Raw genomic sequence first — 56,431 nt, 5'->3', positions numbered from 1 at the left:
GCCTGGCTCATCAGTCGCGCCTGCAGACCGACGTGGCTGTCGCCCATCTCGCCCTCGATCTCGGCACGCGGCACCAGCGCGGCCACCGAGTCGACGACGATGATGTCGAGGGCGCCGGAACGGATCAGCATGTCCGCGATCTCGAGCGCCTGCTCACCGGTGTCGGGCTGCGAGACCAGGAGGGCGTCGGTGTCGACACCGAGCTTGCGGGCGTACTCCGGATCGAGCGCGTGCTCGGCGTCGATGAACGCCGCGATGCCGCCGGCGGCCTGCGCGTTCGCCACCGCGTGCAGCGCGACTGTCGTCTTACCCGAGGACTCCGGACCGTAGATCTCGACGACGCGTCCGCGGGGCAGACCGCCGATACCCAGCGCCACGTCCAGCGCGATCGATCCGGTGGGGATCACGGCGATGGGCTGATGAGCCTCCTCACCCAGACGCATCACCGAGCCCTTGCCGAAGCTCTTGTCGATCTGTGCCAGAGCCAGCTCGAGCGCCTTGTCGCGGTCGTGTGCCTGTGGTGCCATCGTGGTCCCCTTTTCGAAGTCTCGTCCAGCGATCTGGGATCAGGTTAGAGCCCGGTACCGACAACTTCGCCGGCTCGAACGGTCCGAACCGCCGCACTCAGCCGCAACGTGTGGACGACAACGGATGATCCCAGCATAAGCGAACATCTGTTCGAGTCAATCACCGGCGGGGGTGCCGCACCGCCGGCGCCGCGCTATCTACGCTGCGGCGGAACGTCGAACTCGTCGCACAGCGCGCGCCACACCGCGCGGGGGTCCTCGCCGTCCTCGATGGCGTCGACGGCGGTCTTCCCGCCCAGACTGAGGATGACGTGGTCGACCAGCAGGGAGTCGCCGCGTACCTGTCCGAACTCTTCCCGGACGAGATCATGGAATTCGGTCAGTCGCACATGTGCCACCGTAGCGGAATCGGCCGGACCGCCACGCCGCTCATGCCGCCGCCCGGCACACCGCGACCGGGTCGGCGACGTCCGCGATCCCGTCGGCCGCCCGCCGCGCGGCGGCAGCGTAGGCCGGGTCGTCGAGGACCTTCTGCACCGCGTCCCGCAGCGTCGCGACCTCCAGCGGGCGGATCATCACCCCCAGACCGCCACGGGCGACCCGGTTCGCGACCTCCCACTGGTCCCCGCCACCGGGGACCGTCACCGCCGGCACACCTGCCAGGAGTCCCTTCGCGAGCACACCGTGGCCGGCGCCGCAGATCAGCGCCGACGCATTCCGCAGCATCTCGTCCTGCCGCCCGTACCCGGCACGCACCCAGTCCGGCAGATCGATCTCGGGCTTGTCGAACAGGGTCACGAGCATCCGCACACCCAGCCCGTCGAGCGCCCGGATCGCCGTGTCGAGCATGCCGCCGGCCCCCGTCGACGCGGTGGACGGCGCCAGGACCACCAGCGGCCCGTCCCCCGGCGGCGGGTCGAGCACGTTGTCGGCAGGCTCCCACACGAGCGGCCCGACGACATGCGCGTTCGACGGCCAGTCCGGGCGCGGCACCTCGAGCGCTGGCAGGGTCGCGATCAGCCGCGCCGCCGGGCCCGGGTCCCGGGCGGACAGGCCGACGCTCACCCGCGCCTCGCTGCGCTGGACCCGCCCCTTCCGGATCGACGGCGCGGTCGCGGCCCGCAGCAGCGCGTCCCGGAGGCGGCCGCCGACACCGGTGCCGGGCGCCATACCCGACCCGATGGGCGGCAGGCCCTTCGACGGCAGGTACAGCGGGTGCGGCGACAACTCCACCCACGGCACCCCGAGCCGTTCGGCAGCCATGCCGCCGCCGACGGTGATGATGTCGGACACCACGAGATCGGGCGCGACGTCACGCATGTCGGGCAGCAGCGCCGTCGAGACGTGCGCCGCCCGACCGTGGATCTTCGATCCGGAGTCGGAGTCGTCGTCGAACTCGCGCGGCGCGAGACCACCGAGCTTGCGCGCCTCGATCCCGATGCCACGTGCGACGTCGAGCCACCGTCCCGCGGAGAAGAACACCGGATCGTCGCCCGCGGCAACGAATTTCCGACACAGCGCCAGGGCCGGGACGGCATGACCGGCCTCTGGTCCGGCGACAACAGCTACTCGCATCCGCTCAGGGTGCCACACCGGCGGCCCGCTGCAGCGCGGTCAGCGATTCCGCGCTGCGCGGGTTTCGGTCGCGCGCCTGCGGTCAGCCGCGAACGAGCGGTCCGAGGGTGCGACCGACCAGTTCGACGATGCCCGGCTGGTGTCCGTTGGCCACCAGATTGACGATCACGCCGTCGACGCCCACGTCGAGTACCCGGGTCTTGATCTGCTCGGCCACCTCGTCCGGGCTGCCGACGAACTGCCGATCCGTCGCGACGGCCCGCTCGGCCACCGACAGTGCCGACAGGTCCACGCCACGCGACAGCAGGAACTCGCGCTGCATCTCGCGGGCCCTGTCCCCGTCCTCGTCGAGCATCACGAACGCGAGAAAGCTCGTCTCGAGCGTCTTCGGGTCACGGTCGACCTCCTCGCAGCGCTGTGCGAGGGCCTCGAGTTTGCGCGGCAGCTCGGTCGCGTTCGCGATGATGTTGAGGTGGTCGGCGTAGCGGGCCGCGAGCCCGAACGTCTTCTTCTCGCCGCCGCCGCCGAGCATGATCGGCAGGTCGTCGCGGATGCGCGGCTCGTTGATCGCGTTCTCGACGTGGTACCACTTGCCCTCGAACGTCGGCCGGTCGCCGTGGAGCATCGGCGAGATGATCGCGAGCGCCTCCGTGAGCCGCTCGAACCGGTCGGTGAACGTGCCGAACTCGAATCCCAACTGCTGGTGTTCGAGCTCGAACCAGCCGGCGCCGATGCCCAGGACCGCCCGGCCGCCGCTGACGACGTCGAGCGTGGACACCGTCTTGGCGAGCATCGCCGGGTTCCGGTAGGTGTTGCCGGTGACCAGTGCGGACAACTGGATCGAGTCGGTGGCCGTCGCGATTCCGGCCAGTGCCGTGTAGGCCTCGAGCATCGGCTCGTCGGGCTCGCCGATCCCCGGCAGTTGGTAGAAGTGGTCCATCACGAACACGGCGTCGAATCCGGCGGCCTCCGCCTCCCGAGCCTGGGCGATGACAGTCGGAAACAGGTCGCGGACGGGAGTCGAGTAGCTGAAGTTCGGAATCTGGTACCCGAGTCGAATACTCATGACATTCGACGCTACGCCCGCAACGGTATTCGCGCGCCCCTTCCTACTCGCGGTTCACTCGGCCGTGACGCTGTCGCGATCACCGGCCCCTGACACTGCCGCGATTAGTCGCGGGTCAACGCGTCCTCCGCGGCCGACATCGCCCGCTCCCGATCGGCCGCGACCAATCCGATCCGGGTGCGGCGGTCGAGCAGATCGTCGACGTCGAGCGCGCCCTCGTGGCTCACCGCGAACGCCAGTTCGGCGTGCGTGACGTCGATACCCTCGGCGATCGGCGTGAGCGCCCCCGCCTCGGCCACCAGGCCCGCCTCGCTGCCGTACCGCGCGACCAGCGACGGCGGCAGGTTGCGAGGCGCGGTGCGCGTGGCCCCGACTGCGGGCAGGTCCGTCGTCACGCACGATCGCGCCGTCAGACCGCCTGCGGCGACTGCCGCATCGACCGCATCCTGCGCCATCTTCCGGTACGTCGTGAGCTTGCCGCCGACCACACTGACGACACCGTTCGACGAACGCAGCACCGCATGGTTGCGGGACAGATCCGCGGTCTTCCCCTCGCCGCTGTCGAGGAGCGGGCGCAGACCCGCGTACGTGCCGACGACGTCGGCGCGCGTGATCGGAGTGGCCAGCGCGGTGTTGACGGTGTCGAGCAGAAAATCGATCTCGCCGTCGGATGCGGCGGGGACGTCGGGCAGCGGACCGTCGACGGCCTCGTCGGTCAGGCCCAGGTACACGCGCCCCAGCTGCGCCGGCAGCGCGAACACGAATCGGTTGGTCTCGCCCGGGATGGGCACGGTGAGCGCCGCGGTGGGGTTCCCCAACAACTCCGCGGGCAGCACCAGGTGCGTGCCGCGACTGGGCTTGAGCCGGATGTCCGGGTCCACCTGCCCGGCCCAGACACCCGCGGCATTGACGACGGCTCGGGCACGGATCGTCATCTCCTCGCCGGTGATCTCGTCCCGCAGGCGGGCCGACTCGCCGGTCACGTCGTACGCGCCGACGCGGGTCAGGATCGTCGCACTGTGGGCGGCCGCGGTCCGGGCGAGGGCCACGACGAGACGGGCGTCGTCGACCAGCTGTCCGTCGAACGCCAGGAGACCGCCACGCAGGCCGTCGCGGCGGACGGCGGGCGCGAGCTGCGCGGCCCGCGCCGCCCCGACCCGACGGGACCGCGGCAGCACCGACGCGGGCGTCCGAGCGGTGATCCGCAACGCGTCACCTGCGAGGAATCCGGTCCGGACCAGGGACTTCTCGAAGAAGCTGACCGACGGCAGCAGCGGCACCAACTGCGGCAGTGCCCGCACGAGGTGCGGCGCCGTCCGCGTCATGAGGATTCCGCGCTCGACGGCACTCTCCCGCGCGATCCCGACATTGCCGGACGCCAGGTACCGCAGTCCGCCGTGCGCCAGCTTCGAACTCCACCGGCTGGTCCCGAAGGCGAGGTCGTGCTTGTCGACCAGCACCGTGCGCAGGCCGCGCGACGCGGCGTCCAGTGCCGTTCCGACGCCGGTGATGCCGCCACCGATCACCAGGACGTCGACGACACCGCCGTCCCCGAGATCGGACAGTTCCCGACTGCGACGCTGGGCGTTGAGCACGGACTGCGCATTGTCCTGCACTGTTCCTCCTGGAAGTGGGTCGGTGGTGGTCGGTGGTCAGAGCACCGAGCGTGGCGCTAGATAGGAGTCGACGGCGACACGCAGTTCCTCGACGAGCGCGGCCGCCGGCAGCAGCTCGGCCACCATCCGCGCCGACTGGACCGCCGACTGGACGGTGAGCAGCACCATCGTCGCCATGTGCACCGGGTCTGCGGTGCGGATCGAGCCGTCGTGCTGTCCGGCGGCGATGGCGGCCGCGACCACCTCGACGATGGCCCGCTGACTCGTTCCGAGTCGATCGACGACATACGTCATGAGCATGTCCGGGTCGGATCGCAGGATCTTCTCGAACAGGGGGTGATCGCGCATCTCCGTCGCGACGTCGACGACGGCCTGCACGAGCTGGAGCCGCGCGGGAGCGTCACCGATCATGTCCGGGATCGCCGTACGGATCTCGCGGGTCAGCAGGTCGGCGACGACCGCCCGGGTGTCCGGCCAACGCCGGTACACGGTGGGCCGACTCACGCCGGCGCGGCGGGCGACCTCGGCGAGCGTCGTGCGACGCAGCCCGAAGTCGAGCACGCACGAGCGTGCCGCGTCGAGGATCTGGTCGTCGACACTCGGAGACTCCCCGGCAGATCCGGAAACTTCGTTACAGATAGACATCGTGTGTAACACTGTAACGCATGTCCGATGCCTTCGTGCCCGAAGTCCCCGCCACCACGGCCCCCACCATGGAGTGGGACGCCTGGGGTGTCGCCGAGTCCCGCCGACACCTGTCGCCGCAGATCACGACCCTGCTCCAGCAGGCACTCGGGGTCTCCGTCGAACAGGCAGCGCCGCCCACCGAGTCCGACGTGACGCTGCGCGAGAGCACCCTCGGCCACGCCCTCATCGCCGCCCTCCGCGAACTCCTCGGCGCCGACCACGTCCGCACCGACGACGCGTCCCGCCTGCGGCACGCCGGCGGCAAGAGCACCCCGGACCTGCTGCGCCGCAAGGCCACCGACCCGCAGGACGCTCCTGACGCGGTCCTGCTGCCCGGCTCGCACGACGAGGTGCTGGCACTGCTGCGGTTCTGCGCGGCCGAGGGTGTCGCGGTGGTCCCGTTCGGCGGCGGCACCAGCGTGGTCGGCGGTGTCGACCCCGCCCGCGGCCGGTTCCACTCAGTAGTCGCCCTCGACCTGCAGCGACTGAACGCGCTCACCGATCTGGATCCGGTGTCCGGCGTCGCGACGCTGCAGGCCGGCCTGACCGGCCCGCAGGCGGAGCAGGTCCTCGGCGAGCACGGGTTCTCCCTCGGCCACTTCCCGCAGAGCTTCCAGTTCGCCACGATCGGCGGGTTCGCCGCGACCCGGTCGTCGGGACAGGCGTCCGCCGGGTACGGCCGCTTCGACGACATGGTCGAGTGGCTGCGCGTCGCCACCCCGTCCGGCACCCTCGACCTCGGACGCGGTCCCGCCTCGGCGGCCGGCCCCGACCTGCGCGAGTTGTTCGTCGGCTCCGAGGGCACTCTCGGCATCATCACCGAGGTGGGCCTGCGCGTGCACCCGGTCCCCGAACGCACCGGGTACCAGGCCTGGTCGTTCCCCGACTTCGAGACCGGCGCCGCCGCGCTGCGCGCCGTCGTCCAGTCCGGGTCCGCGCCCACCGTGATGCGTCTGTCCGACGAGGCCGAGACCGGCATCAACCTGGCGCTGGCCGGCGACATCGGCGGCGACAGCCCCACCGCGGGCTGCCTCGCCATCACCACCTTCGAGGGCACCGACGCCCACGTCGAGGCCCGCTACGCCGAGGCGACCGCACTGCTCGCCGCGACCGGTGGCACCGCGCTGGGTGAGGGGCCCGCACAGTCGTGGGAGCACGGCCGCTTCGACGCCCCCTACCTGCGTGACGCGCTGCTGAACGCCGGCGCGATCGCCGAGACCCTCGAAACCGCCACGCGCTGGTCCAACCTCGCGAACCTGCGCACCGCAGTCACCACTGCTCTCACCGAATCGCTTGCGGCACAGGGCACGCCGGCCCTCGTGATGTGCCACATCTCGCACACCTACCCCACCGGTGCGTCGCTGTACTTCACCGTGGTGTGCGCACAGGCCGACGATCCACTGTCGCAGTGGGCCACCGCCAAGCGCGCCGCGGGCGATGCGATCATGGCCGCGGGCGGCACCATCACCCACCACCACGCGGTGGGCCGCGACCATCGGCCGTGGATGGAGACCGAGGTCGGTCCGCTGGGTGCGCGCGTCCTGCGGGCGGTCAAGGACGCAATCGACCCCGCCGGAATCCTCAACCCTGGCAAGCTCATCCCATGACGAAATCGGTCACGGTCCTGACGAATCCGGCCGCGGGCAGCGGCCACGCCCCGTGGGCGTCCGCCGCCGCCGTGGCCCGTCTGCGGGAACGCGGCGTCACGGTCACCGAGATCGAGGGCCGGTCCGCGGACGAGGCATTGGAACTGGCACGCAAGGCCGTCGCCGAAGGCACCGACGCACTGGTCGCCGCCGGCGGCGACGGCCTGGTCAGCATCGCGTGGCAGGCGTTGGCGCAGACCGGGACTCCGCTGGGCATCGTCCCCGGCGGCACCGGCAACGACCACGCGCGCCTGTTCCACATCCCGGTCGACGACCCGGTGGCGGCCGCCGACATCATCGCCGCGGGCGACGTCGCGACCGTCGACCTGGCGCGGACCGGCGACCGCTGGTTCGGCACCGTGCTGTCGAGCGGATTCGACGCCCTCGTCACCGACCGCGCCAACCGGATGCGGTGGCCCAAGGGCCCGATGCGCTACAACCTCGCGATGGTGGTCGAACTGGCGCGGCTGAAGCCGATCCCCTACCGGATCGTGCTCGACGACCGCACCATCGAACTCGACGCGACGATGGTGTCGGTCGGCAACGGCACCTCCTACGGCGGCGGCATGCTCATCACACCGAATGCGAAACTCGACGACGGCCTCCTCGACGTCACCGTGGTCGCGTCGGGTGGCCGGTTCAAGCTGGTGCGCCTGTTCCCCACCGTCTACAAGGGCACGCACGTCGACCTCGACGAGGTGCAGACGTTCCGGACCCGAAAGCTGCGGCTGGAGACCGGCATCCCCGTCACGTCGTACGCCGACGGCGAGTTCGTCGGGCAGTTGCCGATCGACGTCGAGGCCGTCCCGGGTGCGGGACGCGTCATCGTCGGCGCCCCACTCGACTAGGCGGTCAGCCGCCGAAGACGTACAACTCGAAGCCGACGGCCCGTTCGGCGTCGAATCCAGGCTTGGGCCCGGTGGACATCTCGATCTGCCGGGCCGCCTGGTCCAACACCGGTTCGTCGCTGAGCGCCTCGAGGTACGCGCGGTGCTCGCACAGCGATTCGACGGCGCGCTCGACCGTGGCGGCGACGTCCACCGCGTGCGTGGTCCCGACCATCGTGTTCACGGCGGCCCACCGCACGCCCGCCCACGGCGGTTCGGTGAGCTCGGGGAAGATCCACTCGTTCGCGGCGTCGGCGACGGCGTCGAGGACACCGAGCCCGACGGCCCGGTGGTCGGCGCTGTTCAGGAACCCCGGCCCCCACGTCTCGCGGTGGTTCATCGTGACGACCATCTCGGGGCAGTGCGTCCGGATCACCCGGGCCAGGTCCCTGCGCAGATCCGGCCCGTATTCGATCCGGCCGTCGGGATAGCCGAGGAACTCCACCTTCGACACACCCACGATCGCAGCCGAACGTCGCTCCTCGTCCTCGCGCAGCGGCCCGGACTGCTGGGGGTGCAGGCCCGCGATCCCCGCCCCACCGCTCGTGACCAGGACGTACCGAATGTCCTTGCCCTGGTCCGTCCATCGGGCGACAGCCGCCGCGGCCCCGTATTCGATGTCGTCGGGATGGGCGACGATCACCAACCCGCGCTGCCAGTCCTCGGGAATGGGTTCCATGTCCTCAGGATGCCTCCGCGGCGGCGACCGCGCGCGCGGAAACGCGCAGATCGAGCCACCACACCGCGAGAACGGCGAGCGACAGGCCCGCGCCCGCCCAACACACCCCGGCCCACCCGTGCGTCGCCCACACCAGCGACCCCAGCGCGGATCCGGCAGCGCCGCCCACGAAGTACCCGGTCATGTAGACCGCCGTCACACGCGAGCGCGCCTGCGGCGCAAGCGCGTAGATGACACCCTGATTGCTCACGTGCACGCACTTGAGCGCGACGTCCGAGATCAGGACCGCCAGTACGAACGCGAGCAGGCTGGTGCCGCCGAGTCCGAACAGCACCCACGACGCGAGCAGCACCACCGCCCCCACACCGGCGGTCGCCTGCGCGAGCCCCCGATCAGCGAGGCGTCCGGCCACGTTCGCCATCACCGCACCCGCGACACCGGCCAGCCCCACGAGTCCGATCGCGACGTCGTCGAGGCCGAACGGTTCGGCCGCGAGCACGAACGCCATCGCCGCGAAGACCGTGCTCGCGGCCGCGAAGCTGAGCGCACTCATGGCCGTCGCCGTGCGCAGGCGGGGCTGATCGCGCAGGAGCGCACCCATGGACGCGAGGATCGCGCCGTAGCCCAGACCGTGCCGATCCCGCGAACTCGGCAGCGCCCGCCACAGCACTGCGGCGATCAGCAGCATCGCGACCGCACTCACGCGGTACACGGTCTGCCATCCCCCCAGGGGCGTGAGCAGTCCGGCGACGCTGCGGGCCAGCAGGATCCCGACCATGAGGCCGCTCATCACGGTGCCGACCGCGGTCGCGGAGCGCCCCGGTTCGGCGAGTTGGGCGGCAAACGGCACGAGCACCTGCGCCGCCACCGAGAACAGGCCCGCCATCGCGGTGCCCACCATGAGCCACCCGATCGACGGCGCGAACCCGCAGACGGCCTGGCCGACGGCGGCGAGCAGCATCAGCCCGACGCTCAGCACCCGTCGGTCCCACAGGTCCCCCAGCGGCACCAGGAACATCAGCCCGAGCCCGTAGAACACCTGCGACACGGTGACGGTCACCGCGGCAGTCGACTGATCCACGTCCAGGGCCGACGCGATCGAGTCCAGCAGCGGCTGGTTGAAGTAGTTGCCGCCCACGCACAGACCGGTGGCGACGGCCATGACGAGGAGCAGTCCCGGCGACAGCACCGGACGGGTCGGGGTTCGGGATTCGGTGACACTCACGCGAGCAATTCTTTACCCCGAGCAATCATCTGTCTAACATCTGAATCAGATCGGATTGATCGTCAAACCAGATCGAGGTAGTGCGATGGAACTGCGCCAGCTGCGATACGCGATCGCGGTCGCCGAGGAGAGGCACTTCACCCGTGCCGCCGGGCGCCTCCACGTCGCCCAGTCCGCCCTCAGCCACCAGGTGCAACAGCTCGAGCACGAACTCGGGACCCCGCTCTTCATCCGCACGAGCCGCCGCGTGGAACTGACCGAAGCCGGTGAATCCTTCGTGCTCCACGCCCGGGAGGTGCTCGCGGCGGCCGAACGGCTCCGGGGCGAAGTGTCCGCCACCGGACGCACCGTCAGCGGCACCCTTCGGATCGGCACCATCACGACCCTCACCCAGGTCGACCTCGCCGCACTCGTCCGAACGTTCCTGGATGCGAACCCCGGGGTGGACGTGCACGTCGTGTCGTCGATGAGTGAATCGATCGTCGAGCAGGTCGACGCCGGCGACCTCGACCTCGGATTCATCGGGCTGTGGCACACCCGGCCCCGCGCCGGGCTGACCGCCCGCGTGCTCGGCACCGAACAGCTCGTCGCCGTCGTCGGACCGGAACATCCGTGGACGTCCCGCACCGCGGTCACCCTGCTCGACCTCGCCGGGGTGCCGACCATCGACTTCCCGGAGGGAACGGGGGCGCGTCGTCAGAGCGACGACGCGTTCACCATGGCGGGCCTGCCGCGCACCGTCGTGGCGCAGGCCGGTTCGGCGACGTTGGTGGCCGCACTCACCGCGGCCGGCGTCGGAGTGGGCTTCCTACCGGAGTCCGACGCGATCACCCGCCCCGGACTGCATCTGCTGCGGATCGCCGACGCCCCGATCCGCACGGTGCACATGATCTCGAAACCGACGCTGGTGACGCCGACCGGCCGCGCATTCGCCGACCTCGTCGATCGTCACCTGGCCGGACGCTAGAACCGGGTCTTGTCGGTGCTGCGATCGCTGCCGGAGGTTCCCGACATCGCCTTGAACAGCATGTAGAGCCCGAACACGATCGCGCTCACCGCCAAGATCCAGAACAGCCCCTTCACCAGCGCACCGACCAACATGAACGCGATCCACACCAGCGCCACGATGCCGACAATCTTCCAGAACACGATGTGCCTCCTGCTTGGTTCTCTACCTACGATCCTACGAGCGCGGCACCTCGATGGTTGCACGTGCCGAATCGGAAATCAGCAGCTCAGCGGCAAGTTCAGGGAAAGATGGGTGATCACCCTGAGGCCGCCGACCGGACTGGGATACGTCGTGACCGGCGGGTTGACATAAGCTCGGCGGGTTGGACCCGATCCGTCCCGTTCGCGAACACCACGAGGAGCAGTCGATAGCCGTGTCGCCGTCATCCCCCACGGGCACTCCCCGCAACACCGCCCGCGATCTGGCGCAGATCGCCGTCTTCGCAGCCCTCATCGTGGCGCTGGGTCTGCCCGGCACGATCAACGTCGGCGGCTCGGCGGTACCGATCACACTGCAAACCCTCGGCGTCATGCTCGCCGGCGCCCTCCTCGGCCCCCGCAAGGGCACGTTGTCGGTGCTCACGGTGATCGTCCTCGGTCTGGCGCTGCCGGTCCTCGCCGGTGGGCGGACCACGCTCGTCTCCCTGGCCAGCCCCACGGCGGGCTTCCTGATCGGCTGGCTGCCCGCGGCGGCCGTCATCGGATGGCTCAGCTACAAGATGCTGCCCAAGTACAACGTCTTCGGCGGCATCGCCGTCAACGTGATCGGCGGCATCGTGGTGCTGTACGCATTCGGCATCCCCGGCATGCTCCTGAAGACGGATCTCACGGTCTCCGGCGCGTTCGCCGCGAACCTCACCTACCTGCCGGGCGACGTGATCAAGGCGGTCGTCGCCGCGGTCGTCGCCGCGCAGGTCCACCGGGCGTACCCCGCGCTCGCCGCGCGCCCCTTCCCCGCAGCTCCGGTGCGGGCCGACGCCGCATAGATCGACTGCTGCACGATGAGCGAGATCCGATTCGACGGCGTTCACCACTCTTACGGTGAGCGCACCGTGCTCGACGGAATCGATCTGGCGCTCACCGAGTCACGGATCGGGATCATCGGCGCCAACGGCAGCGGCAAGTCCACGCTGGCGCGGATGATCAACGGTCTGGTGTCGCCGACATCCGGGACGGTGTCCGTCGACGGGCTCGATACCGCCCGCAAGGGGCGTCAGGTCCGCCGCAAGGTGGGGTTCGTCTTCACCGACCCCGACCATCAGATCATCATGCCGACGGTGTCGGAGGACATCGCCTTCTCGCTGCGCCGCAGTTCGCTGAGCAAGTCCGAGCGGGCCGACCGGGTGGCACAAGTCCTCGCCGACTTCGGGCTGTCCGGGCACGCGGACCATCCGACGCACCTGTTGTCGGGCGGGCAGAAACAGCTGCTCGCGCTCGCGGCGGTGATGGTGACCGACCCCGACGTACTGGTCGCCGATGAACCCACGACGCTGCTGGACCTGCGCAACGCGCGACTGATGCGGTCGACGCTGGCGGGTCTCCGCCAGCAGTTGATCGTCGTGACCCACCATCTGGACCTGCTCGACGACTTCGACCGGGTGATCGTCATCGACCGCGGCGGCGTCGCAGCCGACGGCACACCCGGAGAGGCCATCGCGCACTACCGCGAGCTGATCGGATGACGACGCTCGGCCTCTACTCCCCCGGCACCTCGCTGCTGCACCGCCTCTCGCCCGGTCCGAAACTCATCGCGATGGTGGTCCTGATCGTCGCCGTGACGGTCCTGGTGCGCCAGCCGTGGCACCTGCTCCCCGCGGTCGCCGTCGTCGCGGCCCTGTACGCGGCGGCGCGTGTTCCGCTGCGGGTCGCGCTCGCGCAGCTGCGTCCGCTGCTGTGGGCGCTGCTGTTCATCGGCGCATTCCAGGTGATCTTCACCGGCTGGGAGCGCGCGGTCGTCGTGTGCGGAACGATCGTGCTGGCCGTGGCGCTGGCGGCACTGGTCACGCTGACCACGCGGGTGTCCGACATGCTGGAGACGGTCAGCCGCGCCCTGCGGCCGCTGCGCCGGGTCGGGGTGAATCCCGACCGTGCCGGGCTGGTGCTCGCGATGACGCTGCGGTGCATCCCGCTGCTCACCGGCATCGTGCAGCAGGTCTCGGACGCCCGGAAGGCCCGCGGGCTCGGCTTCTCGCTGCGCGCCCTGGCGGTGCCGGCCGTCGTGTCGGCGCTGATGACCGCCGAGGCCATGGGCGATGCCCTCGCCGCGCGCGGAGTGGACGACTGATGTGATTGTCGTGGACGACTGATGTGATTGTCGTGGACGACTGATGTGATTGTCGTGGACGACTGATGTGACAGTCGGCTGTTCAGCGACGGAAACGGCGGTCGATCTCGTCGACCTCGCCGAGGGCCTCGGCCCAGCCCTCGAGCCGATCCGACGCCGACAGCAGCTCTTCCCGTTGCCGATCGAGCAAGGTGTACGACGGCGACTGCGCGGGCGCGGTCATCTTCGCGGCAGCGGTGACGAGCCCCTCGTACTGCGCGACACCGATGTCGAGTTGCTCTCCGGCGGCCCGGACAGACTGCTCGAGGTGTGCGGCGGCCGCGGCCGTGCCGCGCCCGGCGCTCTCCATCGCGACGACATCCGCGGCGACGGCCCGCAGCGCTGACGACGCCGACCGCGCGGTCTCTCCCGTGTGATCGATTTCCTCGGCGTCGACGATCGCAGATCGGCTCAGCACGCCGAGCAGTTGGTGCAGGCCGCTCTCAGCGCTCGCGAGTCGTTCCATCGGGGCACGGGCGGCCGATCCGACGGGTGGCAGCGGTTGCCGCGTGACGGTGGCGGGTGGCAGCGGCACCGACGTGAGATGCCGATACGTGCTGACAGCGACCACTGCGGGAATGGCGAACAGCGCTGCGGCGCCGCCGGTCGCGACGATCGTCCAGTCGGGGGCCGACGCGGCGGCGAGCGATGCCGAACCCACGACGCCCGCACCCGAGGCGATGCCGAACCTGGTTGCCCGCTTGCGGGCACGTCGACGCTTGCGCAGCATGCGTTCCCGGGGGTCCGACCAACGCCGCATCGTGTCGGCGACGGTTCCGCCGACCTCGCGCAGCACGCTCCCCGCACTGGTGACGGCGGAGGCGGCACTGGCCGCGAGACCCGCGCTCTCTCCGAATGCAGAGGTGGCCGGCCGGGACTTGCGCCCGGACCGGCCACCTCGTGTGTTGCTCATCGAACCGATGTCGTTGTCGTCGCGCAGGCTTCTACTGCGCGGGGGTCTCGCCGTTGGCGGATGCCGTGGGCGGCTCGGGGGCGATGGCAGGCTTGGCCGGCGCGGCGGCGGTGCCGCCGGACGGCAGGGCGTCGCCCTTCATCGATGCGCGGATCTGCTCGAGGCGGCTGTGACCGGCCATCTGCACGCTGGCCTGCTGCACCTCCATCATGCGACCCTGCACCGAGTTCTGGGCCAGCTCGGCCGAGCCGAGGGCGTCCGCGTAGCGGCGCTCGATCTTGTCCCGGACAGCGTCGAGGCTGGGGGTGTTGCCGGGGGCGGACAGCGTGCTGTCCATCGAACGCAGCGACTCGCTGACCCGCTCCTGCATCTTCGCCTGTTCGAGCTGGCTGAGCAGCTTGGTCCGCTCGGCGACCTTCGCCTGCAGCGTCATCGCGTTCTGCTCGACGGCCTTCTTGGCCTGGGTGGCCGCCTGCAGCGACTGGTCGTGCAGGGCCTTGAGGTCCTCGACGCCCTGTTCCGCTGTGACCAACTGGGCGGCGAAGGCCTCGGCAGCGTTGGTGTACTGCGTGGCCTTCTCCATGTCGCCGGCGGCGGCGGCCTGATCGGCGAGGGTGACGGCCTGACGCGCGTTGGCGTTGAGCTTCTCCACCTCGTCGAGCTGGCGGCTGAGCTTCATCTCGAGCTGGCGCTGGTTGCCGATCACCGATGCAGCCTGCTGGGACAGTGCCTGGTGCTGACGCTGGGCGTCCTCGATCGCCTGCTGAATCTGAACCTTGGGGTCGGCCTTCTCATCAATTTTGGAATTGAAGAGCGCCATCAGGTACTTCCATCCCTTGACGAAAGGATTAGCCATGGGTGTGATCCTGCCTCCATCTGCTGCGCCGCGCGATGCGCGACCCGATGCGCGACCGTCACGCATCGAACTCGGGCTCTGCCCCTACCTGCTCGTCCGATCGGAGGCCACCGACCGGAGTCGCTCGGTGATTCCTCGATCTTCTGTTTGTGAATCTAGCCGTTTCCGTGGTTCGACGGCACCGCTTACGCCGCCGCCAGCGCACGCGCGCTGGGCGCCGGGATCACGACGCGCGTGTCCTGTGCGATGCGACCGCTGACCTTCCGCGGGTCGGTCGCCACGGCACCGCGGTCCACGTTCTCACGCGGCGCGACGGCAAGCGTCTCGCTCACGTCGACCAATACCTCGGAGAGTGGAACCTCGAGGGCGTCGCAGATGGCCGCGAGCAACTCGCTCGACGCCTCCTTCCGGCCCCGCTCGATCTCGGACAGGTAGCCGAGACTGACCCGAGCGCTGTTCGACACCTCGCGCAGGGTCCGGCTCTGCGAAACGCGTGTGCGCCGAAGACTGTCACCGATTGCCTCACGCAATAGCAGCGCCATCTCGCTCCTCCTTCATCCGACACCCCACTCGTGAATACAAACGCACGAGCGCAAGCGATTGGTTCCCAAAACCCTATCGCGACAAACGTTCGAGCAAACTCGACACCGCCGAGCGGACGCTGCCGAGACGAATTTCCCACCGATCACCGTCCAGGTCCAGGGCTGTGACCTCGGTTCCGTCGGGTCCGGCCACAGCGAGGAAGACGGTTCCCGGGCCGTGCCCGTCCTGCGGGTCCGGGCCGGCCACCCCGGTCAGTCCGACGCCCCAGTCTGCGCCGCATCGCGCGCGTGCGCCGTCCGCGAGCTGCGCCGCGGTGGTCGGTGCCACCGGACCGTCACGATTGAGGACGTCGGCGTCGACACCGGCGAGCGCGCCCTTGAGCTCGGTCGCGTACACGATCAGCCCGCCCCGGAGCACATCGCTCGCCCCCGGCACACCGGCCAGGGTCGCCGCGAGCAGGCCGGCGGTCAGCGACTCCGCCGTGGCGACGGTCTGCCCGCGGCGGGTCAGCGCCTCCACCAGTTCGCGGGCGGGCACCGCACCCGTCAGCGGGTCGGTCATGCGCGCCCGGCGCCGGCGCGAAGTCGCACCGCCTGGACCACGTAGTCGAGGCCGGTCGCGACCGTGAGCACCACCGCAAGGCCCATCAGCGCCGCGCTGAACGGCGCGAAACCGTCCGGCAGCGGAACGAGATAGAAGCCGATCGCCGCCGCTTGGACCAGCGTCTTCAGTTTCCCGCCGCGCCCGGCGGGAATCACGCCGTGGCGCAGGACCGCGAAGCGCATCAGCGTGATCCCGAGTTCGCGTGCCGCGATGATGCCGGTCACCCACCACGAGAGGTCCCCGAGCATCGACAGTCCGACGAGCGCGGCGCCGATCAGAGCCTTGTCGGCGATCGGGTCGGCCATCTTGCCGAAATCGGTGACCAGACCGTGCTTGCGGGCCAACTGCCCGTCGATCCGATCCGTGATGGCGGCCACCGCGAAGATCGATGCCGCCGCGATACGCCAACCCGTGGAATGGCCACCGTCGGCGAACAGCGCGGCAAGGAACACCGGCACCAGGACGATACGCAGCACCGTCAGGATATTGGCGATGTTGACCAGGGGAACCGGGGCGTGCGGGGCGACGCCGTCGGCGGGCAACGCGTCCGGGGCGGCGGCAACGTCTCGACGCGGCGAGCTCTTCGGCGCACTCACGGCCGCGCCGATCCGACGGTCAGCCCAGGCACACCCGAGACGAACGGGACGTGGTGTGGGGCGATGGATCGGGGCGGCACACTGCTCACAATATCTGTTGCGGCTACCACTACTGTGCACCACATGACATCTGGGACTCCGACGGCTGGAACGAACGAGGCTGAAGAGATGCTGGTGCGCCGCGCGCGCACCTCGGACGTACCGGAGATCAAGAGGCTGATCGACATCTACGCAGGAAAGATCCTGCTCGAGAAGAATCTCGTGACGCTGTTCGAGGCGGTTCAGGAGTTCTGGGTCGTCGAGCAGGCCGGCGCGGTCGTCGGGTGCGGTGCGATGCATGTGCTGTGGTCCGACCTGGGCGAGGTCCGGACCGTCGCGGTCGACCCCCAGGTGAAGGGCCGGGGCGCGGGTCACCTGGTGGTCGCGAAGTTGATCGAGGTGGCGCGCGAACTCGAATTGGAGCGGCTGTTCGTGCTGACGTTCGAGGTGAACTTCTTCGCCAAGCACGGGTTCGCCGAGATCGAGGGCACCCCGGTCACCGCGGAGGTGTACGCGGAGATGTGCCGGTCGTACGACACCGGCGTCGCGGAGTTCCTGGACCTGAGCTACGTCAAGCCGAATACGCTGGGTAATACCCGTATGCTGCTGACGCTCTGAGCACTCCGGACCCCGCACTTCCAGATCCCGGGAACGAGGAATCATGCCACTGTTCGCCGTCGAGTACACCTACGCGCACGAGAAGTCCGCGCAGCGCGACGATCATCGCACCGATCACCGGGCGTGGCTGGCCGATCTGGTCCGCCGCGGCATCGTGCACTCGTCGGGCCCGTTCGCGGACGGCAGCGGCGCCCTGATGATGGTCGAGGCGTCGTCCACCGACGAGGTGGAGTCCCTCTTCGACCAGGATCCGTTCGCGAAGGCCGACCTGGTGGAACGACGGGTCGCACGCGAATGGATCCCGGTCTTCGGCGTCTTCGTCAAGTAGTCCGTCGAGCAGTCCGAGACGGTGCCGGCCGGGTCACCCCGGCCGGCGTCCCGCCTAGTTGTGGACCGGCGTGTCGTCGGACTTGTTGCGGGTCTTGATCAGGCTCGCCACCGCGGTCACCACGAGCACACCGAGGATGACGCCCAGCGACATCACCGTGGAGATCTCCGGCACCGCCACGTGCTCACCACCGTTGATGAACGGCAGCGTGTTCTCGTGCAGCGCGTGCAGGACCAGCTTGACGCCGATGAACGCGAGGACGATCGAGAGGCCGTACGACAGGTAGACCAGGCGCTCGAGCAGGCCGCCGATGAGGAAGAACAGCTGACGTAGACCCATCAGCGCGAACGCGTTGGCAGTGAACACCAGATACGGCTCCTGCGTGAGGCCGTAGATCGCGGGGATCGAGTCGAGCGCGAACAGGACGTCGGTGAAGCCGATGACGACCAGCGCGAGCAGCAGCGGGGTTGCGACACGCTTACCGTCGATCTTGGTGACGAGCTTGTCGCCGTCGTACTCCTCGGTGGTCGGCAGGAACCGCTTCGCGAGGGAGACGACCTTGCTCTCCCGCTCCTGCTCGGACTCGGCCTCGTGACCGGAATCCTTGACGAGTTTGGCCGCGGTGTAGATCAGGAACGCGCCGAACAGGTAGAACACCCAGCTGTAGGTGTTGATCGCCGCTGCACCCACGGCGATGAAGATGCCGCGCATCACGAGCGCCATGACGATGCCGATGAGCAGGACCTTCTGCTGGTACTGCCGCGGCACCGCGAACGTCGACATGATGATCACGAACACGAAGAGGTTGTCCACGGACAACGCCTTCTCGGTGACGTAGCCGGCGAAGTACTCGCCACCGAACGTGGTGCCCCATATCGACATCACGACGAGTCCGAAGATGATCGCGATGCCGATGTAGACCGCGGACCAGAACGCGGACTCGCGGAAACTCGGGGCGTGCGGGGTGCGCACGTGCGCAAAGAAGTCGAAGACGAAGAGTCCGAGGATCACCACGCAGGTGATAACCCAGACGAGCGGGGAGACGTGCATCAGCGATAGCCCTCCGGTAGGTACGTTTCACCACCGGAGGTCTCTCCCGCGAATCCACCGGTCGGGAGACCGGATCGGATCCGCCGACAGAACCGGACCGGCAACGGTGCCGATCGTGTTGACGAGTCTGTCGCAGGATTGGGGATACTCCCCTCCAAAGTGCTTTCTATTGAACCACACAGGCCCGGCCACGGCCGAACTCGGACATAACGGTCAGTTCCCGTCGTCCGAGGATTCCGGATCGCCGCCGCGGATCGACCACAGCAGCCCCTCCAGTTCGTCGGGCTTGATCAGCACCTCACGCGCCTTCGACCCCTCGCTGGGGCCGACGACACCACGGGTCTCCATCAGGTCCATCAGGCGGCCGGCCTTCGCGAACCCGACGCGCAGCTTGCGCTGCAGCATCGACGTGGAACCGAACTGACTCGACACGACCAACTCCACGGCCTGCAACAGCACGTCCATGTCGTCGCCGATGTCGGGGTCGACGTCCTTCTTCTCCCCCGCCTTTGCCGCGGTGACACCCTCGGTGTACTCGGGTTCGGCCTGGTTCTTGGCGAAGTCGACGACCGCCGAGATCTCCTCGTCGGTGATGAACGCGCCCTGCATGCGGATCGGCTTGCCCGCTCCCATCGGGAGGAACAGCCCGTCGCCCATGCCGATGAGCTTCTCGGCACCCGGCTGGTCGAGGATGACCCGCGAGTCGGTGAGCGACGACGTCGCGAACGCCAGGCGGGACGGCACGTTCGTCTTGATCAGACCGGTCACGACGTCGACCGACGGCCGCTGCGTCGCGAGGACCAGGTGGATACCGGCGGCGCGCGCCTTCTGCGTGATGCGCACGATCGCCTCCTCCACGTCGCGGGGCGCCGTCATCATGAGGTCGGCGAGCTCGTCGACGATCGCGAGGATGTACGGGTACGGGCGGTAGACCCGCTCGCTGCCCAGCGGCGCCGTGATCTCACCGGACTTGACCTTGGAGTTGAAGTCGTCGATGTGCCGCACCCGGCTGGCCTGCATGTCCTGGTAGCGCTGCTCCATCTCCTCGACCAGCCACGCGAGCGCGGCCGCCGCCTTCTTCGGCTGGGTGATGATCGGGGTGATCAGGTGCGGGATGCCCTCGTACGGCGTCAGCTCCACCATCTTGGGGTCGATGAGGATCATCCGGACCTCGTCCGGGGTGGCTCGGGTGAGCAGCGACACCAGCATCGAGTTGACGAAGCTGGACTTACCGGAGCCGGTGGAGCCCGCCACCAGCAGGTGCGGCATCTTCGCGAGGTTCGCGCTCACGAAGTCGCCCTCGATGTCCTTGCCGAGGCCGATGACGAGCGGGTGATGATCCTTGCGGGTGGCCGGCGCGGTCAGGACGTCGGCCAGGCGCACCATCTCGCGGTCCGAGTTCGGCACCTCGATGCCGACGGCCGACTTGCCGGGGATGGGCGCGAGCAGTCGGACGTTGTCGGTAGCCACCGCGTACGCGATGTTGCGGGCGAGCGCGGTGATCTTCTCGACCTTGACGCCCGGACCGAGTTCCACCTCGTAGCGGGTGACCGTCGGCCCCCGCGTGTAGCCGGTGACCGCGGCATCGATCTTGAACTGCTGGAGGACCTCGGTGATGGCCTCGATCATCGCATCGTTGGCCTTGCTGCCGAGCTTGGGCGGATCGCCTTCGATCAGCAGGGACGTGGGCGGCAGCGCGTAGTCGCCCTCGACGACCCGATCCGGGACGAGGGCCTCCATCTCCTCCTTCGCCGGTTCCGGCTTGGGGGCGGGCGTCACCTTGGCGCGCGGCTTCGGGCGCGGCGCTGCCGCCGGCTCGGGCTCCGGTTCGGGCGCCGGCGGCTCGGGCGTCGGGTCGCCCGGATCCCACAGCCCGAGGACCTCGGTCTCCACGTCGGGGTGGACCTCGTCGGTCGGGTAGTTCTGTTCCGGCGTGGTCGGTCGACGACGCGGGGTCCTGCGCGCCGGGCGCGCAGCTTCCGCGGCGCGGGCAGCCTCGGCAGCCTCGGCAGCCTCGTCTACGGGGTACCCGTCAGCATCGAAACGAGACGCATCGTCGTCGTAACCAGCGTCGTAGTCGTCGTGGAAATCCGGGTCGTCGGCGTGGTCGTAGGCGTCGTCGTAGTCGTCGTGGTAGGACGTGCCGAAGTACGCCCGGAACCGTTCCGGAACCTCACGGACGGTGGTGCCGGTGAGCAACAGGACACCGAAGAACATCGCCAGCAGGAGCAGCGGCACGGAGAGCCACGCGGTCACACCACTGGTGAGCGGTCCGGCGACGACGTAGCCGACCACGCCGGCGCCTGCCGACCAACCGTCCGACGCGGTCGGGGAACCCGAAGCGATGTGCCACAGACCCACGGCCGGCAACCCGACGAGAAGCGATCCGAGGATCAGTCGCGGCCGGATGTCCGGTTTGGGTTCGGTCCGCATGAGCACGACCGCGATCGCGACACCGAGGATCGGCAGAATCGCCGCGACCGCGCCGACCACGGCTCGGACGCCGGATTCGATCCACTCCCCCACCGGACCGCCCGCGGAGAACCACATGCCACCGGCGATCACGACGCTGACCGCGATCAGCGCGAGCGCAATGCCGTCACGCCGGTGGCCGTGCTCGATCTCGGTCGCCTTGCTCATCGTGCGCGTCGTCGCTCCGACGCCCTTGGCCACCATCGACCAGCCGGCACCGATGCCGCGACCGACCGAGGACAGAGCGCTGCCACTGCCCGACGACTTCGCCGCGGGCCGACGGGTGCCCGCGCCACCGCGTGGGGCCGCGGTCTTCCGCGGCGCCGACTTGCGAGGCGCGGACGACTTGCGTGCCGACGACGACGCACCGGTTGCGCGCCCGGAGGCGCGGGTTCCCGTGGACGAGGTTCGAGAGGACGAGGCTCGGGTGGACGACGATGAGCGCGCGCCCGTCCGCGTCGTGGACGCTGTCGAACTCGATCCGCGGGCGCTCGTCTTCCCTGCCATACCGGCCAGGTTAGTCGCTACGGCCCCATCCGGACCATCCGCAACACCCGCCACACCGGTTCACCAGGCGGGAAGATGCGTCACACCACCCGCGGACGCCGGCCGCCGGTCGACTCAGAAACTACGATCCAGCGCCGCGAGAGCGGCGACGTCGCCGGGCGTCCCGTCGAACTCGATGCGGACCTCGTTGCGCCCGAACGCGTGCAGCAGCAGTTCGGCGGGCTCTGCACGCAGGGTGACTGTCGCCGCGCCTGCCGAGCGGACGGTCTCCCTGCCGCCGTCGGGGCGTTCGAGGACCACGCTCACCGGAGACCGGCGGTAACCGACTCGTCCGATCCGGGTCGCGAGCGCCCACAGCTTGTCCCGCAACCCGGACGGCAACGTGCGCGGCTGCCAGTCGGGCTGAGCACGCCGGACGTCTTCGTGGTGGACGAACATCTCCCCGAGATTGGCCTTCTCGTCGACGAGGCGGAACGGAGACCACACCGGCGGCCCGGACCGGACGTCGTCGAGCAGGGTGTTCCAGTCGCGGCCGGCGATGCCGTGCTGGACGCGCTCGGTGTAGCCGGACAGTGGGCCGATCATGATGCCCGGTGCGGCATCGAGTCGGCGTTCGCGCAGCACCAGGTGCGCGGCCAAGTCGCGGGCGGTCCAGTCGCCGCACAGTGTCGGCGCATCCGGTCCGACGGCGCGCATCGTGTCGACCAGGGCGTGGCGTTCGTCACGGGCGTAAGGCACACCACACGGTAACCGCAGATCTGCCGAACCGCCCGAACTCGTCGGCGGGCACCCCTAGCGTGGTGGGTGTCCGATCCCGGTGCGAGAGGAGCGACACATGTCGAAGACCACGATGTCCGAGAACGAACGCGAGCAGTTCCTCGCCGATCTGCATATCGGGGTGATTGCGGCCGAACGCGACGGCCGGGCACCGCTCGCGGTACCGATCTGGTACGACTACTCCCCCGGCGGAGACGTCATGGTGTGGACCGAACGCGGCACCGTCAAGGAGCGCCTGATCCGAGCCAGCGGACGATTCAGTCTGTGCGCGCAGGTCGAGCAGCCGCCGTACCGCTACGTCAGTGTGGAAGGCCCGGCCACCTTCCAGGACACCGTCACCCCCGACGACGTCCGGCCCCTCGTGCAGCGGTACCTGCCGGAGGCGGAGGCGGAGGCGTTCATCGGCGAATCGTTCAACGACAGCGCGGTCCTGATCCGGATGCGCCCGGACCGCTGGTTCAGCGTCGACTACGGCAAGCTCGAGTCGTGACGGGAGTCAGCGCGCAGCGCGCAGCCTTCTGAAGAAGCGACCGAACCGGCGACGCCGGGCGCGTTCGAAGCGCACCTCGGCGCGTCGGATCTCGCCGTAACCGGCCTCGGTGAGCGCGGCCGCCGCGAGGGCGCGCCGCGCCCGGCGTGTCTCCTCGTCGAGCCGCCCGTGGTCGGGCCCGTCGGCGGGGCCGGTTCTCGTCCCGCGTCCCGCCCGCCACCGCGCGAGCACCTCGTCCACGTCGACGCGCCGGATCGGCACCTGCGGGCCGGACGGGTTGCGGAGCCACTCCGCGATCCGTCGGTTGAGTCGGGCGACCTCGGCGCGCACCTCGTGTTCGGTGCGCGCGCCCCGCACCGTGTCGGGCAACCGCTCGATGTCCTTGCGTAGCCGCAGCGGCTCCGGCAGCAGGTCGTCCGCCGAAAGGCCTTGCCGTCGAAGGTATCCGCGAACCCAGTCGTCGGCGTCGCCCGGCGGAATGGGTTTCCCCGCCCCCGCGAGGTTCTCGAAGTCGCCACGTTCGTATGCGTTCCGAATCTGCGTCTCGACCCAGGATTCGAACGTGGTGCGCGGGGGCTTGCGCTCGGTCACGGTCGCGACAACCTCCTCGTTCGTCGCGTACAGCCGAGCCCGGCCGTCGGGCTACGGCACGCCGATGACGGTGGGCACGATCATCGGACGACGGCGGTACTTGTCCGCCACCCAGCGTCCCACCACCCGGCGCACGGCCTGGGCGATCCGGTGGGTGTCCGTGATGCCCTCGCCCGCGAGTCGCACGAGCTCCGACTCGACCAGCTTGGCGGCTTCCTTGAGGGCCGCGGGATCGTCGGAGAAACCGCGACCGGACACCTCGGGCGTGCTGACCGCGCGGCCCGTCGCCGAGTCCACCGCGAGCGAGATGGAGATGAATCCGCCCTCGCCGAGGATCAGTCGGTCCGACAGCGTCGAGTCACCGACGTCGCCGACCGAGTTGCCGTCGACGTACACGTGACCGACGGGAACTCGTCCGACGATCTCCGCGAGGCCGTCGACCATGTCGACCACGACGCCGTCCTCGGCGAGCACGATGCGCTCCTCCGGGACACCGGTCGCCTTGGCCAGCGCGGCGTTGGCGCGCAGGTGGCGCCACTCGCCGTGCACCGGCATGGCGTTGGTGGGGCGCACCGCGTTGTACAGGTACAGCAGCTCGCCGGCGGACGCGTGACCCGAGACGTGCACCTTGGCGCTCTGCTGCGTCACGACGGTCGCGCCGCGCTTGGCGAGGCCGTTGACGACCGCGAACACCGAGTTCTCGTTGCCGGGGATCAGCGACGACGCGAGCACGACGAGGTCGTTGGCGCGGATGTTGATCTGACGGTGCTCGCCGCGGGCCATCCGCGACAGCGCCGACAGCGGCTCGCCCTGCGAACCCGTGGACACGAGCACGAGCTTGTCGTCGGGCAGGTTCGCGGCGGTGTCGATGTCGACGACCAGGCCGTCCGGCACCGAGAGGTAGCCGAGGTCCTGCGCGATCTGCATGTTGCGGACCATCGAGCGGCCGACGAACGCGACGCGGCGGTTGTACCGCTTGGCGACGTCGACGACCTGCTGGATGCGGTGCACGTGACTCGCGAACGACGCGACGATCACGCGCTGCGTGGCCTTGCCGATGACGTTGTCGAGCACGCCGCCGATTTCGCGTTCGGGCGTGACGAAGCCGGGCACCTCGGCGTTGGTGGAGTCGACGAGGAACAGGTCGACGCCCTCGTCGCCGAGGCGGGAGAAACCGGCCAGGTCGGTGAGGCGGCCGTCGAGCGGCAACTGATCGAGCTTGATGTCACCGGTGTGCAGCACGACACCGGCCGACGTGCGGATCGCGACCGCGATCGCGTCCGGGATCGAGTGGTTGACCGCGAAGTACTCGCACTCGAACGGGCCGTGGGTGGTCCGCTCGCCCTCGGTGACCTCGATGAGGTTGGGGCGCTGCCGGTGCTCGCGGCACTTGGCCGCCACCAGCGCGAGGGTGAACTTGGAGCCGACGATCTTGATGTCGGGGCGCAGGCGCAGCAGGAACGGAATCGCGCCGATGTGGTCCTCGTGACCGTGCGTGAGGACGACGGCCTCGACGTCACCCATCCGGTCCTCGATGTACCGGAAGTCCGGGAGGATCAGGTCGACGCCGGGCTGCTGGTCCTCGGGGAACAGCACGCCGCAGTCCACGATCAGCAGCTTGCCCTGGTGCTCGAAGACGGTCATGTTGCGACCGATCTCGCCGATGCCACCGAGGGCGACGACCCGCAGGCCGTTCTTCGGCGCCTTCGGCGGGAGGCCGAGCCGATCGGTCGGGTCGGCCGCCACGGGCGCGGGGGCCTTCGACCGCTGAGCCTTCTTGGCCGGCGACTTCCGGGCGGCAGCCTTCTTCGGAGCTGGCTGCTCGGGGGCGGACCGCTTCGGGGCGGCCTCGCTCCCGGACTTCACCGACTGCGCGGGCTTCTCGGCCGCGGAAGCCGGGGCGGTCTGTTCGGCCGCCGGGGTCGGCGGGCCGGCCTGACGGGAGGCGCTACGACGACGTGTGGGACGGGTCATGCGAGCACCCCCGCAGCGTGCAGGTCGGCAGCCAGGATGTCGATCTGCTCGGTGGTGGGCGCGACCTGGGGCAGGCGCGGCTCGCCGACGTCGATACCCATCAGTCGCAGGCCCGCCTTCGACGCGCTCACGCCGCCGAGACGCGCGACGGAACGGTTCACCGGGACGAGGCTCAGATTGATCTCCTGGGCCTTGGCGATGTCGCCCTCCCCGAACGCGGTGTGCAGCGCGCGCAGGCGCTCGGGCACCAGGTGGCCGATGACGCTCACGAATCCGACGGCGCCGACGGACAGCCACGGCAGGTTGAGCGGGTCGTCACCCGAGAAGAAGTCGAGGTCGGTGGTGCCGATCAGTTCGGCGCCGGCGTTGAGATCACCCTTGGCGTCCTTCACCGCGAGGATGCGCGGATGGTCGGCGAGACGGCGAATCGTCTCCGTCTCGATCGGCACCACGGAGCGGGGTGGAATGTCGTAGAGCATCACCGGCAGATCCGTGGCATCGGCGACGGCCGTGAAGTGGGCGTACAGGCCGGCCTGCGGCGGGCGCGAGTAGTACGGCGTGACGACGAGCAGTCCGTGTGCGCCCGCGCGGGCGGCGTCACGAGCCAGTTCGACGCTGTGCGCGGTGTCGTTGCTGCCGGCACCGGCGACGATCTTGGCGCGGTCGCCGACGGCGTCGATGACGGCCCGCAGCAGCTCGAGCTTCTCGTCCTCGGTGGTGGTGGGCGATTCGCCGGTGGTTCCGGCCAGTACCAGTCCGTCGCAGCCGTTGTCGACAAGGTGGGTGGCCAGCCGTACGCCGGCGTCCACGTCCAGCTTGCCGTCCTTGGTGAACGGGGTCACCATCGCCGTGAGGACGGTGCCGAACGGACGCTCGACGGAAGCAGCTGAATCACCGTAGGTCATGGTCAGAAGGCTACCCGGTCTGCGTTACAGACTTGAACACCACGGCACCCTCGAGGGGTGAGTCCGTCAGCCGACCGTACCGAACTCGCTCGTCGCGACCTCCGAACCGTCGGGCAGCGTGACGATTTCGAAGTCTCCGAACACATTCGGCGCGGCGCTCCGGAGCTGACGCAGACACTCGACGGCGACTCGGCGGATCTCGACATCGGCGTGTTCGGTGGCCCGCATCTCGACGAAATGTCGCCACGCCCGGTAGTTCCCGGTGACCACGACGCGCGTCTCGGTGGCGTTGGGCAACACCGACCGCGCTGCCTGACGCGCCTGCTTGCCGCGTACCGGCGCATTGGGCACATCGGCGAGCTTCTCCTCGAGCGCCGCCAGCAGTTCCGTATACGCCTCACGGCTGGCCTCGGTCGCCTTCGCGAACAACGCCTCGAGCCGCTCGTCACCGGCGATGGCGGGCGGGACGACCACGTTGGCGTCGTTCTCCCGCACGAATCGCTGCGACAGTTGCGAGTAGGAGAAGTGCCGGTGCCGGATCAACTCGTGCGTGCAGGACCGGGAGATCCCGGTGATGTAGAAGCTGACGCTGCCGTGTTCGAGGACCGACAAGTGGCCCACCTCGAGCAGGTGCCGCAAATACCCGGCGTTGGTGGCGGTGCGGGGGTTGGGCTTGGACCAACTCTGGTAGCAGGCTCGCCCGGCGAACTCGGCGAGGGCCTCGCCGCCGTCGGCGTCGGTCTCCCAGGGGATGTCGTCGGGCGGGAGGAAGTCCGTCTTCGCAATGAGCTGCACCTTCAAGGACACCGCTTGCCGCACCGCACACCCTTCCTCGGTCCTGACCCCACCGGGAACCACAGAACCGCACCCTAGCCCCCGCCGCGTCGGCGGGTCGAGTGAGTCTGCTCAAACGCCACCCCGCAGGTGCCTGGACGGTGTATCAACTGGGTGTACACCGTGTCAGCCGCGGTCGCGGCTCGGCATCCGATCTCGAGAAGGAGCGTCCCGTGGTCCATGCCCCAACCCGCGTCCGCGTGATTCGCGCGGCAGCCGCTCTCACCGCCGGTGCTGCACTGTTCGTCGGCGGACCGGTCGGCGCCGCGCTGGCCGCACCGACGACGGTCGCCGCGGCCGACATCGACCACTCGCTCCACCTCGAAGGCGCGCCGAACGCGCGCGACGTGGGCGGGTACACCACCGTCGACGGCAGGACCGTCCGGACCGGCATGGTGTTCCGCACGGACGCGCTCGACAAACTGACCCCGGCGGACCTCGCCGCGCTCGAAGGCCAGGACGTCAAGGTGGTCGACGACCTGCGCACGGTGTACGAGCGGATTCTGCAGCCCGACCGGTTACCCGCCGGCGCGACGGCGAACTGGTACGACGTGCTCGGCCAGGCGCCGATCGAGACGATGGTCGACCTCCGGTCGGCGTACGTCGCATTCATCGACGCCCCCGGCGCCGACGAGGCGTTCGCGGCCGTGCTGCGCGACATCCGCGACACCGACGGCGCCGTGCTGTACCACTGCAGCGCCGGCAAGGACCGGACCGGCTGGACCACCGCGGTGCTGCTGACGATCCTCGGCGTGGACCGGGAAACGGTGAACGCGGACTACATGCTGACGAACCAGTACGTCGACGACAGCGGCTCGAGCATCACCGCCTCGCTCGGCGGCGGCGGAGTGAAGCAGGAGTGGCTCGACACCGCGTTCGCCACCGCCGAGCAGAGGTACGGCAGCTTCGACAACTACGTGCGCCAGGGTCTCGGCCTGACCGACAACGACATTGCGGCGTTGAAGGCCAAACTCCTCGTCTGACATCACCAACCGTCAGTGTGACGCCATTTCGACGATTGACTGACGTCAACAATGGCGTCACACTGACTTCATGGATCTCACCGAGTACACAGCCCGATTGCGTGACGACCTCGCCGCGGCGGCGGCCCTCGGAGACGAGGACACCCAGCGGATCGCCCAGGCCCTTGCAGGCGCGGTGGAGCGCTCGGCACAGCTGATGCTGGTGTCGGCGCTGTCCGATCTCGCCCGCGAGGCTTCCGACGAGCTCGGCGACCGCACCCTCCACGTTCGTTTCGACGGGACGGACGTCGCGGTCGCGGCGACCCGGCGCCGCCCCGAACCGGGCGACACACCGCCGAGCGACGCCTCCGACACCTACCGCACCATCGAGGACGTCACGGGCGACATCAGCCGCGTGACACTGCGATTGGTCGACCAGATCAAGTCGCGGGCCGAGGAAGCCGCCCTGCAGGACGGGATGTCGCTCAATTCGTGGGTCTCCCAGGCGGTTCAGGGCGCCCTCCGGGATCAGATGCGCCGCAGTCGCCCCGACGACGCCTGAGTCGTTTCCCCTCCACGCGCGCCGACCTGCGGTGATCCCGGCCCCGAGAATGGTCTAATTGCGTCTCATCGTTCACGGGGTAGAGGGAGTGCAGAGCATGGCTGTTTCCGGGGCCAAGGAGTTCGAGGTCAAGGCCGCACCGGCCGACGTCATGGCAGCGATCGCGGCCGTGGACCGGCTTCCCGAATGGTCGTCCGCTCACAAGAAGGTCATCGTCGAGAGCACCCATCCGGACGGCCGCGCGCACCGCGTGCGGATGACCGTGTCGATCATGGGCATCAACGACGAACAGGTCGTCGACTACTCGTGGGACGGCGACACCGGAATGTCCTGGACGCTGGTCGAGAGCACTCAGCAGAACAGCCAGGATGGCGCGTACACCCTCACCCCAAAGGGCGACGGCACGCTGGTGAAGTTCGAGCTCACCGTCGACCCGAAGATCCCGCTGCCGGGCTTCATGCTGAAGAAGGCACGGAACATGGCACTCGACACCGCCAGCAAGGGCCTCACCAAGTTCGTCGACGGCAAGTAGGCCGGGCACCGACGTGGGTCCCCTCGTCCGGGTCGCGGCAGCGGCGACGGCACTGATCGTGATCGCGGTGACCGCCGGCTGCGGCAGCACGGTCCGCGGCACCGCGGTCGCCGAGCCGTTCGCGCCGACCACCGACAACCCCGACCCCTCACTGGGGATCGAGGGGATCACGGTCATCGAGTACCCGGTGGGTCTCCACGTCCGGTCGCAGCAGCGTGTCGCGTACGACCGGACTCCCCCGTTCGGCGGACCGCACGACGCGGTGTGGGCGGACTGCAACGGAACCGTCTACGACGCACCGATCCGCAGCGAGAACGCGGTCCACTCACTCGAGCACGGCGCGGTGTGGATCACGTACGACCCGAAACTCGTCACCGGCACGGACCTCGCCCGGCTCGTCGGTCGCGTCGAGGGGCAGCCGTATCTCATGATGTCGCCGTACCCGGACCTGTCGGTCCCGATCTCGCTGCAGTCGTGGGGCCACCAACTGGTGGCCGACGGCCCGTCGGACTCGCGGATCGATCACTTCGTCGAGGCACTTCGCTTGAACCGCAACACGTTTCCGGAACCGGGCGCGACGTGCTCAACCCTGCCGGACGTGTTCGACGTCGACAACCCTCCGCCGTTCCAGGCCGGGCCGCCGGATCGGTCGTCGCCCGACACGGTTCCGATGAACTGAGGCGGTCAGAGGTCCCCGGCGACGGTGACCGCGACGGTCGCGCCCAGCTCGTAGCAGCGCTCGCGGACGTGCGCGTCGATCGGCCCCGTGATCTCCAGGATCTGCGCGGCCTGCGTCAGTTCCAGCCCGGTGACGATCTTCTGCACCGACTTCACCGCGCCGGCGGTGTCGTTGTTGCCGTGCACCCACAGCCCGTACGGACGCCCGGCCACGGCATCGAGGCACGGGTAGTAGACGGTGTCGAAGAAGTGCTTGAGTGCCCCGGACATGTAACCGAAGTTCGCGGACGTCCCGAACACGTAGCCGTCGGCGCCGAGGACGTCGACGGCGGTCGCGTGCAGCGCCGGCACCGAGCGCACCGTGACGCCGGTGATCTCGGGGTCGCGAGCACCGGCGAGCACCGCCTCGAGCAACTCGCGCGTCGCCGGGGAAGACGTGTGGTGCACCACCAGTAGGGTCTTCTCCGCCTGCCCCGGCGACGCGTCAGCCATCGCGGTCAGCCTTCGCGCTCGAGCTTCTCGAGCGACACGGCGCGTCGCATCGTGTCGCGCGCGCGGCCGCGGTCGCCGGCGTAGTCGTAGGCCCGCGCGAGGCGGTACGAGTTGCGCCAGTTGTCGGGATCGGCTTCCCACTCCTGCTTGACCTGTGCGAACAACGCGTCGGCGGCGTCACGTTCGATCCGGCCGGACGGGCGGCGCGGCAGATCGTCGACGTCGAGCTCGAGGCCCTCGTCGTGCATCCGACGGGCCAGGTGCTGGTGTGCGAGCCCGGACCGGATGGTCGCGACGACCATCCACACGCCGAGCAGTGGCAGGACGAGCACGGCGATGCCGAGGACGACCGGGACGGCACGACCGTCCTGGATCAGCGCGATGCCACGCTGCCCGAGCAGCACGAAGTAGAACGCGAGGGCGACGACGATCGCCGCGATCGCGGCGACCACACGGGTGGACTGGTTCTTCACAGGTCGAGCAGGGGGTCGATACCGACGGTGAGGCCCGGGCGCTGCCCGATCTCGCGGACGCCGAGCAGCACGCCGGGGGCGAACGAGTTCCGGTCGATCGAGTCGTGCCGGATCGTCAGGGTCTCGCCCTGCGTGCCGAGCAGCACCTCCTGGTGCGCGACCAGACCGGCCAGGCGTACCGAGTGGACGCGCACGCCGTTCACGTCGGCACCGCGGGCACCCTCGAGTTCGGTGGTGGTGGCGTCGGGGCTGGGTCCGCGACCGGCCTTCTCCCGCGCCTCGGCGATGAGTGCGGCGGTGCGGTACGCGGTGCCCGACGGCGCGTCGGCCTTGTTCGGGTGGTGCAGCTCGATGACCTCGACCGAGTCGAAGAAGCGTGCCGCGGCGGCCGCGAACCGCATCGACAGCACCGCGCCGATCGCGAAGTTCGGGGCGATCAGCACACCGACGCCCGGCTTCTCGGCCAGCCATGACCGCACCTGCGCGAGGCGGGCGTCGTCGAACCCGGTGGTGCCGACCACGGCGTGAATGCCGTTGGCGATCAGGAACTGCAGGTTGTCCATGACGACGTCGGGGTGGGTGAAGTCGATGACGACCTGTGCGCGCTCGTCGACGAGGTGCTCGATCCGCTCCCCCTGATCGACACCGGCCACCAGTTCGAGGTCGTCGGCCTGCTCGACGGCCTCGCACATCGCGCGGCCCACCTTGCCCTTCGCACCGAGAACACCGACCCTGATGGGTGCTGCTGAAGTCACTTCCACGCTCCGTCCGATCCCGTCGATTCCTTGGGGGAAAGCCTACGGTGCGCCGACCGGTGCCGGACACCGGGACGGGAACAGTCACCGGCGAACAGCGGTGATGAACTGGCTGGACCGCATGGGGTCCTGGTCGGGATTCTCCAGGGTCCGGCCCCACTGCTCCGCGACGTCGGCCGATCGGATCACCTCGACGTCCCACCCGTGCCCCGAAAGCCACTCGGCGGGGCCGAAGTCCGGCTCGTCCGGCCACAGCGCCTCCATGTCGATCCCGAAACGCTTGTTCATGTCGTGGAACTGCGGTTCCTGCAGCATGCCCCGGACGTCGTCGACGTGCTCGATACAGATCCGACTACCCGGCGTCGACAACTCGGTGACCGATCCGAGCAACTGCTCCTTCGCCAAATTCGGCAGGAACGGCATCAGGCCCTCCGCGAGCCACGCCGACGGTCGGGTGCGATCGAAACCCTTGTCCCGCAAGGGAACCACCCATGGCTCCCGAAGATCCACCGCGACGACCCGCCGATCGGACCGCGGGGTCGCGCCCTGCTCGGTCAGAACCTCACCCTTGAACGAGAGCACCTTCGGCGCGTCCAACTCGTAGACAACTGTCCCCGGCCGCCAGTCGAGGCGGTAGGCCCGCACGTCGAGACCGGCCGCCAGCAGCACCACCTGGTCGATTCCGGCCTCACCGGCGGCGGCGAAGTACTCGTCGAAGTACCGCGATCGCACACCCATGTAGTTCGCCATCGATTCCCACGGGATCCCGAGGTCCTCGGCCGCATCCAGTCGCGTCGGCATCGGCACCGGGGGCGCTGCCGCCTCCACGAACGCCTCCGCATACGGGTCCGAGACCAGACCGCCTTCGCGGTGCGTCTCCATCGCGCGTCCCGCCGCGACACCGAGCGCCGTGATCCCCACGCCGGTGACGATGTCCCATTCCGCCAGTTCGTTCATATTCCGTCAGCCCCGTCCATCGCCGTCGACCTCGGCATCGAGGGCGAGGGGGGCCTCCCGCCCGAATCGTCGCAAGCCTGCCGCATCGGGCCCCACGGCACCTCATCGCGGCCGCGAACAATCGGGAAGAACGGTTGCCGCGCAACACCTTCCGGCACCGCCCATGCCGCCGGCCGTCGACGGCAGGATGAATCCGACCGCCCGGACCGACTCGATCTCCACAGGCAGGTGCCCCGGGCCCACCACCACGAATGCGGTCGCCATCCCGGCGAGTACAACCATTCCCGACCACCGCCGACATCGTTCCCCCGTGCCGCCATGCTACGCGCCGGACCGGGCGCCGAACCCGACGATCTGCCTCACTCGAACATGATCACCTGACGCAACGCCGTGCCGTCGGCCAGCGCATCCATGCCCGCGTTGATGTCGTCGAGGGCGATCCGCGACGAGATGAGCCTCTCCACCGGGAGACGACCCCGACGCCACAGATCGGCGTAGACGGGGATATCGCGGGCCGGCACGGCCGAACCGAGGTAGCTGCCGACGATCGTGCGTGCCCCCGCCACGAGGGACAGCGGCGAGATCGACGCCCGCGCGTCCGGCGCCGGCAGACCCACGGTCACCGTCGTGCCGCCGGGCGCCGTCGCCGACACTGCGGCCTCGAAGGCCCGCGCGTTGCCGGCAGCCTCGACGACGACGTCCGCAACCACCCCCTGCTCCGCCAGCTCTCGCGGGGTGAGCACCCGGGTTGCACCGAGTTCGACTGCGGTAGAGAGCTTCTCCGCGACCGCATCGACCCCGATGACCTCGCCGACGCCGGAGGCGACGGCCGTGAGGATCGCGGCCATGCCGACGCCCCCGAGGCCGACCACCAGGACGGACTCTCCTTCGTGCGGACGTCCCGCGTTGAGCACCGCGCCGCCACCGGTGAGCACCGCGCAGCCCAGGACGGCGGCGATCTCGGGCGGGACGTCGTCGTCGACGGGCACCACCGAGTGGCGATTCACCACCGCATGGGTGGCGAACCCGGATACGCCGAGGTGATGGTGCACGATCGAGCCGCCGCGATGCAGGCGGCGTTCACCACCGAGCAGCGTGCCCGCGTTGTTCGCCGCACCGCCCACCGTGCACGGCATCCGGCCGTCGGTCGCACATCCGGCGCACTCGCCGCACCGCGGCAGGAAGGTCATGACGACCCGCTGTCCTTCGACCAGGTCGTCGACGCCCCGGCCCAGTGCCTCGACCCGACCGGCCGCCTCGTGACCGAGCAGCATCGGCACGGGCCGCACGCGACTGCCGTCGACGACGGACAGGTCGGAATGGCACAGTCCCGCGGCCTCGATGCGGACCAGGACCTCGCCCGGTCCGGGCGGATCCAGGTCGAGATCGGTGACCACGATGGGGGCCGATACGGCATACGGCCGCGGCCGCGCGATCTCCTCGAGCACCGCTCCACGAATCCGCATTCCGCTCCCCTTCCCCGGCGGTCACCGGGATGTCAGACCACTACTGGACGATCCCCCGAACCGATGCGGGCAGGTCCCGCTTGCGCCGGTACGGCCCCACCACCGCGGCCGCGAACGGCCGCTGGAGCAGGACCCGGGCGACGTCGCGCACCTCGTCGGTGGTGACCTCGTCGATGCGCGCGAGGGTCTCCGACACCGACTGGTGGTTGCCGTAGTTCAGTTCGCTGCGGCCGATCCGGGTCATCCGAGAACCCGAATCCTCCAGCCCCAGCACCAGCGAGCCCCGCAGCGAGCCCTTCGCGCGGGCGCACTCGGCGTCGGTGATGCCGTCGGACGCGACGTTCGCGAGCACCTCGCGGATCAGGGTCGCCACCTCGCCGAGGTTCTCCGGCTGGCAGCCGGCGTACACCGAGAAGGCGCCGGTGTCGGCGAAGGTGTCCACCCCCGAGTACACCGAGTAGGCGAGCCCGCGTTCCTCCCGGATCTCTTGGAACAGGCGAGAACTCAGACCTCCGCCCACCGCGGCGTTGAGCACCGACAAGGGCCAGCGATGACCCTCGTGGCGACCGAACGCCCGCACGCCCAGCGCCAGGTGTGCCTGCTCGCTGTCGCGTTTCGTCAGGCTCAGCGTCGGCGCGGTCCGCAGCCGGATCGCACCCTCGCGCCGTGGTGCGGGTGATGCGGACCGGTCCAGGTGCCCCACGAAGGCCCGGCGCACCAATTCCACGACGTGCTCGTGTTCGACGTTGCCCGCGACCGCGACCACCATGCGGTCGGGTGTGTAGCGGCGGACGTGGAACGAATGCAGCTGGGTGCGGGTCATCGACTCGATCGACTCGATGCTGCCGATCACCGGCCGGCCCACGGGGTGGTCACCGAACAGCGCGGTCAGGAACGCGTCCCCGAGAAGATCCTCCGGGTCGTCGTCGCGCATCGAGATCTCCTCGAGCACCACTTGACGCTCGACGTCGACGTCGACCGACCGGCACCGTCCGCGCAGCACGACGTCGCTCACGAGATCCACCGCGAGCGGCAGGTCGTCGTCGAGGACGTGCGCGTAGAAGCAGGTGTGCTCCTTGGACGTGAACGCATTGAGTTCGCCGCCGACCCCGTCCATCATCTGAGCGATGTCGAGCGCCGAGCGGGTGGGGGTGGACTTGAACAGCAGGTGTTCGAGGAAGTGCGCGGCGCCGGCCACGGTGGGCTGCTCGTCGCGTGATCCGACGCCGACCCAGACGCCGATGGACGCCGAACGCACACCCGGGACGTGTTCGGTGACCACCCGGAGGCCGCCGGGAAGCTCCGTGCGCTGCACGCCGGTGCGGGGATGCGGATCGAGAGCGGAGCCGGGTCGGGCCTTCAGGGGCTTCGCGCGAAGGGATTGAGCCATGTGGCGGTTCGTGTTTCCTTAAGTCCGGACGATGTCCCGAAAACCTCGGAAGGTGCGGTGAACGTCGATCCACGATACACCCGGGTAAAGGTCCGGCCCCGCACGGACGAACCGTGCGGGGCCGGACCCGGTACTGCTGTGGCCGACCTACTCGGCGGCGGCGTCACCCTCGGCGGAATCAGCAGGCGCGCCCGCTGCATCGTCTTCGACGGGGATCAGCGAGATCTTGCCGCGGTTGTCGATGTCGGCGATCTCGACGCGGAGCTTGGAGCCCACGTTGACGACGTCCTCGACCTTGGCGATCCGCTTGCCGTTGCCCAGCTTGGAGATGTGCACCAGTCCGTCGCGGCCCGGGAGCAGCGAGACGAACGCACCGAAGGCGGTGGTCTTGACGACCGTGCCGAGGAAACGCTCGCCCACCTTGGGCAGCTGCGGGTTGGCGATGGCGTTGATCTTGTCGATCGCAGCCTGCGCGGACGGGCCGTCCGCGGCACCGACGTACACCGTGCCGTCATCCTCGATCGAGATGTTGGCGCCGGTCTCCTCGGTGATCGAGTTGATCATCTTGCCCTTGGGGCCGATGACCTCACCGATCTTGTCCACGGGGACCTTGATGGTCGTGATGCGCGGCGCGAACGGGCTCATCTCGTCCGGGGTGTCGATGGCCTCGGCCATGACCTCGAGGATCGTGGTGCGGGCGTCGTGCGCCTGCGACAGCGCGCCGGCCAGCACCTTCGAGGGGATGCCGTCGAGCTTCGTGTCGAGCTGCAGGGCGGTGACGAAGTTCTTCGTGCCCGCGACCTTGAAGTCCATGTCGCCGAAGGCATCCTCGGCGCCGAGGATGTCGGTGAGCGCGACGTAGCGGGTCTCGCCGTCGACCTCGTCGGAGACCAGGCCCATCGCGATACCGGCGACCGGAGCCTTCAGCGGCACACCGGCGTTGAGCAGCGACAGCGTCGAGGCGCAGACCGAGCCCATCGAGGTGGAACCGTTGGAGCTCAGTGCCTCCGAGACCTGACGGATGGCGTACGGGAACTCTTCCTGGCTGGGCAGCACCGGCATGAGCGCGCGCTCGGCGAGGGCGCCGTGCCCGATCTCGCGACGCTTCGGCGAGCCCACGCGACCCGTCTCACCGGTGGAGTACGGCGGGAAGTTGTAGTGGTGCATGTAGCGCTTGCTGGTCTCGGGGCCCAGCGAGTCGATCTGCTGCGCCATCTTGACCATGTCCAGGGTGGTGACGCCCATGATCTGGGTCTCGCCACGCTCGAACAGCGCGGAACCGTGCGCACGCGGGATCACGGCGACCTCGGCGGACAGCGACCGGATGTCGGTGATGCCACGGCCGTCGATGCGGAACTGGTCGCGCAGGATGCGCTGGCGCACAAGCTTCTTGGTCAGCGAGCGGAACGCAGCGCCGATCTCCTTCTCGCGGCCCTCGAACTGCGGAGCGACCTGCTCGAGCACGTCGACCTTGACCTCGTCGGTCTTGTCGTCGCGCTCCTGCTTGCCGGCGATGGACAGCGCGGCCGTGAGCTTCTCGGTCGCGGCGGCCTCGACGGCGGCGAAGACGTCGTCCTGGTACGCCGGGAACAGCGGGAACTCACCGGTCGGCTTGGCAGCCTTCTCGGCCAGCTGCTGCTGGGCCTGGCACAGGCGAGCGATGAACGGCTTGGCGGCCTCGAGGCCCTCGGCCACGATCGCCTCGGTGGGCGCCTGCGCGCCGCCGTCGATGAGCTCGATGACGTTCTCGGTGGCCTCGGCCTCGACCATCATGATCGCGACGTCGGCGTCGTCACCGGAGCCGGAGACGACGCGGCCCGCGACGACCATGTCGAACACCGCGGTCTCGAGCTGCTCGACCGTCGGGAACGCGACCCACTGGCCCTTCTTGTTGTCCTCGGACGTGATGAGCGCGACACGCACGCCACCGACGGGACCGGAGAACGGCAGACCGGCGATCTGAGTGGACGCGGAAGCGGCGTTGATCGCGACGACGTCGTACAGATCCTTGGGATCGAGGCTCAGGACCGTCACGACGACCTGGATCTCGTTGCGCAGGCCGTCGACGAACGACGGGCGCAGCGGCCGGTCGATCAGACGGCAGGTCAGGATCGCGTCGGTGGAGGGACGGCCCTCACGACGGAAGAACGAGCCGGGGATGCGGCCCGCGGCGTACATGCGCTCCTCGACGTCCACCGTCAGGGGGAAGAAGTCGAAGTGCTCCTTGGGCTGCTTGCTGGCCGAGGTGGCCGACAGCAGCATGGTCTCGTCGTCGAGGTAGGCGACGACGGCGCCGGCGGCCTGCTGAGCAAGGCGACCGGTCTCGAAACGAATGGTGCGGGTGCCGTAGCTCCCGTTGTCGATGACGGCGGAGGACTCGAACACGCCCTCTTCGACCTCGATTGCGGAATTTGCGGAATTCGCGGAATTCTCTGTCATTTCTTTTCTTCTCTTCCCTCTCGTCTTTTGCCGTATCCGCATGGGCGCCGCGACCCTCCTGGTCGCGGCTGCGCACCCCTCACAGTGCGGAGGCGGCCATCGATCGAAGCCTGCCGGATTGCATCCGGAGGGCCACTACCGAAGACCGACGCCACGGCTGCAGGCGCGGGCGGCGGGGGTGGTGCAAACACCGATAGCCAACGAGGCTCAGTCTAAGCATCGACTATGCAAGCCTCGCTGGCTATCGGTGAGGTCGGCGAGCCAACTCGCCGTGTGACCGTCTTATCGGCGCAGGCCGAGACGCTCGATGAGCGAACGGTAGCGGGCGATGTCGACCTTCTGGACGTACTTGAGCAGACGACGACGGCGTCCGACCAGCAGCAGCAGGCCGCGGCGGGAGTGGTGGTCGTGCTTGTGCATCTTCAGGTGCTCGGTGAGATCGACGATGCGCTTGGTGAGCATGGCCACCTGCGCCTCCGGCGAACCGGTGTCGGTCTCGTGCAGTCCGTACTCGCCGAGGATCTGCTTCTTCTGCTCGGTGGTCAATGCCACTTGGTGCACTCCTGTAACTGACGTCCGCGTGAATGGAAATCGGAGATTCCGGCTCGCACCGGACCCCCGACGGGTGCGGCCGCCGCGAACCGCAGCACACACCAGCGGGAAATCCTACCAGGTACGGCGCCTCGGTCAGTACTCGGCAGCCTCGGTGAGGATCTTGCGGGCCTTCTCGGCGTCGCGGCCCATCTCCTCGATCAGCGCGTCCACCGAGTCGAACTTCTCCATGCCTCGAACGCGCTCGACGAAGTCGACCGCGACGTGCTGGCCGTACAGGTCGGCCTCCCGGTCGAGCACGAATGCCTCGACGGTGCGGGTACGGCCGGAGAAGGTCGGGTTGGTACCCACCGAGACAGCCGCCTGGTAGCGCTGTCCCGGCTCCACCGTGCCCTCGACCGGGCCGGCGCCCAGGACGGTGAACCACGCCGCGTACACGCCGTCCGCGGGAATCGCCGAGTACATCGGCGGTGCGATGTTCGCGGTCGGGAAGCCGAGCCCACGCCCACGACCGTCGCCGTGCACGACGACGCCTTCGACGCGGTGCGGGCGTCCGAGCGCCTCCGTGGCCGCCGCGACGTCTCCCGCGTCGACGCACGAGCGGATGTAGGTCGAGGAGAAGGTGACGGCGTGCTCGGCGAGCAGGTTCACACCGTCGACGGCGAATCCGAACCGCGCGCCCGTCTCACGGAGCAGGTCGACATTGCCGGCCGCCTTGCGACCGAACGTGAAGTTCTCGCCGACGACGACCTCTGCGACATGCAGACGCTCGACCAGGATCTCGTGGACGTACCGCTCGGGAGAGAGCTTCATGAACTCCGTCGTGAAGGGCATGACGCAGAAGACGTCGATTCCCAACTCCTCGGCCAACTCGGCCCGCCGCGGCAGCGTCGTCAGCTGCGCCGGGTGACTACCCGGGCGCACGACCTCCGCCGGATGCGGATCGAATGTCATGAGGACACTGGGAATTCCACGCTCACGAGCCGCGCCGACCGCGCGGGAAATCAGTTGCGCGTGCCCACGGTGCACGCCGTCGAAAACGCCGATCGTCAGGACACAACGCCCCCAGTCCGCCGGCACATCGTCCAGACCTCGCCATCTCTGCACAGGTGGCAGCCTACGGCCACTGCGGACGCCGGTCACGTTCGGACCGACTCTGCGGTGCGAATCCGCTGATCATGTTGCGCGATCAACGAACCGGTCGGCGACTCCGGTGTCCGCTGTGCGCACGGCAGCGGTGTGTCCGACGGGATGTTGATGTGTGTCCCGGGTGACTGTTGCCTAAGCTCGTAACCGTGGCCACGCAGAAGTCAGACGTAACCCCTCCGAGCGAGGTGACCCGCCCGGAGACCTTGTCGTCGGTGGCGCAGGACTACCTCAAGGTGATCTGGACGGTCCAGGAATGGTCGCGCGAGCGGGTGTCGACCAAGCTGCTGGCCGAGCGGATCGGCGTCTCGGCATCCACCGTCTCGGAGGCCATCCGCAAGCTGTCCGACCAGGGTCTGGTCGACCATGCCCGGTACGGTTCGATCGCGCTGACCGACGCCGGCCGGTCCGCGGCCGTGTCGATGGTGCGCCGGCACCGGCTCATCGAGACGTTCCTCGTCAACGAACTCGGGTACGGCTGGGACGAGGTGCACGACGAGGCGGAGGTTCTCGAGCACGCCGTCTCGGACCGCATGATCGACCGGATGGACGCCAAGCTCGGATTCCCCGAGCGCGATCCGCACGGCGATCCCATTCCGGCCGCCGACGGCTCGGTGCCCACGCCGCCGGCCCGCCAGCTCAGCGACTTCCAGGACGGCGATTCCGGGCGCGTCGCCCGCATCTCCGACGCCGATCCGGCGATGCTGCGCTACTTCGACTCGGTCGGGATCGCACTCGACACCGAGATCGCCGTCGTCGAACGTCGCGACTTCGCCGGCACCGTGTCGATCCGGCTCGACGCGCGGCCGGACACCGTCGACCTCGGCAACCCTGCCGCACAGGCCATCTGGCTGGTCTAGGCTCGGCTCACCGCACCACGTCGGGCGGCACACGACCGGAACGAGGTCCGTGATGAACTCAGTCGTCCGTCGGATCGCACGATCGGCCGCGACCGTGTCCGCCATCGGTGCCGTCGCCGTCGCCGGTGCCGGAATCGCCTCCGCGGACGAATGGCCGCCGGTCCCGCCCTACCCCAGCGCCACCGGTCCCGCCGAGTACTACGGCTTCCTGACGCCCACCGACCCGGACTACTGGAATCCGTTCGTCAGCCGCAACCGGCTGACGTCACCCTTCGGCACCAGCACCCGCATCGTGTGCACCGGCTTCCACGGCGTCCTGTCCGAGTGCTGGCAGGCCGACCGCGAGGGAAATCCGCACAAGCTGGTCCACCTGCCGATGGACTACCCCGGATCGATGGGGTCGAACGAGCCCGGTGGCGGGCCGGTGCATTTCGTCTACCCGGGGTTCATTCCGGGCAGCTGAACACCTGCGCTACTGGAGGGTCGCCGGCCGCACCACCATCACCGAACTGGCCCGCTTGCCGCGCTCCTGCAGCAGGGCGATGGTGTGCCCGTTCGGGTCGATCGCCGCGTACACGCCCTTCAACCCGATCGGCTCGAGCCACCGGCCCTGGCTGATCGATTCGGCCTCTTCGGCGGTGATCTGCCGGTGCGGGAACGCTGTCTGTGCGGCCTGGTCGATGTCGAGGCTGACGCCCGGATCGTCCGCGAGCTGGTCCAGGGTGCGGGCATGCTCGAGTGTGAACGGCCCGACGCTGGTGCGTCGCAGCGCCGTCAGATGGCCACCGACTCCGAGCGTCGCACCCAGATCCCGGGCGAGTGCGCGGATGTAAGTGCCGGACGAGCAGTCGACGTCCACGTCGAGGTCGACGAATCCCCCGTCCTCGGACGGCACGTCGCGCCGCGCCAGCACCTCGAAGCGCGAGACCGTCACGGGACGGGCCGCGAGCGTGACCTCCTCACCCGCACGGATCCGGGCGTGAGCGCGCTGACCGTCGACCTTGATGGCGCTCACACTCGCCGGCACCTGCTGGATGTCGCCGGTGAGCTTCGCGACCTCGGCCGCGATCTGCTCGTCGGTCACGGCCGACGCATCCGACGTCGAGAGGACCTCGCCCTCCGCGTCGTCGGTCGTAGTTGCCTGGCCCAGCCGGATCGTCGCGCTGTACGACTTGGTGGTCAATGCCAGCAGGCCGAGCAGCTTGGTCGCCCGCTCCACACCGAGGATCAGCACACCGGTCGCCATCGGGTCGAGGGTTCCGGCGTGGCCCACCTTGCGGGTGTTGAGCAGCTTCCGGCACCGGGCGACCACGTCGTGGCTGGTCATCCCCGCATCCTTGTCGACGATCAGCAGGCCGGCGCCGACGAGGCCGGAGGACGGTTTTTGAGACTTGGACACGTGGTCCGATTCTGCCAGCCGCCGGTCGGATCACCGACTCGGCTCCTACTCAGCTCACCGAGATGGCCGTGACGATCAGCCCGTCCGACACCAGCCAGCGGCCGTCGAAGCTGACCAGCGGCGCTGATCCGTCGGTCGTTCCGCCCGGCACCAGAAGCCTCGAATGGAAGGAGCCCATCGCCCCACCGCCGGCGCTTTCGGTCCCGCCGGTGAACGTGATGTGTGCGTCCTCGAAACCGAGCCAGCGCCGCGTCAGTGGGAACCACGCCTTGTAGGTGGCCTCCTTGGCGCAGAACAGCAGCCGATCCCAGTGCACGACGGCCGGGTCGACGCCGGTGAGCCACTCGCGTTCCTCGGGCAGGCTCACGGCGTCGAGAACGCCGTCGGGCAGTGGCCCGTTCGGCTCGGCGTCGATGCCGACGCTGCGGACCTGCATCGCGTAGCCGAGGACCGCGGCGCGGTAGCCGTCGCAGTGCGTCAGGCTCCCCACGACGCCCCGCGGCCACACGGGAGAACCGTTGTCGCCCCGCAGGATCGGGGCCGGTTCCATCCCCAGGTCCGCCATCGCGAGCCGGGCGCAGTGGCGCGCGCCGATGAACTCGCGGCGGCGCTTCTCGACCGCCTTCGCGATCAGCGACTCCTCCTGCGGATGCGGCTGCAGTCCGGGCGGGTCCTCGAACAGCTCCGCCGAGGCGACACCGGTGGGCAGAATGCGCTCGATCAACCCAGTTCCTCTCAACGCTGCGCTCTCATCCGCTCGTACTCCGCTTCCTGCTCCGCGGTGATCCGAAAGTGTCCGCCGAACTTGTTCAGGGTGCCGGGCGCGTAGTCCGGCACCGGCAGGATCTGGCGCAGCAGCTTGTCGGGCAGGCCGCGGCGCTGCCACTCGCGCGGGTAACCGACGGACACCTCCTCGAACCGCACCCCGTCGTAGTACGTCGTGCGGGGAATGTGGAGGTGGCCGTACACACAGCACACGGCGTTGTAGCGGGTATGCCAGTCCTTGGTCGCCTCGGTGCCGCACCACAGCGCGAACTCCGGGTAGTACAGGACCGCGGTGGGCTCGCGGACCAGCGGGAAGTGGTTGATCAGGACGGTCGGGACCGACGGGTCCAGGGCGTCGAGTCGCTGTCGAGTCTCCTCGATCCGGGCCCGGCACCAGGCGTCCCGGGTCGCGTAGGGCTCCGACGACAGCAAGAACTCGTCGGTGGCCACGACGTTCTTGTCCCGCGCGATGCGCAGGCCGTCGGCCTTGTCGATCGCCCCGGCCGGCAGGAACGAGTAGTCGTACAGCAGGAACATCGGCACGATCGTGGCGGGACCGCCCTCGCCCTCCCACACCGGGTACGGATCCTCCGGCGTCAGCACACCGATCTCGCGGCACATGTCGACGAGGTAGTCGTAGCGGGCTTTCCCGTGCATCTGCACCGGATCCTTGGCGGTGGTCCACAACTCGTGGTTGCCGGGCACCCAGATCACCTTCGCGAAACGACTCTTCAGCAACGTCAGCGCCCAGCGGATGTCGTCGGTCTTCTCCGAGACGTCGCCCGCGACGATCAGCCAGTCGTCGGGCGAGTCCGGGAAGATCTCCTCGGTGATCGGACGATTCCCCCGGTGTCCGACGTGTGTGTCGCTCACCGCCATCAACTTCCCTGCCACACCACTACCCTTTCGTCTCCCGGAACTGGAGATCGGAACCCCCGACGGCCCAGCGGCCCGACGCTGTGCGCCACAACACAGCGAACATCCGCAGCATGAGGAACACAGTAAGCCCCGTCCAGATTCCGGCCAGTCCCCAGTCCCAGGCCAGCGACGCCCAGATGAGCGGGAGGAATCCGACAAGTGCGCAGGCCAGCGTCGCGGTCCGCAGGAACGCGGCATCGCCCGCACCCAGCAACACGCCGTCGAGCGCGAACACCACGCCCGCGACCGGCGTGATGCCGACGAAGAACCACCACGCCACCGCCGCCTGGTCGAGCACGGCGGGATCCTCGGTGAACAGCGCCGGGATCACCGTGTGCCCGGCCGCGAACACCAGGGCCAGCACCATCGCGAACACCGCCGACCAACGCGTCAGACGCCACGCGAGCCGCTTCGCTCCGCGCACGTCGCTGCGGCCCAGTGCGGCCCCCACCAGGGTCTGCGCGGCGATCGCGAGCGAATCGAGCGTCAGCGACACCAGGTTCCACAGCTGCAGCACCACCTGGTGGGCGGCGACGGACGCGGCACCGAACCGCGACGCGACAGCCGCCGCCGACAGGAAGCACGCCTGGAAGGCCAGGCTGCGCAGGATCAGATCGCGGCCGAGGACCATCTGCGCCCGCATGATCCCGGCGCGCGGCCGCAGCGGCACACCAGAGCGCAGCAACGCCACCCCGAACAGCACCGCCGACGTCGCTTGACCCGCGACGTTCGCGATCGCCGACCCGACCAACTCGAGCCGGGGCGCCCCGGCCACGCCGTGCACCAGCAGCACACACAGCACCGCCGAGATCGCCTGCCCCACCAGTACGAACCGCAAGGGCCGCATGGTGTTCTGCACACCGCGCATCCAGCCGTTGCCGGCCATCGCGACCAGAATCAGGGGCGCCCCGAACACCGCGACACGCAGCCATTGCTCCGCCTCGGAGGCAATGTCGCCGGACCCCGCGATCAGCGACGTGATGGGCCCGGCCAGCAGTTGGACGACGGCGACGAGCGCCGCGCCGATGCCGAGGGCCAGCCACGTGGCCTGCACACCCTCCCCGACCGCGTCCCCTTCCCGGCCGGCGCCGTGCATGCGCGACGCCCGCGCGGTGGTCCCGTACGAGAGGAACGTGAGCTGGGTGCTGACCTGGGCGAGGACGAGCCCGCCGACGGCGAGGCCCGCGAGCGCGAGGGCACCGAGATGCCCGACGACGGCGATGTCGAGCAGGAGGTAGAGCGGCTCCGCGGCGAGAACGCCGAGCGCGGGCAGCGCGAGCCCGAGGATCCGGCGGGCCCCGACGTCGGCGCCCTCGGCGATCTCGGTGGTGCGGTCTGTCGTGCCGGTCAAGTCAGCCGAGGGTTTCCTGCAACGCGGCGACGACCGATTCGCTGGTGCCCGTCGCGGTGTAGCCGGCCGCGAACCGGTGCCCGCCGCCCCCGAGCCGTTCCGCGACCGCCGAGACGTCCACCGACTCCTTCGAGCGCAGCGACACCGACCACACGTCCGGCGCGGACTCCTTGAACACCGCCGCGACCTCCGCCTCAGAGGTGGTGCGCACGATGTCGATGACGCTCTCGACTTCCTCGGACCCGAGTCCGGCGGAGTCGGCGCAGCGGATCACCGCGTGCACCAGTCCGCGGCCGTCCGCGGCGTCCGGCACCAGGGCCGCCGACGACAGCACAGAGCCGAGCATCGGCAGCCAGCCGAACGGGTGGGTGTCGAGCAGTCGGCGCGCAATGGCGGCGCCGTCGATGCCGGTGCCGAGCAGTCGCTCGGCGAGGGTGTGTGTGCCCGGCTGCACCCAGCGGAAGCATCCGCTGTCGGTCACGAGTCCGGCGTACAGGCAGTGCGCGAGGTCGGCGTCGATCTCCACACCCCACAGGTCGAATATTTCCGCCAGCACGGCCGTGGTCGCCTCGGCGGACTCGTCGACCAGGTTGAACATCCCGAAACGGGTGTTGGACCGGTGATGGTCGATCACCAGCGACCGCCGCGCCCCGCCCAGACGGGACGCCAGCTTGCCGAGCCGTCCCGTGCTGCCGCAGTCGACGGTGACGAGTAGATCGACGTCCTCGTCGACGGCGTCCGCCGGAACCAGCAGGTGCGTGCCGGGCAGACCCGACATCGACACCGGCAGGTCAGCGGGCGCCGCGAACGACACCTGGACCGGAATTCCCTTGCGCTCGAAGACCATTCCGAGAGCAAGACCGCTACCGATCGTGTCGGCATCGGGTTGGAGGTGACAGAGGATCGTCACCGACGTCGCACCCGCCAGCACCTCGACCGCATCCTGCGCATGCAGGTTCTGCGGGCCGAGGGCCGGGGGCGAGGTTTCCGGGCAGTGGGTCATGGGCGCCGCGGGTCAGTTGTCCTCGGACGAGGACACGTCCCCGGCGGCAGACTCGTCGCCGTCGGCCGCGCGCGACTCCTTGTAGGGGTCGGCGTCGCCCGCCGGCTGCGCGTTCTCCCGGGCACGTGCCACGGCATCGTCCGCGGCGCGCGCACGAGCGAGCAGCTCTTCCATGTGCCGAGCGGTGTCCGGCACGGTGTCCGCGACGAACGTCAGGGTCGGCGTGAACCGCACCCCGGTCCCGGCGCCCACCTTGGAGCGGAGCACACCCTTGGCCTTCTCGAGACCGGCGGCGGCACCCGCGACGTCGGGTTCGGACTCGAGGTCCGCCCCCATCACCGTGTAGTACACGGTGGCGTCGTGCAGGTCGGCCGTGACCTTCGCGTCGGTGATGGTCACGAAGGCCAGACGCGGGTCCTTGATCTCGTGGTCGATCGCCGTCGCGACGATCGTGCTGATTCGCTTAGCGAGCCTGCGTGCGCGTGCAGGATCTGCCATGGCAATCAGTCTCCTCTCTGGGATATCTCCGCCGTCAGCCCGTTAATCCTCGGGGCCGAAAATTCTTCGTCGAACTGCCAGTAACTGCAGTTCCGGTCGTCCAGCGACGTGCCGCTCGCACTGATCCAGCACCTCGTGGACATGATCGACCCCCGAACTGGCCACCGCGACACCGAGCAGGGCCCGCCTGTAGCGGTCCTGCTCGCCGGTCTCGGCAGCTGACACCCCATATCGGCGCAATTCGGTCAGAACCGGTCGGACCAGCGACCGCTTCTCCTTCAATGACCGCACATCGCCGAACAGGATGTCCATCTCGAGCGCACCGAGATACACCAGTCCTCCCTCCGGTGTGAGATGTCGACTACCGGCACAGCCGGAGTGTCCCTCCCCGGTGGCACCAGGCCACCGGGGAGGGACACGTGCGGTGCGACTAGTCCCGCGGCTTCTCGCGAAGCTCGTAGGCCTCGATCACGTCGCCGACCTTGATGTCGGAGTACGTGACGGTCAGACCGCACTCGTAGCCCTCGCGGACCTCGGTCGCGTCGTCCTTCTCCCGCTTGAGCGACGAGATCGTCATGGTCTCGGCGATCACCGCGTTGTCACGGATCAGGCGTGCCTTCGCGTTGCGGCGCACGATGCCCGAGGTGACGAGGCAGCCCGCGATGTTGCCGATCTTCGAGGAGCGGAACATGGCACGGATCTCGGCCTTGCCCAGCGACACCTCCTCGTAGACCGGCTTGAGCATGCCCTTGAGGGCCTTCTCAACCTCGTCGATGGCCTGGTAGATCACCGAGTAGTACCGGATGTCGACGCCCTCGCGGTTCGCCAGCTCCGTCGCCTTGCCTTCGGCACGGACGTTGAAGCCGATGATGATCGCGTTGGACGCGGACGCCAGGTTGACGTTGGTCTCGGTGATGCCACCGACACCGCGGTCGATCACGCGCAGCTGCACCTCGTCGTCGATCTCGATCCCCATGAGGGCCTCTTCCAGCGCCTCGACGGTGCCGGAGTTGTCGCCCTTGAGGATGAGGTTGAGCTCGTTGTGCTCCTTGAGCGCGGCATCCAGATCTTCCAGGCTGATGCGCTTGCGGCTGCGGGCAGCGAGCGCGTTGCGCTTGCGTGCATTACGCCGGTCCGCGATCTGGCGGGCGATCCGGTCCTCGTCGACCACGAGCAGGTTGTCGCCTGCGCCGGGGACCGACGTGAAGCCGACGACCTGGACGGGACGCGAAGGCAGTGCCTCCTCGACGTCGTCTCCGTGCTCGTCGATCATGCGACGGACGCGGCCGTAGGCGTCGCCCGCGACGATCGAGTCGCCGACCCGCAGGGTGCCGCGCTGGATGAGCACGGTCGCCACGGGACCACGGCCACGGTCGAGGTGCGCCTCGATCGCGACACCCTGGGCATCCATGTCCGGGTTGGCGCGCAGATCCAGGGAGGCATCCGCGGTCAGCAGCACCGCTTCCAGGAGGGCATCGATGTTGGTGCCCTGCTTGGCCGAGATGTCGACGAACATGGTGTCGCCGCCGTACTCCTCGGTGACGAGGCCGTACTCGGTGAGCTGCTGGCGGATCTTGTCCGGGTTCGCCCCCTCCTTGTCGATCTTGTTCACCGCGACCACGATCGGCACGTCGGCCGCCTGGGCGTGGTTGATCGCCTCCACCGTCTGCGGCATGACGCCGTCGTCGGCCGCGACCACGAGAATCGCGAGGTCGGTGGCCTTGGCACCGCGGGCACGCATGGCGGTGAACGCCTCGTGACCCGGGGTATCGATGAACGTCACCAGACGCTCATTGCCGTCCAGCTCGGTCAGCACCTGGTAGGCGCCGATGTGCTGGGTGATGCCACCGGCCTCGCCCTCGCGGACGTTGGCCTTGCGGATCGTGTCGAGCAGGCGGGTCTTGCCGTGGTCGACGTGACCCATGACGGTGACCACCGGCGGACGTGACTCGAGGTCGTCCTCGTTACCGGCATCCTCGCCGTAGGTGAGGTCGAACGACTCGAGCAGCTCGCGGTCCTCGTCCTCCGGGCTGACGACCTGGACGACGTAGTTCATCTCGCCGCCGAGCAGCTCGAGGGTCTCGTCGTTCACCGACTGAGTGGCCGTGACCATCTCGCCGAGGTTGAACAGCGCCTGGACCAGTGCCGACGGGTTCGCGTCGATCTTCTCCGCGAAGTCGGAGAGGGATGCGCCGCGAGCGAGACGGATGGTCTCACCGTTGCCACGGGGCAACCGCACGCCGCCGACGGCGGGCGCCTGCATGGAATCGTATTCCTGACGCTTCTGCCGCTTCGACTTACGACCGCGACGCGGAGCGCCACCGGGGCGACCGAAGGCACCCGCGGCACCGCCGCGACCACCCGGACGTCCGCCGCCGCCACCGGGGCGACCGCGGAATCCACCGGGAGCACCGGCACCTGCACCGGCACCGGGAGCACCGGCACCGGGAGCGCCGCCACCGCGGTAGCCACCGCCGCCACCACCCGGACGACCGCCGGGAGCGCCGGGACGGCCGCCGCCGGGACGACCCGCACCGGGTGCGGGACGCGACGAGCGGGCCGGCATCGCACCGGGACTCGGACGGGGAGGCATGGATCCGGGGCTGGGACGGGGGCCGCCCTGGCCGGGAGCCGGACGCGGGCCACCGGGACCTGCGGCCGGGCGCGGAGCGCCGGGAGCACCCGGACGCGGGGCACCGCCCTGCGGACCCGGACGCGGAGCACCCGGACGCGGGGCACCGGGTGCCGGGCGCGGAGCCGGACGGTCGGCGGGAGCCGAGGAGTACGGGTTGTTACCGACGCGCGGCGGCTTGGGGCCGGGGCGCGGACCACCGGGCTTGGGGCCCGGAGCGGTCGGGGCTGCTGGAGCCGGAGCGGCCGAGGCCGCCGGAGCTGCCGGAGCAGCGGGCGCGGCCGGAGCAGCGGGTGCCTGCGGGGCAGGCTTCGGCGCCGGCGTGGGTGCCGGGCCGGGACGCGGACCGGGCACCTTGGCGGCCGGAGCGCTGGGAGCGGCCGGAGCCGCCGGGGTTTCTGCCGCCGGGGCCGCGGGAGCGGCCGGAGCGGGCTTGGGGCCGGGGCGCGGGGCACCGGGCTTGGGCGCGACCGCACCGGGCTTGGCGGACGGACGCGGAGCACTGTCCGAGCCTTCCGTCTTGCCTTCGGTCTGCGACTTCGCGGACGGGAACGACTCCCGCAGACGACGCGCGACGGGCGCCTCCACCGTGGAGGACGCCGACTTCACGAACTCGCCCTGCTCCTTGAGCCGTGCGAGTAGTTCCTTACTTGTGACACCGAGTTCTTTCGCCAACTCGTGCACGCGGGCCTTGCCTGCCACTGCTCTCCTCTACTGAGAGGTCGAGCGAGCGACTTGCCCGCACGACCTCGGTTATCTCCGATGGACGTTCATCGCTGGTGCTTCACGGTGTGCTCATGAGTGCTTGTGCCTGTTCTCTGAGGTACTGCTCGACATTCCCGAGTGTTGTGCAACCCGAGAGGTCCCGAGTGGTACTACGTCCTGCGTGATCACTGTGCCTGTTTTCACAGGTTCGAATGACCCGCCTTCGATGTCTCGAACATCCCGCCCGGCTCGGTCAGCCGGTCGAGTTCCGAGGAATCCAGACTTCCGGACACCCGTAGTGCTCTGCCGAATGCTCGGCGCCGACCCGCCTCAGCCAGGCACTTCGGGTCGAGGTGCAACCACGCACCGCGCCCTGGGAGCCTTCGCTTCGGATCGGGGGTGAGGACGAATCCACCGGACTCGGCCTCCCGCGCCACGACCCTGAGCAGGTCGGCGGCCAGCCCTTTCTGCCTGCATCCAACGCACGTCCGCACCGGTTCACCGGCTTGGACACGCGTAGACACCGACAGTTCACGCTGAACCATCGACCACTCTACCGCTGTATTGGCGTGAACTCCGCATTCTGTTTCTAAGCACCCGTCGTTTCGCGACCGACCTGTGACTCGGGGCCCGGGGCGGCGTCACTGCGGATGTCGATACGCCACCCGGTCAACCGTGCAGCGAGACGCGCATTTTGCCCCTCCTTGCCGATGGCCAGCGACAGCTGGAAATCGGGGACGACGACCCGCGCAGCCCGCGCATCGGGATCCACCACAGTGACGGACACCACTTTCGACGGCGACAGCGCGTTGCCGACGAACTTCGCCGGATCCTCGTCGTAGTCGATGATGTCGATCTTCTCACCGGCGAGTTCGCTCATGACGTTTCGCACGCGCTGACCCATCGGGCCGATGCACGCGCCCTTCGCGTTCAGCCCCTGCACGCGGGAGTGAACCGCGATCTTGGACCGGTGGCCAGCTTCGCGCGCGACCGCGATGATCTCGACCGAGCCGTCGGCGATCTCGGGAACCTCGAGGGCGAACAACTTGCGGACCAGATTCGGGTGGGTCCGCGACAGCGTGATCTGCGGCCCACGCTGACCCCGGGAGACCCCGACGACGTAGCACTTGATCCGGTCGCCGTGCTCGTAGGTCTCCCCCGGCACCTGCTCGGCCGGCGGGATCAGACCCTCGGCCCCGTTGGCCTCGCTACCGATCCGCACGACGACCATGCCGCGCGCGTTAGCGCGGGTGTCGCGCTGGATCACGCCGCCGACGATCTCACCTTCGTGGGTGGCGTACTCGCCGAAGCTGCGCTCGTGCTCGGCGTCACGCAGGCGCTGGAGGATGACCTGACGAGCCGTGGTCGCGGCGATACGCCCGAAGCCCTCCGGGGTGTCGTCCCACTCCTCGCCGACACGATTGCCGTCCGCATCGACCTCGTGCGCCATGACTCGCACGATGCCGGTCTTGGTATCGACGTCGATACGCGCGTGGGGCTGGTGTCCCTCGGTGTGTCGGTACGCGGTGATCAGAGCCGTCTCGATCGCCGCGATGATCGTGCCCGCGGAGATTCCCTTGTCCGTCTCGATTGCCCGCAGCGCGGCGATATCGATATTCACTTGTCCGACCCTTCTACTTCTTCGTTCGACGCATCCGCGTCCGCAGGTGCGACACGACCCTCCGGGATTCCACCCGCAAGCTCGATCTCCCTCGCATCGGGTCGCGAGAATTCCACCTGCACAACAGCTTTCCTGACATCTTCCAGTTCCACACGACGCACCGTCGGGCCACCCTTGGCCTTGACGACGACATCGACACCACCGTCGGCGAGCCGGCCGATCCGGCCGGTCACGGACTCGGATTCGAGTTCGATCAACGCCTTGCGCCCCTGGGCGCGCCGCCAGTGGCGCTCCTCGGTGAGCGGCCGGTCGATACCCGGCGACGTCACCTCGAGCGTGTACGGGGACTCACCGAAATCCGAGGCGGCGTCGAACACGTCGGAGATGACGTGGCTGAGCCGGGCGACCGCGTCGAGTTCGAGCCCGGCGTCACTGTCGACCATGACGCGGACCGAGCTGTGCCGGCCCGCGAGTGTGATCGTCACATCCTCGAGGTCGTAGCCCTCACGCTCGACAGGTTCGGCGAGAAGCTCGATAACCCTCTCCCTCGACGGCACCGGCATCTGGGACGCTCCTCGCTTCAGTTGTGGTCATCACTGACGTGTGGTGGTCTCACCCTGCGCCGATCGACTTCGTCGTCGCAGGACGGTACGCACCACGAGGTGGACTGTGGAGCATTCAGGGTATCGCGCTTCCGGGGCGTTCGTGACCATGCGGTCCGACGCGACCGGCCGACCATCCGGTCCGATGTGACGGCCCCGCACTTCGCCGCGACCTGCGCGGTGCCGACTATCCGACCGATTCCTGGCACCATGATCGAGTGCGAACGCCCTTTCTCACTCACCCGCTCTCCCGACGCGCCGCGCTGCGCGTCGTGGGCAGCGCCGCGCTCGGGACGACAGCGCTCACGTTGACGACGGGTTGCTCGGATTCGGGGCAGGCCGACACCCCGGCCGAAATCGATGCCCTCACCGCCCAGGCCGAACTCGCGCGCCGGGATGCCGCGAACGCGACGACGGCGATTGCGACGTACCCCGATCGGGCCGGGGCGCTCGGCGTGGTGGCTGCCGAGCGGACCGCGCATGCCGACGCGCTGGACGCGGAGATCGCGCGCGCCGCCGGTTCCGCGTCGTCCGACACGACGACGCCCTCCCCGCAGGTACCGGCACCACCGACACTCGAGCAGCTGCGCGCCGAAATCGCGGACGCGCAACGCGAGGCTGCCCGGCTGGCACGCACCCAGTCCGGCTACCGCGCCGGGCTACTGGGTTCGATCAGCGCGGCCTGCGCCGCGCAGCAGGCGGTGTTGCTGCCGTGAGCAAGCAGAGCCCCGGACCCGAACAGCAGGCGCTCATCGATGCGCTGCAGGCCGAGTACGCCGCCGTCTTCGCCTACGGGCTGGTCGCGGCCTTCTCCAATCCCACCCGCTCCGACCTGGTCTCGGCGAACACCGCGGCGCACCGGGCGCGCCGCGACGCGACGATCGACGCGCTGACGGCAGCCGACGTCGAGGCCCCCCAACCGCAGCCCGCGTACTCGGTGCCGTTCCCGGTGAGCGATCCGACCTCCGCCGCCCAGCTGGCCGCGCAGGTCGAAGCCGATACCGCGGTGGCATGGCGGTCGGTGATCGAACGCAGCCAGTCCGAGCACACCCGCGAGGTGGGCGTCACCGCCCTCACCGAAGCCGCTGTGCGAGCAGCGAACTGGCGCGCGATCCTCGGGGCCGTTCCCCCCACCACCGCCTTCCCGGGACAGCCCTGACCCTTCCCGAGGCAGCGCCCACTCACCCACTGAGCGGGAAAGTCGTCCGCGAATCGCGTTGCAGGACCTAGGTTCTTCGACATCAGTTCGCGATCGAGAGGAACCCCCGTGACGGAACGCACCATCGAACAACGCCTCGACGACCTGGAGCGGATCGAGGCGATCAAGGCGCTCAAGCACCGGTACCTCCGGGCGTGCGACGCGAAGGACGCCGACACCTTCCGCGCGTGCTTCATCGATCGCGGTGCCGTGATCGACTACGGCCCGCTCGGCAAGTTCGACGACGCCGACCCGATCGCCGAGGTGTTCCGCACCATCGCACTGCAGAAGGTGGACGGCAAGAACGTCATCCTCGACATGCACCACGCGTTCCATCCGGACATCACGCTGCACGGCGAAGACCTGGCGTCGGGCAAGTGGACGCTCGCCTTCCGCCAGGTCAATCTCATCGACAACACCGAAACCGTTCGCTCCATCGAGTACGTCGACGAGTATGTGATCGAGAACGGTGAGTGGAAGATGTCGAAGTGTCAGTCGATCACGCTGTGGTCGATGACGCGTCCGCTCGGTGAGGGCGCGGTCGTCACCGCGGGCTGATCGCCTTCGGTGTCGCCGGCGGCGGGGGTGCCTCCGGGCATCAACGCCGCCGCGATCGCCGCGATCACCACGAATCCCGCCCCGACGTACAGTGCGGGGGCGAGCGCGTCGGTGTATCCGGTCGGCGTGAGGCTGCCGCCCGCGCCGAGGAAGACGGCCGTGAGGAGCGCGATACCGAGCGCGACGCCGATCTCGCGCAGCGTGGCGTTGATCGAACTCGCCGCGCCCTGGTCGGACTCCTTCATGTCGGCGAGGACCGCGGTCGCGTTCGGCGCGAACGTCAGTCCCATACCGACACCGGCCATCACGAAGGCCGGAACCAGGCTCGAGTAGGCCACACCGGGTTCGATGAGTTGCGCCATCCACACCAGCGACAGCCCCTGCAGCACCAGTCCGGTCACGAGCAGCGCCCGCAGTCCGAGGCGGGGCGCCAGCAGGCCGGCGATGGGTGCGACGATCATCGGCGCCGCCGTCCAGGGCAGCGTCCGCAGGCCCGCCGCGAACGGGCTGTATCCGGCGACGATCTGCAGGTACTGCGACAGCAGGAACACCGCGCCCATCATTCCCAGCGTGAACGTCAACGCGATGACGTTCGCGATCGAGAACTGGCGCGACCGGAACAGTCGCAGCGGCATCACCGGGAACTCGGTACGCGATTCCCGGATCAGGAACAGCACCAGCAGGACCGCGGCCGCGATCAGTGCGCCGAGGACCGAGGCGCTGGTCCAGCCGTCGTCGTTGCCGTGCACGATTCCCCACACCGCGAGGAACACGGCACCACCTGCGAAGACCACGCCGAGCGGGTCCAGCGGCTGCCGGTGTCCGTGCGATTCGGCGAGCGCGTACAGCGCGAGCGGCACCGCGACCAGCGCGACCGGAACGTTGATCCAGAACACCGCCTGCCACGACACCCCCTCGACGACGGCTCCGCCGACGACCGGACCGAGCGCGACTCCGAGTCCGGACACCCCACCCCAGACGCCGATCGCGAGCGCCCGCTTCGCGAGCGGGACCGCCCCCGCGAGCAGGGTGAGCGACAGCGGCATGATGGCCGCGGCGCCGACACCCTGGAACGCGCGGGCCGCGATCAGCATCCCGGGCGTGGTCGACAGCGCGGACGCGATCGAGGCTACGGCGAAAAGTGCTATGCCCCAGAGGAACACGCGCCTGCGCCCGAGCCGGTCACCGAGTGTCGAGAGCGGCAGCATCAGCGTCGCGAACGCGAGCGTGTAGGCGTTCATGAACCACTGCAACTGCCCCACCGAGGCATCGAGATCGTCGCGGATGATGGGCAGTGCACTGGTCATCACGAGGTTGTCGAGCGTGGCCATGAACATCGGGATCGACGCCGCGACGATCGCCAGCCAGACGGGCACGGCGCGACCGGGAGGTGATCCGGTGGACGCGTCGGCAAAGTGCGGATCGAGTTGATCGGAGATGGTCGTCATGTCGGCTCCTGAGGCCTGGAGGACGGAAACTCTTGTTGTAAGCATCAGATGATTACTTACGCCGCCCGACGTTAGTAATCGAGTGATAACCTGTCAAGTATGTCGACGGCAGAGAAGTCGGGAAAACAGACGCGGATGAGCGCCGAGGCCCGCCGCGAACTCGTCCTCGCAGCGGCCACCACGGCGTTCGCGCGTGGCGGCTTCCACGGAACCAGCACCGACGCCGTCGCCCGGGAGGCCGGGGTCTCGCAGCCCTACGTGGTGCGCATGTTCGGCAGCAAGGCGAATCTCTTCCGCGAGGTGTTCGCCCACGCGATCGGCCGGATCATGGATGCGTTCGAACCCGCGCTCGACCAGGTCGCCGAGGATCCCGACGACGAGGAACGGTGGGCACAGATGGGTGCCGCGTACGCCGAACTACTCGCCGACCGAGACCTGCTGCTGGTGATGATGCACGGCTTCGCGGCCGGATCGACACCGGAGATCGGCGCGCAGGCCCGGGACTGGATGTCGAAGATCTACACCCAGATCCGTACCCGCACCGGGTGCACCCCCGAGCAGGCCCGAACCTTCATCGCCAACGGCATGCTGCTCAACACGCTGCTCGCGATGGAGGCGCCCCAGCACGCCGAGAACGACCCCGCGCTGGCGGAACTGTCGGTCTGCGCCTTCGGGAACAGCCTCGACGCCGCCGCCGGGGCCGCGGGCTGACCGGGGCGGTGCCTGCCGCGCCGCCTCGGCGTACAGCCGTGCCGCCGTCGGCAGGTCGGCGTCGCGTTCGTGGAGGTACGCCGCCACCGCGGTGTGGCGGGGCAGTGAATCGTCCAGCGCTGCGAGCGCCGCCAGGCCGGCGCGCGGTCCGTCGGCCTCGCCCACGGCCACCGCGCGGTTGAGCCGGACGACCGGGCTGCCGGTCAGGCGCTCGAGCTCGTCGTACCACTCGACGATCTGCACCCAGTCGGTCTCCTCGGCAGCGGGCGCGTCGGCGTGGAGTGCCGCGATGGCGGCCTGGGCCTGGAACTCGCCCAGCCGGTCGCGGGCCAGGGCCGCCTGCAGGATCTCGATGCCCGACGGCGCGCAGCGTGAGCGCGACCGCAGACGACGGCGTCAGCAACGGGTGGGCGCACAGGAAGT

Annotated in this window: 61 protein-coding genes and 1 pseudogene (2 of these 62 running past the window's edge); 19 read left to right on the top strand and 43 right to left on the bottom strand. The window is 69.3% G+C overall.

Annotated elements, in window-relative coordinates; translation table 11 throughout:
- The 6 genes from recA to DEU38_RS08090 form a co-directional block, all read right to left on the bottom strand.
- A protein-coding gene (gene recA, locus DEU38_RS08115) for a recombinase RecA (protein ID WP_114719833.1) crosses the window boundary here: on the bottom strand, positions 1-527 show its 5' portion. It extends 511 nt beyond the left edge of the window; the window shows 527 of its 1,038 coding nt (coding positions 1-527); it begins with the start codon at positions 525-527; its stop codon lies off the left edge, out of view.
- Between the two features lie 194 nt (positions 528-721).
- Positions 722-916, bottom strand: coding sequence for a DUF3046 domain-containing protein (locus DEU38_RS08110; protein WP_114719831.1), 195 nt, complete (start codon positions 914-916; stop codon positions 722-724).
- A gap of 40 nt (positions 917-956) precedes the next feature.
- Positions 957-2,102 carry a glycosyltransferase gene (locus tag DEU38_RS08105; RefSeq protein ID WP_114719829.1) on the bottom strand — a complete coding sequence of 382 codons (1,146 nt, stop codon included), beginning with the start codon at positions 2,100-2,102 and terminating at the stop codon, positions 957-959.
- Between the two features lie 82 nt (positions 2,103-2,184).
- Positions 2,185-3,168, bottom strand: a complete 984-nt coding sequence (locus DEU38_RS08100) for an LLM class F420-dependent oxidoreductase (RefSeq protein WP_114719827.1) — start codon at positions 3,166-3,168, stop codon at positions 2,185-2,187.
- A gap of 104 nt (positions 3,169-3,272) precedes the next feature.
- Positions 3,273-4,784 carry a glycerol-3-phosphate dehydrogenase/oxidase gene (locus tag DEU38_RS08095; RefSeq protein WP_114719825.1) on the bottom strand — a complete coding sequence of 504 codons (1,512 nt, stop codon included), beginning with the start codon at positions 4,782-4,784 and terminating at the stop codon, positions 3,273-3,275.
- A gap of 36 nt (positions 4,785-4,820) precedes the next feature.
- Positions 4,821-5,429 (bottom strand): TetR/AcrR family transcriptional regulator, encoded by a 609-nt coding sequence (locus tag DEU38_RS08090; RefSeq protein ID WP_114719824.1) that lies wholly within the window; start codon positions 5,427-5,429, stop codon positions 4,821-4,823.
- A gap of 20 nt (positions 5,430-5,449) precedes the next feature.
- On the opposite strand from DEU38_RS08090, the gene DEU38_RS08085 reads away from it, so the two are divergent.
- On the top strand, positions 5,450-7,078 hold the full coding sequence (locus DEU38_RS08085) for an FAD-binding oxidoreductase (RefSeq protein WP_114719822.1): 1,629 nt from the start codon (positions 5,450-5,452) through the stop codon (positions 7,076-7,078).
- The gene (locus tag DEU38_RS08080) at positions 7,075-7,965 is read left to right on the top strand and encodes a diacylglycerol kinase (RefSeq protein ID WP_114719820.1); all 891 of its coding nucleotides are present in this window, start codon (positions 7,075-7,077) and stop codon (positions 7,963-7,965) included. Before DEU38_RS08085 ends, DEU38_RS08080 begins: the two co-directional genes overlap by 4 nt.
- Before the next feature lie 4 nt (positions 7,966-7,969).
- Here the strand turns inward: DEU38_RS08080 and DEU38_RS08075 are convergent, their stop codons facing one another.
- Together DEU38_RS08075 and DEU38_RS08070 are read right to left on the bottom strand one after the other, a co-directional pair.
- Positions 7,970-8,683 (bottom strand): PIG-L deacetylase family protein, encoded by a 714-nt coding sequence (locus DEU38_RS08075; protein WP_114719818.1) that lies wholly within the window; start codon positions 8,681-8,683, stop codon positions 7,970-7,972.
- 4 nt (positions 8,684-8,687) lie between these two features.
- The gene (locus DEU38_RS08070) at positions 8,688-9,908 is read right to left on the bottom strand and encodes an MFS transporter (RefSeq protein WP_114719816.1); all 1,221 of its coding nucleotides are present in this window, start codon (positions 9,906-9,908) and stop codon (positions 8,688-8,690) included.
- Between the two features lie 85 nt (positions 9,909-9,993).
- On the opposite strand from DEU38_RS08070, the gene DEU38_RS08065 reads away from it, so the two are divergent.
- Positions 9,994-10,875 carry a LysR family transcriptional regulator gene (locus DEU38_RS08065; RefSeq protein ID WP_114719814.1) on the top strand — a complete coding sequence of 294 codons (882 nt, stop codon included), beginning with the start codon at positions 9,994-9,996 and terminating at the stop codon, positions 10,873-10,875.
- Here the strand turns inward: DEU38_RS08065 and DEU38_RS08060 are convergent.
- Positions 10,872-11,057: a hypothetical protein gene (locus tag DEU38_RS08060; RefSeq protein WP_114719812.1), complete on the bottom strand. Its 186-nt coding sequence runs from the start codon at positions 11,055-11,057 to the stop codon at positions 10,872-10,874. The genes DEU38_RS08065 and DEU38_RS08060 overlap by 4 nt on opposite strands.
- A gap of 233 nt (positions 11,058-11,290) precedes the next feature.
- Between DEU38_RS08060 and DEU38_RS08055 the strand changes: the two genes are divergently transcribed.
- Genes DEU38_RS08055 through DEU38_RS08045 form a run of 3 tightly spaced genes read left to right on the top strand, consistent with a single transcriptional unit; the run spans position 11,291 to position 13,200 of the window.
- Complete coding sequence (locus DEU38_RS08055; protein WP_114720030.1) at positions 11,291-11,902, top strand: biotin transporter BioY; 612 nt, start codon at positions 11,291-11,293, stop codon at positions 11,900-11,902.
- 15 nt (positions 11,903-11,917) lie between these two features.
- Positions 11,918-12,598, top strand: a complete 681-nt coding sequence (locus tag DEU38_RS08050) for an energy-coupling factor ABC transporter ATP-binding protein (RefSeq protein ID WP_114719810.1) — start codon at positions 11,918-11,920, stop codon at positions 12,596-12,598.
- The gene (locus DEU38_RS08045) at positions 12,595-13,200 is read left to right on the top strand and encodes an energy-coupling factor transporter transmembrane protein EcfT (protein WP_114719808.1); all 606 of its coding nucleotides are present in this window, start codon (positions 12,595-12,597) and stop codon (positions 13,198-13,200) included. The genes DEU38_RS08050 and DEU38_RS08045 overlap by 4 nt, the downstream gene beginning before the upstream one ends.
- Before the next feature lie 82 nt (positions 13,201-13,282).
- Here the strand turns inward: DEU38_RS08045 and DEU38_RS08040 are convergent, their stop codons facing one another.
- From DEU38_RS08040 to pgsA, 5 genes are all read right to left on the bottom strand, one after another.
- On the bottom strand, positions 13,283-13,999 hold the full coding sequence (locus DEU38_RS08040; RefSeq protein ID WP_114720028.1) for a phage shock envelope stress response protein PspM: 717 nt from the start codon (positions 13,997-13,999) through the stop codon (positions 13,283-13,285).
- A 184-nt stretch (positions 14,000-14,183) separates the two neighbouring features.
- Complete coding sequence (gene pspA / locus DEU38_RS08035; protein ID WP_114719806.1) at positions 14,184-15,008, bottom strand: phage shock protein PspA; 825 nt, start codon at positions 15,006-15,008, stop codon at positions 14,184-14,186.
- A gap of 185 nt (positions 15,009-15,193) precedes the next feature.
- A complete protein-coding gene (locus DEU38_RS08030; RefSeq protein ID WP_114719804.1) occupies positions 15,194-15,550 on the bottom strand; it encodes a helix-turn-helix domain-containing protein in 357 nt (118 codons plus the stop codon).
- 73 nt (positions 15,551-15,623) lie between these two features.
- Positions 15,624-16,112 carry a CinA family protein gene (locus tag DEU38_RS08025; RefSeq protein WP_114719802.1) on the bottom strand — a complete coding sequence of 163 codons (489 nt, stop codon included), beginning with the start codon at positions 16,110-16,112 and terminating at the stop codon, positions 15,624-15,626.
- Entirely contained in the window at positions 16,109-16,750 is a 642-nt protein-coding gene (gene pgsA / locus DEU38_RS08020; protein ID WP_114719800.1) for a CDP-diacylglycerol--glycerol-3-phosphate 3-phosphatidyltransferase, read from the bottom strand. Before pgsA ends, DEU38_RS08025 begins: the two co-directional genes overlap by 4 nt.
- 168 nt (positions 16,751-16,918) lie before the next feature.
- Here pgsA and DEU38_RS08015 point away from each other — a divergent pair, with 168 nt between their 5' ends.
- Both DEU38_RS08015 and DEU38_RS08010 read left to right on the top strand, forming a co-directional pair.
- Complete coding sequence (locus DEU38_RS08015) at positions 16,919-17,407, top strand: amino-acid N-acetyltransferase (RefSeq protein WP_114719798.1); 489 nt, start codon at positions 16,919-16,921, stop codon at positions 17,405-17,407.
- 43 nt (positions 17,408-17,450) lie between these two features.
- Positions 17,451-17,735, top strand: a complete 285-nt coding sequence (locus DEU38_RS08010) for a YciI family protein (RefSeq protein WP_114719796.1) — start codon at positions 17,451-17,453, stop codon at positions 17,733-17,735.
- A 54-nt stretch (positions 17,736-17,789) separates the two neighbouring features.
- On the opposite strand, the gene DEU38_RS08005 is transcribed toward DEU38_RS08010, so the two are convergent.
- The 3 genes from DEU38_RS08005 to DEU38_RS07990 all read right to left on the bottom strand — a co-directional run bounded on the left by DEU38_RS08005 (position 17,790) and on the right by DEU38_RS07990 (position 22,502).
- On the bottom strand, positions 17,790-18,785 hold the full coding sequence (locus tag DEU38_RS08005; protein ID WP_114719794.1) for a TerC family protein: 996 nt from the start codon (positions 18,783-18,785) through the stop codon (positions 17,790-17,792).
- Between the two features lie 213 nt (positions 18,786-18,998).
- Positions 18,999-21,764 carry a DNA translocase FtsK gene (locus DEU38_RS08000; protein ID WP_181818702.1) on the bottom strand — a complete coding sequence of 922 codons (2,766 nt, stop codon included), beginning with the start codon at positions 21,762-21,764 and terminating at the stop codon, positions 18,999-19,001.
- A 114-nt stretch (positions 21,765-21,878) separates the two neighbouring features.
- Positions 21,879-22,502 (bottom strand): TIGR03085 family metal-binding protein, encoded by a 624-nt coding sequence (locus DEU38_RS07990; RefSeq protein WP_114719790.1) that lies wholly within the window; start codon positions 22,500-22,502, stop codon positions 21,879-21,881.
- A 97-nt stretch (positions 22,503-22,599) separates the two neighbouring features.
- Here DEU38_RS07990 and DEU38_RS07985 point away from each other — a divergent pair, with 97 nt between their 5' ends.
- Complete coding sequence (locus DEU38_RS07985) at positions 22,600-23,031, top strand: pyridoxamine 5'-phosphate oxidase family protein (protein WP_114719788.1); 432 nt, start codon at positions 22,600-22,602, stop codon at positions 23,029-23,031.
- Positions 23,032-23,037: 6 nt separating this feature from the next.
- Here the strand turns inward: DEU38_RS07985 and DEU38_RS07980 are convergent, their stop codons facing one another.
- From DEU38_RS07980 to thyX, 4 genes are all read right to left on the bottom strand, one after another.
- The gene (locus tag DEU38_RS07980) at positions 23,038-23,622 is read right to left on the bottom strand and encodes a DUF1992 domain-containing protein (RefSeq protein WP_114719786.1); all 585 of its coding nucleotides are present in this window, start codon (positions 23,620-23,622) and stop codon (positions 23,038-23,040) included.
- 51 nt (positions 23,623-23,673) lie between these two features.
- Entirely contained in the window at positions 23,674-25,596 is a 1,923-nt protein-coding gene (locus DEU38_RS07975) for a ribonuclease J (RefSeq protein WP_114719784.1), read from the bottom strand.
- Positions 25,593-26,501 (bottom strand): 4-hydroxy-tetrahydrodipicolinate synthase, encoded by a 909-nt coding sequence (gene dapA, locus DEU38_RS07970; protein ID WP_114719782.1) that lies wholly within the window; start codon positions 26,499-26,501, stop codon positions 25,593-25,595. Before dapA ends, DEU38_RS07975 begins: the two co-directional genes overlap by 4 nt.
- 66 nt (positions 26,502-26,567) lie before the next feature.
- Positions 26,568-27,320 carry an FAD-dependent thymidylate synthase gene (gene thyX / locus DEU38_RS07965; protein ID WP_114719780.1) on the bottom strand — a complete coding sequence of 251 codons (753 nt, stop codon included), beginning with the start codon at positions 27,318-27,320 and terminating at the stop codon, positions 26,568-26,570.
- Positions 27,321-27,508: 188 nt separating this feature from the next.
- On the opposite strand from thyX, the gene DEU38_RS07960 reads away from it, so the two are divergent.
- The 4 genes from DEU38_RS07960 to DEU38_RS07945 all read left to right on the top strand — a co-directional run bounded on the left by DEU38_RS07960 (position 27,509) and on the right by DEU38_RS07945 (position 30,070).
- Complete coding sequence (locus DEU38_RS07960) at positions 27,509-28,318, top strand: tyrosine-protein phosphatase (RefSeq protein WP_181818701.1); 810 nt, start codon at positions 27,509-27,511, stop codon at positions 28,316-28,318.
- Positions 28,319-28,388: 70 nt separating this feature from the next.
- The gene (locus DEU38_RS07955; protein ID WP_114719776.1) at positions 28,389-28,859 is read left to right on the top strand and encodes a hypothetical protein; all 471 of its coding nucleotides are present in this window, start codon (positions 28,389-28,391) and stop codon (positions 28,857-28,859) included.
- A gap of 97 nt (positions 28,860-28,956) precedes the next feature.
- Positions 28,957-29,391, top strand: coding sequence for an SRPBCC family protein (locus DEU38_RS07950; RefSeq protein ID WP_114719774.1), 435 nt, complete (start codon positions 28,957-28,959; stop codon positions 29,389-29,391).
- A gap of 13 nt (positions 29,392-29,404) precedes the next feature.
- A complete protein-coding gene (locus DEU38_RS07945) occupies positions 29,405-30,070 on the top strand; it encodes a DUF3105 domain-containing protein (protein ID WP_114719772.1) in 666 nt (221 codons plus the stop codon).
- A gap of 5 nt (positions 30,071-30,075) precedes the next feature.
- Here the strand turns inward: DEU38_RS07945 and DEU38_RS07940 are convergent, their stop codons facing one another.
- The 9 genes from DEU38_RS07940 to DEU38_RS07895 form a co-directional block, all read right to left on the bottom strand.
- Positions 30,076-30,561 (bottom strand): flavodoxin family protein, encoded by a 486-nt coding sequence (locus DEU38_RS07940; protein ID WP_114719770.1) that lies wholly within the window; start codon positions 30,559-30,561, stop codon positions 30,076-30,078.
- Positions 30,562-30,566: 5 nt separating this feature from the next.
- Positions 30,567-31,034, bottom strand: coding sequence for a hypothetical protein (locus DEU38_RS07935; protein ID WP_114719768.1), 468 nt, complete (start codon positions 31,032-31,034; stop codon positions 30,567-30,569).
- Positions 31,031-31,789: a 4-hydroxy-tetrahydrodipicolinate reductase gene (gene dapB / locus DEU38_RS07930; protein WP_114719766.1), complete on the bottom strand. Its 759-nt coding sequence runs from the start codon at positions 31,787-31,789 to the stop codon at positions 31,031-31,033. The genes DEU38_RS07935 and dapB overlap by 4 nt, the downstream gene beginning before the upstream one ends.
- 84 nt (positions 31,790-31,873) lie before the next feature.
- Entirely contained in the window at positions 31,874-32,746 is an 873-nt protein-coding gene (locus DEU38_RS07925) for a class I SAM-dependent methyltransferase (protein WP_114719764.1), read from the bottom strand.
- Positions 32,747-33,105: 359 nt separating this feature from the next.
- Positions 33,106-34,212, bottom strand: coding sequence for an alcohol dehydrogenase catalytic domain-containing protein (locus DEU38_RS07915; protein WP_114719760.1), 1,107 nt, complete (start codon positions 34,210-34,212; stop codon positions 33,106-33,108).
- Between the two features lie 40 nt (positions 34,213-34,252).
- Positions 34,253-35,602, bottom strand: coding sequence for a pitrilysin family protein (locus DEU38_RS07910; protein WP_114719758.1), 1,350 nt, complete (start codon positions 35,600-35,602; stop codon positions 34,253-34,255).
- A gap of 147 nt (positions 35,603-35,749) precedes the next feature.
- Positions 35,750-38,041: a polyribonucleotide nucleotidyltransferase gene (locus DEU38_RS07905; RefSeq protein ID WP_114719756.1), complete on the bottom strand. Its 2,292-nt coding sequence runs from the start codon at positions 38,039-38,041 to the stop codon at positions 35,750-35,752.
- A gap of 282 nt (positions 38,042-38,323) precedes the next feature.
- On the bottom strand, positions 38,324-38,593 hold the full coding sequence (rpsO, locus tag DEU38_RS07900; protein ID WP_031939812.1) for a 30S ribosomal protein S15: 270 nt from the start codon (positions 38,591-38,593) through the stop codon (positions 38,324-38,326).
- A gap of 135 nt (positions 38,594-38,728) precedes the next feature.
- Positions 38,729-39,700 carry a bifunctional riboflavin kinase/FAD synthetase gene (locus DEU38_RS07895; protein WP_181818700.1) on the bottom strand — a complete coding sequence of 324 codons (972 nt, stop codon included), beginning with the start codon at positions 39,698-39,700 and terminating at the stop codon, positions 38,729-38,731.
- Between the two features lie 227 nt (positions 39,701-39,927).
- Here DEU38_RS07895 and DEU38_RS07890 point away from each other — a divergent pair, with 227 nt between their 5' ends.
- Both DEU38_RS07890 and DEU38_RS07885 read left to right on the top strand, forming a co-directional pair.
- Entirely contained in the window at positions 39,928-40,599 is a 672-nt protein-coding gene (locus tag DEU38_RS07890) for a metal-dependent transcriptional regulator (RefSeq protein WP_147283479.1), read from the top strand.
- A 52-nt stretch (positions 40,600-40,651) separates the two neighbouring features.
- The gene (locus DEU38_RS07885; protein ID WP_114719750.1) at positions 40,652-41,062 is read left to right on the top strand and encodes a hypothetical protein; all 411 of its coding nucleotides are present in this window, start codon (positions 40,652-40,654) and stop codon (positions 41,060-41,062) included.
- A gap of 9 nt (positions 41,063-41,071) precedes the next feature.
- On the opposite strand, the gene truB is transcribed toward DEU38_RS07885, so the two are convergent.
- The 11 genes from truB to rimP all read right to left on the bottom strand — a co-directional run bounded on the left by truB (position 41,072) and on the right by rimP (position 52,054).
- On the bottom strand, positions 41,072-41,998 hold the full coding sequence (gene truB, locus DEU38_RS07880) for a tRNA pseudouridine(55) synthase TruB (RefSeq protein WP_114719748.1): 927 nt from the start codon (positions 41,996-41,998) through the stop codon (positions 41,072-41,074).
- A gap of 49 nt (positions 41,999-42,047) precedes the next feature.
- Entirely contained in the window at positions 42,048-42,722 is a 675-nt protein-coding gene (gene npt / locus DEU38_RS07875) for a 4'-phosphopantetheinyl transferase Npt (protein ID WP_114719746.1), read from the bottom strand.
- 11 nt (positions 42,723-42,733) lie between these two features.
- Positions 42,734-43,657, bottom strand: coding sequence for a metallophosphoesterase (locus tag DEU38_RS07870; RefSeq protein WP_114719744.1), 924 nt, complete (start codon positions 43,655-43,657; stop codon positions 42,734-42,736).
- 4 nt (positions 43,658-43,661) lie between these two features.
- Positions 43,662-45,032 (bottom strand): MATE family efflux transporter, encoded by a 1,371-nt coding sequence (locus DEU38_RS07865; RefSeq protein ID WP_181818699.1) that lies wholly within the window; start codon positions 45,030-45,032, stop codon positions 43,662-43,664.
- A gap of 1 nt (position 45,033) precedes the next feature.
- Complete coding sequence (locus DEU38_RS07860; protein WP_114719742.1) at positions 45,034-46,035, bottom strand: bifunctional oligoribonuclease/PAP phosphatase NrnA; 1,002 nt, start codon at positions 46,033-46,035, stop codon at positions 45,034-45,036.
- 12 nt (positions 46,036-46,047) lie between these two features.
- Complete coding sequence (gene rbfA / locus DEU38_RS07855; RefSeq protein WP_114719740.1) at positions 46,048-46,533, bottom strand: 30S ribosome-binding factor RbfA; 486 nt, start codon at positions 46,531-46,533, stop codon at positions 46,048-46,050.
- Positions 46,534-46,575: 42 nt separating this feature from the next.
- On the bottom strand, positions 46,576-46,866 hold the full coding sequence (locus tag DEU38_RS07850; protein ID WP_114719738.1) for a DUF503 domain-containing protein: 291 nt from the start codon (positions 46,864-46,866) through the stop codon (positions 46,576-46,578).
- A gap of 97 nt (positions 46,867-46,963) precedes the next feature.
- Positions 46,964-49,867, bottom strand: a complete 2,904-nt coding sequence (infB, locus tag DEU38_RS07845; RefSeq protein WP_114719736.1) for a translation initiation factor IF-2 — start codon at positions 49,865-49,867, stop codon at positions 46,964-46,966.
- 203 nt (positions 49,868-50,070) lie between these two features.
- The gene (locus DEU38_RS07840; RefSeq protein WP_114719734.1) at positions 50,071-50,415 is read right to left on the bottom strand and encodes a YlxR family protein; all 345 of its coding nucleotides are present in this window, start codon (positions 50,413-50,415) and stop codon (positions 50,071-50,073) included.
- A 44-nt stretch (positions 50,416-50,459) separates the two neighbouring features.
- Positions 50,460-51,491 (bottom strand): transcription termination factor NusA, encoded by a 1,032-nt coding sequence (gene nusA, locus DEU38_RS07835; protein WP_114719732.1) that lies wholly within the window; start codon positions 51,489-51,491, stop codon positions 50,460-50,462.
- Positions 51,488-52,054 carry a ribosome maturation factor RimP gene (gene rimP, locus DEU38_RS07830; RefSeq protein ID WP_114719730.1) on the bottom strand — a complete coding sequence of 189 codons (567 nt, stop codon included), beginning with the start codon at positions 52,052-52,054 and terminating at the stop codon, positions 51,488-51,490. The genes nusA and rimP overlap by 4 nt, the downstream gene beginning before the upstream one ends.
- Positions 52,055-52,311: 257 nt before the next feature.
- Here rimP and DEU38_RS07825 point away from each other — a divergent pair, with 257 nt between their 5' ends.
- The 3 genes from DEU38_RS07825 (at position 52,312) to DEU38_RS07815 (ending at position 53,849) form a co-directional block, all read left to right on the top strand.
- On the top strand, positions 52,312-52,809 hold the full coding sequence (locus DEU38_RS07825) for a hypothetical protein (RefSeq protein ID WP_114719728.1): 498 nt from the start codon (positions 52,312-52,314) through the stop codon (positions 52,807-52,809).
- Positions 52,806-53,252: a ferritin-like domain-containing protein gene (locus tag DEU38_RS07820; RefSeq protein WP_114719726.1), complete on the top strand. Its 447-nt coding sequence runs from the start codon at positions 52,806-52,808 to the stop codon at positions 53,250-53,252. Before DEU38_RS07825 ends, DEU38_RS07820 begins: the two co-directional genes overlap by 4 nt.
- A gap of 108 nt (positions 53,253-53,360) precedes the next feature.
- The gene (locus tag DEU38_RS07815; protein WP_114719724.1) at positions 53,361-53,849 is read left to right on the top strand and encodes a nuclear transport factor 2 family protein; all 489 of its coding nucleotides are present in this window, start codon (positions 53,361-53,363) and stop codon (positions 53,847-53,849) included.
- On the opposite strand, the gene DEU38_RS07810 is transcribed toward DEU38_RS07815, so the two are convergent.
- The gene (locus DEU38_RS07810; RefSeq protein ID WP_114719722.1) at positions 53,783-55,297 is read right to left on the bottom strand and encodes an MFS transporter; all 1,515 of its coding nucleotides are present in this window, start codon (positions 55,295-55,297) and stop codon (positions 53,783-53,785) included. The two genes, DEU38_RS07815 and DEU38_RS07810, sit on opposite strands and share 67 nt — an antisense overlap.
- A gap of 99 nt (positions 55,298-55,396) precedes the next feature.
- Here DEU38_RS07810 and DEU38_RS07805 point away from each other — a divergent pair, with 99 nt between their 5' ends.
- Entirely contained in the window at positions 55,397-56,008 is a 612-nt protein-coding gene (locus DEU38_RS07805; RefSeq protein ID WP_114719720.1) for a TetR/AcrR family transcriptional regulator, read from the top strand.
- A 9-nt stretch (positions 56,009-56,017) separates the two neighbouring features.
- On the opposite strand, the pseudogene DEU38_RS07800 reads toward DEU38_RS07805, so the two are convergent.
- Positions 56,018-56,431, bottom strand: a pseudogene (locus DEU38_RS07800) (sigma factor); its annotated part runs 292 nt beyond the window's last position; the annotation flags it as partial.

It is taken from the genome of Rhodococcus sp. AG1013 (assembly GCF_003350365.1).
Lineage (GTDB): Bacteria > Actinomycetota > Actinomycetes > Mycobacteriales > Mycobacteriaceae > Prescottella.
Note: the sequence above shows the minus strand (reverse complement) of the source record. Positions and strands in the feature narration are given on the sequence as shown.

Coding starts and splice junctions, on each gene's coding strand:
- DEU38_RS08065 (WP_114719814.1), top strand. CDS start 9,994: ATGGAACTGCGCCAGCTGCGATACGCGATCGCGGTCGCCGAGGAGAGG.
- DEU38_RS08085 (WP_114719822.1), top strand. CDS start 5,450: ATGTCCGATGCCTTCGTGCCCGAAGTCCCCGCCACCACGGCCCCCACC.
- DEU38_RS08000 (WP_181818702.1), bottom strand. CDS start 21,764: ATGGCAGGGAAGACGAGCGCCCGCGGATCGAGTTCGACAGCGTCCACG.
- DEU38_RS07975 (WP_114719784.1), bottom strand. CDS start 25,596: ATGACCCGTCCCACACGTCGTCGTAGCGCCTCCCGTCAGGCCGGCCCG.
- DEU38_RS08080 (WP_114719820.1), top strand. CDS start 7,075: ATGACGAAATCGGTCACGGTCCTGACGAATCCGGCCGCGGGCAGCGGC.
- DEU38_RS07805 (WP_114719720.1), top strand. CDS start 55,397: ATGTCGACGGCAGAGAAGTCGGGAAAACAGACGCGGATGAGCGCCGAG.
- DEU38_RS07840 (WP_114719734.1), bottom strand. CDS start 50,415: ATGGTTCAGCGTGAACTGTCGGTGTCTACGCGTGTCCAAGCCGGTGAA.
- DEU38_RS07810 (WP_114719722.1), bottom strand. CDS start 55,297: ATGACGACCATCTCCGATCAACTCGATCCGCACTTTGCCGACGCGTCC.
- DEU38_RS07905 (WP_114719756.1), bottom strand. CDS start 38,041: ATGACAGAGAATTCCGCGAATTCCGCAAATTCCGCAATCGAGGTCGAA.
- DEU38_RS07925 (WP_114719764.1), bottom strand. CDS start 32,746: ATGAACGAACTGGCGGAATGGGACATCGTCACCGGCGTGGGGATCACG.
- pspA (WP_114719806.1), bottom strand. CDS start 15,008: ATGGCTAATCCTTTCGTCAAGGGATGGAAGTACCTGATGGCGCTCTTC.
- DEU38_RS07915 (WP_114719760.1), bottom strand. CDS start 34,212: ATGCGGATTCGTGGAGCGGTGCTCGAGGAGATCGCGCGGCCGCGGCCG.
- DEU38_RS08005 (WP_114719794.1), bottom strand. CDS start 18,785: ATGCACGTCTCCCCGCTCGTCTGGGTTATCACCTGCGTGGTGATCCTC.
- rimP (WP_114719730.1), bottom strand. CDS start 52,054: ATGCCGGTGCCGTCGAGGGAGAGGGTTATCGAGCTTCTCGCCGAACCT.
- DEU38_RS08090 (WP_114719824.1), bottom strand. CDS start 5,429: ATGTCTATCTGTAACGAAGTTTCCGGATCTGCCGGGGAGTCTCCGAGT.
- DEU38_RS07940 (WP_114719770.1), bottom strand. CDS start 30,561: ATGGCTGACGCGTCGCCGGGGCAGGCGGAGAAGACCCTACTGGTGGTG.
- DEU38_RS07950 (WP_114719774.1), top strand. CDS start 28,957: ATGGCTGTTTCCGGGGCCAAGGAGTTCGAGGTCAAGGCCGCACCGGCC.
- DEU38_RS08040 (WP_114720028.1), bottom strand. CDS start 13,999: ATGCGGCGTTGGTCGGACCCCCGGGAACGCATGCTGCGCAAGCGTCGA.
- DEU38_RS08050 (WP_114719810.1), top strand. CDS start 11,918: ATGAGCGAGATCCGATTCGACGGCGTTCACCACTCTTACGGTGAGCGC.
- DEU38_RS08010 (WP_114719796.1), top strand. CDS start 17,451: ATGCCACTGTTCGCCGTCGAGTACACCTACGCGCACGAGAAGTCCGCG.
- DEU38_RS08045 (WP_114719808.1), top strand. CDS start 12,595: ATGACGACGCTCGGCCTCTACTCCCCCGGCACCTCGCTGCTGCACCGC.
- DEU38_RS07910 (WP_114719758.1), bottom strand. CDS start 35,602: ATGGCTCAATCCCTTCGCGCGAAGCCCCTGAAGGCCCGACCCGGCTCC.
- DEU38_RS08100 (WP_114719827.1), bottom strand. CDS start 3,168: ATGAGTATTCGACTCGGGTACCAGATTCCGAACTTCAGCTACTCGACT.
- DEU38_RS08105 (WP_114719829.1), bottom strand. CDS start 2,102: ATGCGAGTAGCTGTTGTCGCCGGACCAGAGGCCGGTCATGCCGTCCCG.
- dapA (WP_114719782.1), bottom strand. CDS start 26,501: ATGACCTACGGTGATTCAGCTGCTTCCGTCGAGCGTCCGTTCGGCACC.
- DEU38_RS08015 (WP_114719798.1), top strand. CDS start 16,919: ATGCTGGTGCGCCGCGCGCGCACCTCGGACGTACCGGAGATCAAGAGG.
- DEU38_RS07955 (WP_114719776.1), top strand. CDS start 28,389: ATGGATCTCACCGAGTACACAGCCCGATTGCGTGACGACCTCGCCGCG.
- rbfA (WP_114719740.1), bottom strand. CDS start 46,533: ATGGCAGATCCTGCACGCGCACGCAGGCTCGCTAAGCGAATCAGCACG.
- DEU38_RS08025 (WP_114719802.1), bottom strand. CDS start 16,112: ATGACCGACCCGCTGACGGGTGCGGTGCCCGCCCGCGAACTGGTGGAG.
- DEU38_RS07985 (WP_114719788.1), top strand. CDS start 22,600: ATGTCGAAGACCACGATGTCCGAGAACGAACGCGAGCAGTTCCTCGCC.
- DEU38_RS08030 (WP_114719804.1), bottom strand. CDS start 15,550: ATGGCGCTGCTATTGCGTGAGGCAATCGGTGACAGTCTTCGGCGCACA.
- DEU38_RS07885 (WP_114719750.1), top strand. CDS start 40,652: ATGAACTCAGTCGTCCGTCGGATCGCACGATCGGCCGCGACCGTGTCC.
- DEU38_RS08075 (WP_114719818.1), bottom strand. CDS start 8,683: ATGGAACCCATTCCCGAGGACTGGCAGCGCGGGTTGGTGATCGTCGCC.
- DEU38_RS07860 (WP_114719742.1), bottom strand. CDS start 46,035: ATGACCCACTGCCCGGAAACCTCGCCCCCGGCCCTCGGCCCGCAGAAC.